Origin of the sequence: Mesorhizobium sp. M1142 (genome assembly GCF_040318565.1) — a bacterium.
In the GTDB taxonomy this organism is placed as follows: domain Bacteria; phylum Pseudomonadota; class Alphaproteobacteria; order Rhizobiales; family Rhizobiaceae; genus Mesorhizobium.
Map to the genome: position 1 here is coordinate 170,565 of NZ_JAMYMK010000004.1, position 56,425 is coordinate 226,989.

At 62.3% G+C, this 56,425-nt stretch carries 51 protein-coding genes, 1 tRNA gene and 1 pseudogene; 26 read left to right on the plus strand and 27 right to left on the minus strand.

All coding sequences use genetic code 11. The features are described from left to right. Nucleotides 1-373: 373 nt before the first annotated feature. A complete protein-coding gene (locus NKH42_RS09265) occupies nt 374-991 on the minus strand; it encodes a cupin domain-containing protein (protein ID WP_352740012.1) in 618 nt (205 codons plus the stop codon). Between the two features lie 288 nt (nt 992-1,279). After that, on the minus strand, nt 1,280-1,687 hold the full coding sequence (locus NKH42_RS09270; protein ID WP_352740010.1) for a hypothetical protein: 408 nt from the start codon (nt 1,685-1,687) through the stop codon (nt 1,280-1,282). Nucleotides 1,688-1,945: 258 nt separating this feature from the next. Here NKH42_RS09270 and NKH42_RS09275 point away from each other — a divergent pair, with 258 nt between their 5' ends. Then, nucleotides 1,946-2,254: a hypothetical protein gene (locus NKH42_RS09275; protein ID WP_352740008.1), complete on the plus strand. Its 309-nt coding sequence runs from the start codon at nt 1,946-1,948 to the stop codon at nt 2,252-2,254. 189 nt (nt 2,255-2,443) lie between these two features. Further along, nucleotides 2,444-2,989 (plus strand): group I truncated hemoglobin, encoded by a 546-nt coding sequence (locus NKH42_RS09280; protein WP_352508632.1) that lies wholly within the window; start codon nt 2,444-2,446, stop codon nt 2,987-2,989. 92 nt (nt 2,990-3,081) lie between these two features. On the opposite strand, the gene NKH42_RS09285 is transcribed toward NKH42_RS09280, so the two are convergent. The 5 genes from NKH42_RS09285 to NKH42_RS09305 all read right to left on the minus strand — a co-directional run bounded on the left by NKH42_RS09285 (nt 3,082) and on the right by NKH42_RS09305 (nt 6,999). Beyond that, a complete protein-coding gene (locus NKH42_RS09285; RefSeq protein WP_352740006.1) occupies nt 3,082-3,675 on the minus strand; it encodes an SOS response-associated peptidase in 594 nt (197 codons plus the stop codon). Nucleotides 3,676-3,758: 83 nt separating this feature from the next. Beyond that, nucleotides 3,759-4,016, minus strand: a complete 258-nt coding sequence (locus NKH42_RS09290) for a hypothetical protein (protein WP_352508634.1) — start codon at nt 4,014-4,016, stop codon at nt 3,759-3,761. A gap of 269 nt (nt 4,017-4,285) precedes the next feature. Further along, nucleotides 4,286-4,813 carry a hypothetical protein gene (locus NKH42_RS09295; protein WP_352508635.1) on the minus strand — a complete coding sequence of 176 codons (528 nt, stop codon included), beginning with the start codon at nt 4,811-4,813 and terminating at the stop codon, nt 4,286-4,288. Between the two features lie 510 nt (nt 4,814-5,323). Beyond that, nucleotides 5,324-5,524, minus strand: coding sequence for a CsbD family protein (locus tag NKH42_RS09300; protein ID WP_023677416.1), 201 nt, complete (start codon nt 5,522-5,524; stop codon nt 5,324-5,326). Between the two features lie 191 nt (nt 5,525-5,715). Continuing rightward, the gene (locus NKH42_RS09305; protein ID WP_352751531.1) at nt 5,716-6,999 is read right to left on the minus strand and encodes an ROK family transcriptional regulator; all 1,284 of its coding nucleotides are present in this window, start codon (nt 6,997-6,999) and stop codon (nt 5,716-5,718) included. Nucleotides 7,000-7,195: 196 nt separating this feature from the next. Here NKH42_RS09305 and NKH42_RS09310 point away from each other — a divergent pair, with 196 nt between their 5' ends. From NKH42_RS09310 to NKH42_RS09325, 4 genes are all read left to right on the plus strand, one after another. After that, on the plus strand, nt 7,196-9,754 hold the full coding sequence (locus tag NKH42_RS09310) for an ATP-binding cassette domain-containing protein (RefSeq protein ID WP_352974045.1): 2,559 nt from the start codon (nt 7,196-7,198) through the stop codon (nt 9,752-9,754). Further along, entirely contained in the window at nt 9,751-10,740 is a 990-nt protein-coding gene (locus NKH42_RS09315; RefSeq protein WP_352508639.1) for an ABC transporter permease, read from the plus strand. Before NKH42_RS09310 ends, NKH42_RS09315 begins: the two co-directional genes overlap by 4 nt. 46 nt (nt 10,741-10,786) lie before the next feature. Further along, nucleotides 10,787-11,788: a rhamnose ABC transporter substrate-binding protein gene (locus NKH42_RS09320; RefSeq protein ID WP_352508640.1), complete on the plus strand. Its 1,002-nt coding sequence runs from the start codon at nt 10,787-10,789 to the stop codon at nt 11,786-11,788. A gap of 86 nt (nt 11,789-11,874) precedes the next feature. Then, nucleotides 11,875-12,636: a glutamine amidotransferase gene (locus tag NKH42_RS09325; RefSeq protein ID WP_352508641.1), complete on the plus strand. Its 762-nt coding sequence runs from the start codon at nt 11,875-11,877 to the stop codon at nt 12,634-12,636. A gap of 69 nt (nt 12,637-12,705) precedes the next feature. Here the strand turns inward: NKH42_RS09325 and NKH42_RS09330 are convergent, their stop codons facing one another. The 7 genes and pseudogenes from NKH42_RS09330 to NKH42_RS09360 all read right to left on the minus strand — a co-directional run bounded on the left by NKH42_RS09330 (nt 12,706) and on the right by NKH42_RS09360 (nt 16,712). Further along, nucleotides 12,706-13,209, minus strand: coding sequence for a DUF2314 domain-containing protein (locus NKH42_RS09330; RefSeq protein WP_352644236.1), 504 nt, complete (start codon nt 13,207-13,209; stop codon nt 12,706-12,708). A gap of 118 nt (nt 13,210-13,327) precedes the next feature. Then, nucleotides 13,328-13,468: pseudogene (locus tag NKH42_RS09335) on the minus strand (SDR family oxidoreductase); the annotation flags it as partial. Beyond that, nucleotides 13,435-13,566: a hypothetical protein gene (locus NKH42_RS09340; protein ID WP_352508643.1), complete on the minus strand. Its 132-nt coding sequence runs from the start codon at nt 13,564-13,566 to the stop codon at nt 13,435-13,437. The gene NKH42_RS09340 and the pseudogene NKH42_RS09335, both read right to left, overlap by 34 nt. Next, complete coding sequence (locus NKH42_RS09345; RefSeq protein WP_352508644.1) at nt 13,556-14,437, minus strand: YihY/virulence factor BrkB family protein; 882 nt, start codon at nt 14,435-14,437, stop codon at nt 13,556-13,558. Before NKH42_RS09345 ends, NKH42_RS09340 begins: the two co-directional genes overlap by 11 nt. A gap of 202 nt (nt 14,438-14,639) precedes the next feature. Continuing rightward, nucleotides 14,640-14,993, minus strand: coding sequence for a TadE/TadG family type IV pilus assembly protein (locus NKH42_RS09350; protein ID WP_254820550.1), 354 nt, complete (start codon nt 14,991-14,993; stop codon nt 14,640-14,642). 40 nt (nt 14,994-15,033) lie between these two features. Beyond that, nucleotides 15,034-15,453 (minus strand): TadE/TadG family type IV pilus assembly protein, encoded by a 420-nt coding sequence (locus NKH42_RS09355; protein ID WP_352508645.1) that lies wholly within the window; start codon nt 15,451-15,453, stop codon nt 15,034-15,036. Between the two features lie 26 nt (nt 15,454-15,479). Next, nucleotides 15,480-16,712 carry a pilus assembly protein TadG-related protein gene (locus NKH42_RS09360; protein WP_352508646.1) on the minus strand — a complete coding sequence of 411 codons (1,233 nt, stop codon included), beginning with the start codon at nt 16,710-16,712 and terminating at the stop codon, nt 15,480-15,482. Between the two features lie 380 nt (nt 16,713-17,092). Between NKH42_RS09360 and NKH42_RS09365 the strand changes: the two genes are divergently transcribed. The 3 genes from NKH42_RS09365 (at nt 17,093) to NKH42_RS09375 (ending at nt 19,143) form a co-directional block, all read left to right on the plus strand. Further along, entirely contained in the window at nt 17,093-18,406 is a 1,314-nt protein-coding gene (locus NKH42_RS09365) for an NAD(P)H-dependent oxidoreductase (RefSeq protein ID WP_352508647.1), read from the plus strand. Between the two features lie 102 nt (nt 18,407-18,508). Then, the gene (locus tag NKH42_RS09370; RefSeq protein ID WP_352508648.1) at nt 18,509-18,751 is read left to right on the plus strand and encodes a type II toxin-antitoxin system VapB family antitoxin; all 243 of its coding nucleotides are present in this window, start codon (nt 18,509-18,511) and stop codon (nt 18,749-18,751) included. After that, on the plus strand, nt 18,751-19,143 hold the full coding sequence (locus NKH42_RS09375) for a type II toxin-antitoxin system VapC family toxin (RefSeq protein ID WP_352508649.1): 393 nt from the start codon (nt 18,751-18,753) through the stop codon (nt 19,141-19,143). The genes NKH42_RS09370 and NKH42_RS09375 overlap by 1 nt, the downstream gene beginning before the upstream one ends. Before the next feature lie 14 nt (nt 19,144-19,157). Here the strand turns inward: NKH42_RS09375 and proC are convergent, their stop codons facing one another. Next, on the minus strand, nt 19,158-19,973 hold the full coding sequence (gene proC / locus NKH42_RS09380; protein WP_352508650.1) for a pyrroline-5-carboxylate reductase: 816 nt from the start codon (nt 19,971-19,973) through the stop codon (nt 19,158-19,160). 225 nt (nt 19,974-20,198) lie between these two features. On the opposite strand from proC, the gene NKH42_RS09385 reads away from it, so the two are divergent. From NKH42_RS09385 to NKH42_RS09400, 4 genes are all read left to right on the plus strand, one after another. Further along, nucleotides 20,199-20,933 (plus strand): hypothetical protein, encoded by a 735-nt coding sequence (locus NKH42_RS09385; RefSeq protein WP_352688444.1) that lies wholly within the window; start codon nt 20,199-20,201, stop codon nt 20,931-20,933. A 201-nt stretch (nt 20,934-21,134) separates the two neighbouring features. Further along, on the plus strand, nt 21,135-22,034 hold the full coding sequence (gene folD / locus NKH42_RS09390) for a bifunctional methylenetetrahydrofolate dehydrogenase/methenyltetrahydrofolate cyclohydrolase FolD (protein WP_352475861.1): 900 nt from the start codon (nt 21,135-21,137) through the stop codon (nt 22,032-22,034). Between the two features lie 16 nt (nt 22,035-22,050). After that, on the plus strand, nt 22,051-23,049 hold the full coding sequence (locus tag NKH42_RS09395) for a GlxA family transcriptional regulator (protein WP_352508652.1): 999 nt from the start codon (nt 22,051-22,053) through the stop codon (nt 23,047-23,049). Nucleotides 23,050-23,161: 112 nt separating this feature from the next. Beyond that, a complete protein-coding gene (locus NKH42_RS09400; RefSeq protein WP_352508653.1) occupies nt 23,162-24,829 on the plus strand; it encodes a vWA domain-containing protein in 1,668 nt (555 codons plus the stop codon). Nucleotides 24,830-24,874: 45 nt separating this feature from the next. Here NKH42_RS09400 and edd read toward each other — a convergent pair whose 3' ends face one another. The 3 genes from edd to zwf form a co-directional block, all read right to left on the minus strand. Next, on the minus strand, nt 24,875-26,698 hold the full coding sequence (gene edd / locus NKH42_RS09405) for a phosphogluconate dehydratase (protein WP_352974048.1): 1,824 nt from the start codon (nt 26,696-26,698) through the stop codon (nt 24,875-24,877). 73 nt (nt 26,699-26,771) lie between these two features. Further along, entirely contained in the window at nt 26,772-27,485 is a 714-nt protein-coding gene (pgl, locus tag NKH42_RS09410) for a 6-phosphogluconolactonase (RefSeq protein ID WP_254819278.1), read from the minus strand. Continuing rightward, nucleotides 27,467-28,936: a glucose-6-phosphate dehydrogenase gene (zwf, locus tag NKH42_RS09415; RefSeq protein WP_254819279.1), complete on the minus strand. Its 1,470-nt coding sequence runs from the start codon at nt 28,934-28,936 to the stop codon at nt 27,467-27,469. Before zwf ends, pgl begins: the two co-directional genes overlap by 19 nt. A gap of 273 nt (nt 28,937-29,209) precedes the next feature. On the opposite strand from zwf, the gene NKH42_RS09420 reads away from it, so the two are divergent. Further along, entirely contained in the window at nt 29,210-29,956 is a 747-nt protein-coding gene (locus tag NKH42_RS09420; protein ID WP_352751537.1) for an SDR family oxidoreductase, read from the plus strand. A gap of 63 nt (nt 29,957-30,019) precedes the next feature. Here the strand turns inward: NKH42_RS09420 and NKH42_RS09425 are convergent, their stop codons facing one another. From NKH42_RS09425 to NKH42_RS09435, 3 genes are all read right to left on the minus strand, one after another. Further along, entirely contained in the window at nt 30,020-30,871 is an 852-nt protein-coding gene (locus NKH42_RS09425; protein ID WP_352688452.1) for an SH3 domain-containing protein, read from the minus strand. A gap of 211 nt (nt 30,872-31,082) precedes the next feature. After that, nucleotides 31,083-32,369 carry an NAD(P)/FAD-dependent oxidoreductase gene (locus tag NKH42_RS09430; protein WP_352688454.1) on the minus strand — a complete coding sequence of 429 codons (1,287 nt, stop codon included), beginning with the start codon at nt 32,367-32,369 and terminating at the stop codon, nt 31,083-31,085. A 140-nt stretch (nt 32,370-32,509) separates the two neighbouring features. Then, nucleotides 32,510-33,943: a glutamine synthetase family protein gene (locus tag NKH42_RS09435; protein ID WP_352475854.1), complete on the minus strand. Its 1,434-nt coding sequence runs from the start codon at nt 33,941-33,943 to the stop codon at nt 32,510-32,512. 167 nt (nt 33,944-34,110) lie between these two features. Here NKH42_RS09435 and NKH42_RS09440 point away from each other — a divergent pair, with 167 nt between their 5' ends. Further along, the gene (locus tag NKH42_RS09440) at nt 34,111-34,827 is read left to right on the plus strand and encodes an HAD family hydrolase (RefSeq protein ID WP_352974057.1); all 717 of its coding nucleotides are present in this window, start codon (nt 34,111-34,113) and stop codon (nt 34,825-34,827) included. A gap of 32 nt (nt 34,828-34,859) precedes the next feature. Here the strand turns inward: NKH42_RS09440 and NKH42_RS09445 are convergent, their stop codons facing one another. Continuing rightward, nucleotides 34,860-35,249: an ANTAR domain-containing protein gene (locus NKH42_RS09445; protein ID WP_254819285.1), complete on the minus strand. Its 390-nt coding sequence runs from the start codon at nt 35,247-35,249 to the stop codon at nt 34,860-34,862. Nucleotides 35,250-35,676: 427 nt separating this feature from the next. On the opposite strand from NKH42_RS09445, the gene NKH42_RS09450 reads away from it, so the two are divergent. Then, nucleotides 35,677-36,138, plus strand: coding sequence for a RidA family protein (locus NKH42_RS09450; protein WP_254819286.1), 462 nt, complete (start codon nt 35,677-35,679; stop codon nt 36,136-36,138). Nucleotides 36,139-36,203: 65 nt separating this feature from the next. On the opposite strand, the gene NKH42_RS09455 is transcribed toward NKH42_RS09450, so the two are convergent. Then, nucleotides 36,204-36,446, minus strand: coding sequence for an SMc00767 family acetate metabolism repressor (locus NKH42_RS09455; RefSeq protein WP_023719402.1), 243 nt, complete (start codon nt 36,444-36,446; stop codon nt 36,204-36,206). A 70-nt stretch (nt 36,447-36,516) separates the two neighbouring features. After that, nucleotides 36,517-37,806 carry an isocitrate lyase gene (aceA, locus tag NKH42_RS09460; RefSeq protein ID WP_352751539.1) on the minus strand — a complete coding sequence of 430 codons (1,290 nt, stop codon included), beginning with the start codon at nt 37,804-37,806 and terminating at the stop codon, nt 36,517-36,519. A 238-nt stretch (nt 37,807-38,044) separates the two neighbouring features. Here aceA and NKH42_RS09465 point away from each other — a divergent pair, with 238 nt between their 5' ends. The 7 genes from NKH42_RS09465 (at nt 38,045) to NKH42_RS09495 (ending at nt 46,184) form a co-directional block, all read left to right on the plus strand. After that, nucleotides 38,045-39,496 carry a helix-turn-helix domain-containing protein gene (locus NKH42_RS09465; RefSeq protein WP_352508664.1) on the plus strand — a complete coding sequence of 484 codons (1,452 nt, stop codon included), beginning with the start codon at nt 38,045-38,047 and terminating at the stop codon, nt 39,494-39,496. 192 nt (nt 39,497-39,688) lie between these two features. Beyond that, a complete protein-coding gene (locus tag NKH42_RS09470) occupies nt 39,689-40,591 on the plus strand; it encodes a DUF2167 domain-containing protein (protein ID WP_352508665.1) in 903 nt (300 codons plus the stop codon). Nucleotides 40,592-40,773: 182 nt separating this feature from the next. Then, nucleotides 40,774-41,727, plus strand: a complete 954-nt coding sequence (locus tag NKH42_RS09475) for a DMT family transporter (protein ID WP_352508666.1) — start codon at nt 40,774-40,776, stop codon at nt 41,725-41,727. 352 nt (nt 41,728-42,079) lie between these two features. Further along, complete coding sequence (locus NKH42_RS09480) at nt 42,080-43,177, plus strand: polyamine ABC transporter substrate-binding protein (protein ID WP_254819291.1); 1,098 nt, start codon at nt 42,080-42,082, stop codon at nt 43,175-43,177. 74 nt (nt 43,178-43,251) lie between these two features. Next, a complete protein-coding gene (locus NKH42_RS09485; RefSeq protein WP_352644202.1) occupies nt 43,252-44,391 on the plus strand; it encodes an ABC transporter ATP-binding protein in 1,140 nt (379 codons plus the stop codon). A 9-nt stretch (nt 44,392-44,400) separates the two neighbouring features. Continuing rightward, the gene (locus tag NKH42_RS09490) at nt 44,401-45,369 is read left to right on the plus strand and encodes an ABC transporter permease subunit (RefSeq protein ID WP_352688461.1); all 969 of its coding nucleotides are present in this window, start codon (nt 44,401-44,403) and stop codon (nt 45,367-45,369) included. Further along, nucleotides 45,366-46,184 carry an ABC transporter permease gene (locus tag NKH42_RS09495; protein WP_254819294.1) on the plus strand — a complete coding sequence of 273 codons (819 nt, stop codon included), beginning with the start codon at nt 45,366-45,368 and terminating at the stop codon, nt 46,182-46,184. Before NKH42_RS09490 ends, NKH42_RS09495 begins: the two co-directional genes overlap by 4 nt. An 18-nt stretch (nt 46,185-46,202) precedes the next feature. Here NKH42_RS09495 and NKH42_RS09500 read toward each other — a convergent pair whose 3' ends face one another. Next, the gene (locus NKH42_RS09500; protein ID WP_352508669.1) at nt 46,203-48,053 is read right to left on the minus strand and encodes an AsmA family protein; all 1,851 of its coding nucleotides are present in this window, start codon (nt 48,051-48,053) and stop codon (nt 46,203-46,205) included. Between the two features lie 183 nt (nt 48,054-48,236). Here NKH42_RS09500 and NKH42_RS09505 point away from each other — a divergent pair, with 183 nt between their 5' ends. Continuing rightward, on the plus strand, nt 48,237-50,195 hold the full coding sequence (locus NKH42_RS09505; protein WP_352688463.1) for an acetoacetate--CoA ligase: 1,959 nt from the start codon (nt 48,237-48,239) through the stop codon (nt 50,193-50,195). A gap of 281 nt (nt 50,196-50,476) precedes the next feature. Here NKH42_RS09505 and NKH42_RS09510 read toward each other — a convergent pair whose 3' ends face one another. Further along, complete coding sequence (locus tag NKH42_RS09510; protein ID WP_352688465.1) at nt 50,477-54,223, minus strand: PAS domain S-box protein; 3,747 nt, start codon at nt 54,221-54,223, stop codon at nt 50,477-50,479. Nucleotides 54,224-54,475: 252 nt separating this feature from the next. On the opposite strand from NKH42_RS09510, the gene NKH42_RS09515 reads away from it, so the two are divergent. Together NKH42_RS09515 and NKH42_RS09520 are read left to right on the plus strand one after the other, a co-directional pair. Continuing rightward, a complete protein-coding gene (locus tag NKH42_RS09515) occupies nt 54,476-54,934 on the plus strand; it encodes a phasin (protein ID WP_352506908.1) in 459 nt (152 codons plus the stop codon). A 339-nt stretch (nt 54,935-55,273) separates the two neighbouring features. Then, a tRNA-His gene (locus NKH42_RS09520) sits at nt 55,274-55,350 on the plus strand. Nucleotides 55,351-55,413: 63 nt separating this feature from the next. Here the strand turns inward: NKH42_RS09520 and NKH42_RS09525 are convergent. Beyond that, nucleotides 55,414-56,322: a LysR family transcriptional regulator gene (locus tag NKH42_RS09525; protein WP_352506907.1), complete on the minus strand. Its 909-nt coding sequence runs from the start codon at nt 56,320-56,322 to the stop codon at nt 55,414-55,416. Nucleotides 56,323-56,425 lie beyond the last annotated feature (103 nt).

Consider the following 56,425-nt stretch of genomic DNA (forward strand, 5'->3'; position numbering starts at 1 on the left):
GTCTTTGCCATTGGCTTAGGTGACCGCGACCCAGCGCAATCTCGATGCGGGGTCTGAGGCCAGGGACCCTGGCGAGGCTGAGGCGACCAAGGCCAAGGCCGTTGTGGAGGCCAAGCAGCTCACGGCCTCCATTGGGCCGCTGAAGGGGCCGGTTGGAACCCCAGTCAGATCGCGGCAACGCTCGCTGGCCTGGGAGTGGCGACGCCCCCGAGCGGGAAGTGGACGGCTATGGGTCAGGCGAACCCAATCCGATGGTGTTGGGGCCAAAACCCAACACCCTGAAGGACCCGAGTTCGACCCCAGGGCAGACATTCTCAGCTTGTTGACCGATTGTCTGCAACAGAGCGGAAGTACCACCCTGGGAAATGTCGCCTCAGTCGAGGCTGGCCGGCGACGAAAACGGCTGATTGGCGTCGACCACGAAGATCGCCAGCTCATCGAGATTGGTTGTGCCGGCGCTGAACACCTCCATCGGCGTGTTGGCCCCGTGTCCGATCATGGCCGTACCAGCTTCAGCATAGGTCACTCCGTGGGGCGTTCTCTGGCCGAGCTTGCCGGTCAGCACATAGAAGGCCTCCGGTCCCGGATGCGTATGGATCTTCGTCTTGACGCCGGGCGCTCCACCGGCGCGGTTGACGCGCAGCAAGTACTCGCTTGCCCTGATCGGAGGGACCGGTCCGATCTCGACGACCTTGGTTCCGCCGGTCGTAGGGCCATCCTTCGGTCCAAGCGTGAACAGCCAGACCTTGCCTGCGACCTCCGCCGCAAGCGAGGTCGGGCCCGCAGCGCTTTGGGCCTGCGCCAGCGTTGGGAAATTTTCCAGCCGCCAGTACAACGGTCCGGAGGGCAGTTCCTTCACCTTTTTCTCAACCACCGGCTCGACGGCGAATTTGCTGTCTGCGGGCATTGCGGCTGACGTTATCAGCCCGAAAGCACACACCGAGAATATAAGCAGGCCAATACGGCGGGCGCTGAGGGAATGCGGCTTCATGGTTGGTCCTCCCTTTCATGGTCGCCCCCTCGACCCAATATTAGCTATAGCATATGTACCGCCTTACAGCACTGACCAAGTTTCGGGTCACCCTAGAGCGCCTGCCGCCAAAGAAGACTGTTCATGATGCCAAACCGTCTAGGGAGAGTTTTCAAATAGTTTTCAAATATTGGAACTCGGTCGTCGCGGTGGCACTGGCTGCGATGGCGATTGTCAGGGGCGGAAGGCGTGGCTCCTCCGCGTCGTCAAATGGGTAGCCGACGGCCCCTTTAGGGTTCGAAGCAGTCTTTACCCCAGCCTACTGTGTCTGACGTGAGCCCAACGGTCCAGCCGTCCGAAATCGGCCCGCGCATGGCGGCCAGCGCCGTTCGGGCGGGCGTCCGAAAATGCCTGAATGCCAAGCATCTCGCCATGATAGAAAATGCCAAGGTCGAGCCACAGCTCGCGCTCGCACGCGCCATGATGCGCGTGGGGAAGCGTTCTGGTCTGCCCCCGCTGCAGGCGGCTTGACAAAGCCTGCAGCCGGGAACAATCGCTCAATGACTCGCGTTTCTTGCGAAGACCCGCTTCTTTTGCACGGGCAGCGGCCTCGAAGGCTCGCAAATGTCGCGCCGGCGTTTCAATCGCACCCGCCTCAGCCCTCACGATTTGGCTATTTGTGAACGCGTGTTCGATCAGGTTTGCGCAGATGAGCACATTGACCCTCTAAGCATGGCTGCCGAAGCCTTAGCGGTGATGATTGTCGCAATCTTCCGAAACGTGACTACCAATGAGCGCGAACTGCTGGAGGAAGTTAGGTCTCTTCGTGGCTCAAAAGGCACAGAGAAGGCGCACTAGCTTCGCAACGTTCTGGGGCGAATTGGCCTAGTCCCGCTTTGGCACAGCCATTTGGTATCTGAATTGCTCATTGAGAATCGCCAGAGTGTAGCCACCGAGCTTGCGAAGGGGATGGAAATGGGCTTAGCCGAAGACTTATCAGATGTCGCGCTCACATTCGAATGTCCGGATTGCTTGCATCCGGCGGTAAGAAAGGGCTCTGCACTAAGAACAATCGCGCACTTCAAATGCGACGGGTGCAACGCAAAGGTGCGGATCACCTATCCGCAGAAGCTAGCGATCTTCGAAAAGCACAGGCTATTGGCCGCAGGCGACCGCCGCCAGCAAGGCCAGGAACACTACGGTGCCCGCAACAACATCGATCGGGCCGCCGATGCGGCCGAAATGGCTTCGCGACCGCTGCCGCGCGCGGCGACGCGTGCTTAAGCCTTCCTCATCCGCGCGACCTTTACGCATGTTGACCACAGCAATGCCGTCCATCGGAATAATTCGGACGAAGGGTGCGTTAGTTCATTAGATGATGCTAAAAATACGGCAACGTGTCCGAATGTCACTTCATGAAGCCCGCCAGACAGGCTGCGGCTTGCTCTGGCCTAACCTCGAAGGGAACCAGGGATGAAAATTTCGACCTCTTTGACAAGACGAAGTGTTGTCGCCGGGCTGGCGCTGGCCGCCGCATCGACGTCGGTATTGCCTGCCGACAACGCACTCGCCCAGGCTAAGAAAACCACATCGGGGAAGACTCTATATGAGCGCCTGGGTGGTGTGTTCGCCATCGCGGCGGTGATCGATCATTTCAGCGACGCCGTCGTGATGAACCCGATTGTCGGCAAGAAGTCCAAGAACCCACAATTGCGCAAATGGCACACCAAGAACCTTGAAAGGTTGCCCGGCCTCAAGTTCATGCGGACGCTGTGGGTCTGCGACGTTTCTGGCGGGCCCTTCAAGTTCGTCGCCACCAAGCCCGGCACGACGCCGCTCGGCCTCGAGGAGGCACATCGCGACCTGCGGATTTCCCCCGCGGAATTCGATGAGGTCGCAGCGGAACTCGGGCGGACCTTGGATCATTTCAAAATTCCGAAGCCTGAGAAAACCGAAGTCCTGGAAGCTTTCGCCGCTCACAAGGACGAGGTCACCGCCGGCTACGTCAAGCCGGGCTGAAGCGCTTATATCGCGCGGGCATTCGTTCTGAGCATGGGGCGCGGCGCCGTGGCTATGCGGCGCAGCCGCACCGCGCAATTTTCCGATGGTTCCTACTCCGAACCCGCCCGAGCTGTCTCCACTCTGAGCGACCCTTCCGGCAACGGGCGCAGGAGTTCAGCCTCGGACCTCGTCAAGTGGATCCAGGCCGCCCAGTCCGATGGCCGCAGCACAACCACTTGCCGGTTGTGATATGGCGCCACGTCCGGCCCCGGCTCGCTCGTCAGCATCGTGAACGTCGGCGGCTTGTTGCCGATACCCTCGCGCCACAACCCGGCAATCGCCATGAACGAATGGCCATTCAGCGTGAACCTGTGCTTGGTTTTTGGATATTTCGTTCCCGTGAATTCGAAGAATGCCGACGCCGGAACGAGACAGCGCTTGCTGTTGCCGAACTGCCGGCCCTCCGAGCGAAAGTTGAATACAGGTCCGCCTTTTGGCCCGGCCGGGGGAAAGCCGAACGTCATCGACGCCAGTTCGATTGCGTCGCCGGCGGCGCGCATTACAGGCGCGGGGTCGTTGATGTGGATGTCATCCGCCTGCGGCAGATCCAGTTCGGTTTGATGGCTGGGGATTTTGAGCGCCAGCGATTCCATCATCCTGCAGTATTCGGCCCAGGCGATGTGCTGCTCGTAGTCGTTGCACATGGAAAGGCTCCGGACGCTCGACCGAGATCAGTTCAATCCATAGCGTCTGGTTGGCGCTGATTGCCGGCGGATTTGATATAAGCCTATTTGGGCCGGCGTGCGGCAGCGATGGTCTGCAACAGATTGATGCTGTTCACGTCGGGTTGACTGGATGCGGCGACCGCAAGTGCGGCGGCCTCGGCTATTTTCGCGACGTCGTCGCTGCTGATCGTTCCGCGCTTTTCCAGCAGGTTTACAAGCTCGACAACGAGAAGAAAGGCGTTCACACCATATCGTTCGGCTTTGAGCTCGAACTCGCCTCGGGCCAATTTCTCCCTGTCTCCTTCAGCCCGTTTGTCCACGTCGGCGTCCTCTCCTATGGCTACAAGCTATTAACGCTTAGCACGAATGGTTTAATCCTTCGAACTGGCCACAACCTTCGCCAATTGCCGGGCATAGTGTCGCCGGTGGCAAGGGCATGGGTTCGGTTCAGCCAAGGATGAGACCAGCCAACAGAACGGTAAGAATAAAGGACAACTCGACGGTAAGTAGCCCGCATGCTTCCAAAGTGTTGGTTTGCCAAGCTTTCGTCGGGCGCCTCCGGTTTGAATTCCTGTTTCGCGAACCAACTTCATCGGGCACTAGATCGGACGCGGAGCCGGCTTGAATTTGGCAAAGCGCTCCTCTTCATCGGCCCGGAAGGCATCTCCGCGAAACTCCGGAGCACCGTATGCGCGGCGCCGGCCTGCCTTTCATCGACCCGGGCCATCACCAGTATGACACCCTCAGCGATCCTCGGCTTGCGCGGCTTCTGGGCGAAATTGGCGAAAGTTCCGAGAAGCACGCCGGCAAAGCCGCCCCACGCCGCACCGACCAGAGCCATGCCGGTCATCCCCGCAGGATCGACGTCTTGAGCTCCAAAAGCGCTGAAACCGGCCAACAGACCAGCCGTGGCGCCAAGTGCGGCACCGGCGACGGCGCTCCGCCAGACAGCGCTCATCTCATCGTCGTAATATCCAGCAACGCTGATCGGTTCATCGTTGTCGTTGTAAGATCCGACGACGCTGATCTGGCGGCGGCGAATCCCGGCAGCCTGAAGCGCGGCAACGGCACGTGCTGCCTGGGCATGGGAATTGAACAGTCTGCTGATTGTTTGCATTTACGCCCAGGCCCGACGCTCGTTAGCAGCGTCGGGCCTCTCCTCCCTGGCTTTGAACTCTTCCGCCCGGACGCATCTTCGTCGCGCCAAAGCTCACCACAACGTGAGCCAGCCGGCTACGTTCCTCAGCCGAGGCTTCGGTCCAACCCCAGAGTGTCTTGCTTGGGACCTAAGTCTGACCAGCTTGGGCGTGCTGAGGCCATGCCGCGCGGGGAAGGTCGCCGGCTCGAAGAGAGGGTTCAGATGCTATCGCAGACCCAAAAAACTCAAAATGGCTATTATGATCACGATCGCGCCGACCAGCCAGATAATGTTGTTCATGATTGCACTCCTTCGCCTCCGGGCGGGGCGCACGCCGGGGCGAAGCCCGCCACGCAAGTAGAACATTAGATACGGCTAAAGGTTCCTCGCGGGGCCTCGCTGTCGAAAGAGCCCACCGCACCAGTCGGCACGGCGGGCGAGGCAGAGTTTCACCCCGGTGGGGGCAGAAGACGGCGTTGCGTCCAAGGCTCAGCTGATGCTTCTGGACCAGTCATCAACCTGGCGCTCCGCCTCTTCCTTGGCGATGCCATATCGCTCCTGGATACGCCCCAAGAGCTGGTCCCTATTGCCCTCGATCCGATCAAGATCATCGTCGGTTAAGTCACCCCACTGCTCTTTCGCCTTGCCTTTGAACTGCGTCCATTTTCCCTTGATTTGATCCCAGTTCATATGTTCCTCCTTGCTTCCTGGGCCCGCACTGAAGCGGAGCGCGGACCGATCGGCATTTCAATGTCGGTGACGAATGAAGATTAGCGGCCGCTAAAAGTTCCGGTGCCGGCGCAAAAAGCCCGCCGTGCCCGTGCCGGACTGCGAGGTGATGTTGATGATGCCTGGAGCTTGATGCTCCTTGCAGCGCCACCCTATCCCGTTGAAGTCGCTGAGCTTCTTCCTGGTTGGCTTTGGCTGGCAAGTCTCGACAGGCTGCCCAGCAGCATCGTTCTGTCCTTGCCGATCATCAGCACGCCGCTGTCGGGCGCCAACAGTGCCGAGAACGGCAGCATCGCCGCGCCGATCGGCGAAGCCTCGGGGCCGAATTGTCCCGATACGATTTCCGGCGCCACGATGCCGATGGCGCTGATCCTGTTGAACTGGGTCTGCACCTTTGCCAGCAGCTCGAGATGGATCGGCCGCGGCAGGATGCTGTCGAGAACGATCGCCTCGATGTCGATGACCGAGGTGATGGCGATGATCGCCTCGACCAGCGCATTGGCGCAATCGTCGATCCATTCGGACAGCGGCTCGCGCGCCCCCGGCGGCAAGGGGTCGAGTTCGCGCACGCGATTGATTTCGATGCCGCGCGATTTGAGATGATTGACCAGCACATAGATCGAAGCGCGATGCAGCAGGCTCTGGTAGCGCGCCGGCTTGGCCGCCACCGAATCGAGGCTTGAAGGCGAGACCGGCAAAGGACCGAGCGCGGCGCTGTTGCCGTGCGGCCCGGTGTGGACCTTGCCGCCTTGCACCAGTCCGCCGCCGACAAAGGTGTCGATCGAGATATGCATGAAGTCGCGGAACCGTGCGCCGGTCCCTTGGATGAGCTCTGCGAGTGCAGCCGATGACGCGTCGTTTTCCACGAAGACCGGGGTCTTCGGCTTTGTGGCGAAGAACGTCGTCAGATCGATTGCTTCCCAGCGGCTGCCAAGGTCGTCGGGAAAGCCGAGTTCCTCGCTCCAGCCGCCGAGGAAATACGGCGAGGCGATGCCGACGCCGACGATGCTGGCATCGTCAAGCCCCTCGATCAACTTGTCGAAATTGGCCAGCGACATGTTGCCGGCCTTTAGCACCATGTCGGGGTCCGGAAAGCGATATTCGTGCGACTCGCGCGAGCGGACCTCGCCGGCGAAGTCGACGAGCACGGCTTCCAGCGCGCGCCGGCCGATCTTGATGCCGACGCTGTAGATGCGCTCCGGTGCAAGTCGGTAGAGAGTGGACGGCGATCCGCGTTGTCCGAACCTTTTTCCCACTTGCTTTACAAATCCTGACGATTCCAGCCCGTCGACAATAGCGGCGACCGCGGCCGGCGTCAGATTTGCGGCGCGCGCCAGATCTGACTTGGATGCCTCCTTCAGGCGGCGGATGGCATCAAGCACGAAACGCTCGTTATAATGCCGCACCTTGACCGAATTGCTGCCTTTTCCGGACAAAACCGGCGCCTCCCCATTCATTCCCGCAGAGTCACTCCAGTCGTCGGCAGCTTTGGGACTGCCGTGGGAGAGAGCACTCAAATCGCACCCGTGCGCGACGCGACAGTGCCCTTCGCGGCCATGGAAGTCAATTTTCCAGTTGCGGCATTCAGCCATTTAATATAGCAAATTGAAAAAACAGGACCAGGGAGGAAAGGTGCTGCACTTGGGCGCATTAGGCGAAGCCGACGCCATGGTGACGAACGACGCGGCTGTCCCCGTTGCCCTGGTTCAGGCGACAAAAGCCTTCGGCGGCACGATTGCCCTCAAGGACGCGTCCTTCGAATTGCGCTCAGGCGAGGTGCTGGCTCTGCTTGGCGAAAACGGCGCCGGCAAGAGCACCTGCGTAAAGCTGCTGGCCGGCGTGTATCTCCCGACCGGCGGCCATGTCGAAGTCGATGGCAAGCCTGTGGTCTTCCATTCGCCGCACGACGCCCAGGCTGCCGGCATCTCGGTCATGCACCAGCACCCCGGTCTTTTCCCTGATCTTTCGGTGGCGGAGAACATCTATCTCGGCCATATGCCGTGCGACCGCTTCGGCGGCATCGACAACGCCGCCATGCTTACCGGCGCGCGCAGGGTGCTGTCGACAGTCGGCCTCGACGTGCCGGCCGAAACCCGGCTCGGAACGTTGCGCACCTCCGAACAGCAACTGGTCGAGATCGCCCGCGCCCTGTCGCTCGACGCGCGGGTGCTGATCATGGACGAGCCGACGGCCGCCCTGTCGCAGCGCGAGGTCGAGCGGCTGTTCACTGTCGTCGCCGACCTGCGGCTGCACGGCGTGGCGATGATGTTCGTCGGCCACCGCATGGACGAAATCTTCCGCATCGCCGACCGCATCGCGGTGCTGCGCGACGGACGTCTCATTGGCGTCAAGCCGAAGGCCGAGCTTGGCCGCGCCGCCGCCATCGGCATGATGGTCGGCCGCGAGGTGACCGACCTCTATCCGCAACGAAGCCACGCCACCGGCGCACTGGTGCTGGAGGCGAGGGGGCTTTCGCACGCCGGTGGCTTTTCCAATATCGACCTCGAGCTCCATGCCGGCGAGGTGCTCGGGCTCGGCGGCCTGGTCGGCAGCGGGCGGACCGAGATCGCGCGCGTGCTGTTCGGCATCGACCAGCCCGATGCCGGCGAAATCCTGATCGACGGCGAAGCTGTGCGCTTCGCCTCGGCACGCGACGCCATGGATGCGCGCATTGCCTATGTCTCGGAAGACCGCATGGGCCAGAGCCTGGTGATGGATTTTTCCATCCTCGACAATGCGGTGCTGCCAATCCTCGACGAGGCAGCCCGCTCCGGCTTCTACGGCACGAACCGCGCGACCAACCTGGTCTCGGACTGGCTGAAGCGCATGAAGCTTCGCTTTTCCGGCTACGCGCAGCCGGTGAAGGAACTGTCCGGCGGCAACCAGCAGAAGGTGGTGTTGGCCAAATGGCTGCGCACCGAACCGCGCGTCCTCATCCTCGACGAGCCGACGCAAGGCATCGATGTCGGCACCAAGGCGGAAGTGCATGCGATGATCGCCGACCTTGCCGCCCAGGGCATGGCCATCATCCTGATCTCCTCCGAAATGCCCGAACTCATCGGCATGTGCGACCGCATTATCGTCCTGCGCGAAGGCCATCGGACGGCCGAATTTGCCAGGGGCGAAGCCACTCAGGAAAAGGTGCTGGAAGCAGCGACGAAAGCCGGCGAAAGCGCCGGCCCGGTAGCACAGGCCGCCGGCGAGGAGAAAAGAAAAGGGCCGCTCGACATACTGAAGCGGCGGGAGTTCGGCCTGCTCGCCGCGATGCTGGCGGTCGCGATCCCGGTCACCATCATCAACCCGCGCATGGTGAGCGCTGCAAACTTGACCGCCGTGTCGATGGATGCCGCGCTGCTCGTGGTTGCAGCACTCGCGCAGATGCTGGTGCTGATCACCCGCAACATCGACCTTTCGATCGCCGCGGTGATTGGCCTGTCGGCCTACATGGCGGCCAGCATGGTCCAGGCCTATCCAGGGCTCGACATCGGCATCGGGCTGATGACCGCATGCGCCGTCGGTGGCGTCGCCGGCCTGATCAACGGCCTCGTCGTCACCAGGGGAAAGATCCCGGCGATCGTCGTCACGCTGGCCTCGATGTCTATCTTCCGCGGCTTCAACTCGATCTGGGCAGCCGGCGACCAGATCAGCGCCGACGAAGTCACGCAAACCTGGCTCGACATGACCGGCCTGAAGATCGCCGGCGTGCCGCTGATCGTCGTCATCGCAATCGTCATCCTGTGCCTGGGCTACGTGCTGCTCTATCGCACCGCCTTCGGGCGCGAATTGTTCGCCGCCGGCTCCAATCCCGACGGCGCGCGTCTGATCGGCATCCCTGTCGACCGGCGCATTCTGCTGGCCTTTGGCATGGCCGGCCTGCTCGGCGGCCTGTGCGGCGCGCTGTGGGCATCGCGCTATGCGACCATCGACGCCCGCGTTGCGCTCGGCTTCGAACTCACGGTGATCGCGTCAGCGGTGGTCGGCGGCGTCGCCATCCGCGGTGGTTCGGGCACGCTGCTCGGCATCATTCTCGGAGCCCTCACGCTGCTGGTCATCAAAAACGGGCTGACGCTGGTGCGCGTCGATCCGCTGTGGCTGCAGGGCGTCTACGGCCTGGTGATCCTGGTCGCCATCGGCATCGACACCTTCATCGTACGGCGCGCCGAGCAGGCAAGACAGGCGAGGGCGCGGTGAAAAAGTTCCTCCGGTCGATCGACTTCTGGGATCTGCTGCTGGCGACCTCCTGTGTAGCCATCTTCCTCTATGCCGCGATCTTCGTGCCGAATTTCGTTTCCGGCTTCAATCTCTCGCAACTGGCCGCCAGCGCCTCGGAAAAGGCATTGCTGATCCTGCCGATGACGCTGCTCATCATCACCCGCGAGATCGACCTGTCGATCGCCTCGGTGCTGGCGCTGACATCCGTCGTCTTTGGCTTGCTGGTCCAGGCCGGTATGCCGACGCTTGCCGCAATTCCGCTGACACTCGTCGGCGGCGGCCTGCTCGGCGCCTTCAACGGCTATCTGGTCTCGGGCCTTGGACTGCAGTCGTTGGTTGTGACGCTCGGCACCATGGCGCTCTATCGAGGCCTTGGCTACATCCTGCTCGGCACCGGCTCGGTCAACATCCTGCCGCCCGCGGTCGTCGATTTCGGCATCAACAACCTGCCTGGCACCGAGATACCGTGGACCATCGTGCCCTTCCTGGTGCTGGCGCCGGTGTTTGCGGTCGTGCTGCAGAAGACGCCGACCGGCAAGCGCATCTACGCGCTCGGCGGCAGCCCCGAAGTGGCGCGCTATTCGGGCATAAACACGCGGCGGATGGTGCTGAACCTGTTCGTCGTCTCGGGCGTTGTCGCCGCCATAGCCGGCATCGTCTATACCGCGCGCCTCTCCAACGCCCGCGCCAACAATGCGCTCGGCATGGAGCTCGACGTCATCACCATTGTTCTGCTCGGCGGCGTCAGCGTCTTTGGCGGCAAGGGCCGCCTGACCGGCGTCATGCTGGCGCTGGTCCTGATCGCCATCATCCGCAACGTGCTGGCGCTCAACCAGATCGGTGGCGACGCGCAGGGCATGATCATCGGCCTGCTTCTGATCGGCTCGCTGCTGGTCGGCAATTACTGGCGCTCCACACAGGAGCTGCTCAGCAGATCCCGCGCAATGCGCGAGACAAAGGGGTGATCTCGGGCCCCTTCCTTCAAGCCCGAATTTTGACGGAGGAGTCACAATGAAAGCGTTTAGATTAGCCCTGCTCGCGTCCGCGGTTCTGCTTGCGCCAACGTCGCTGGCCTTCAGCCAGGAATGCGCCAAGGAACCCGTAACGGTCGGTTTCCTGCCCAAGCTCGACACAGATCCCTATTTCAAAGTGGCCTTCGGAGGCGCACAAGAGGCGGCCAAGGAAATTGGCGGCACCGCCACCCAGGTCGCCCCATCGCAGGCGACTGCCGAGGCGCAGATCGAATTCATCAACAGCCTCGTGTCGCAGAAGGTCGGGGTCATCGCAATTGCCGGCAACGACGCCAATGCCGTCGCGCCGGCGCTGAAGCGCGCCGTTCAGCAGGGCGTCAGGGTGATTTCGTATGATTCCGACGTGGCCGCCGATGCCCGCGCGGTGTTTGTCAATCAGGTGAAGGGCGACAGCCTCGCCGAGATGATGCTGGAAAGTGCATTCGCCCTCAGCGGCGGTGAAGGCGAATTCGCGATCCTGTCGTCGACGCCGACGGCGACCAACCAGAATGCCTGGATCGACTTCATGAAGGCGAAGATGGCGGCCGAGCCGAAGTTCTCCAAGATGAAGCTGGTGCAGGTGGCCTATGGTGAAGAAAGCGAACAGATCAACCAGCAGCAGGCATTGGCGCTGGTCCAGGCGTTTCCCGATCTCAAGGTGATCATCGTCCCGGCAGGCATTGGCCTTCCGGCGGCCGCGCGTGCACTCGAGGAAGCGGGCATGATCGGCAAGGTCAAGCTGACCGGCCTCGCGCCGGCCACTCTGATCTCGAAATACATCAAGGACGGGGCGGCTCAGGATATCTGGTGGAACGTCACCGATCTTGGCTATCTTACCTATCAGACAGCCCAGGCGCTTGCGCAGTGCAAGATCACCGGCAAGGAGGGTGAGAAGTTCACGGCAGGCAGGCTCGGCGAATACACGATTGGCGCCGGCGGCGAACTGATCCTTGGTCCGGCCAAGATCGTGACCCCCGAAAATCTGGCCGAGTTCAAGTTCTGATTCTATGGAGCTCAAGCTCCAGAGGGGCGCCGGTCGATCCGGCGCCCTTCCTAAAACATCTCGAATGAAAACAGTGCGGGGCGGCAATGAAGATCTTGCTTGCAGGCGAAACCTTTGCAGCGACGACGTCGGTTGCCATCGGCAGCGACGTGCTTACAAGTGCGGCCTCGACCAATGGCGCTATGGCCTTCAATGCCGCGCTGGCCACTGAAGGCATCGCCGTCACGCAGATCGGCGGCGAGCGTTGCAGCGCGGAGTTCCCTTATGACCTCGATGGGCTCGCCCAATATCAGGCGGTGGTGATCTCCGATGTCGGCGCCCTGACATTGCTGGTCACGCCGGATGCCCGCGCCGGGCGTGTCGGCGTCAACCGCCTCGATGTGCTCAAGGCCTATGTCGAAGCTGGCGGCGGGCTGATGCTGGCCGGCGGTTACATGGGCTTTCAGGGCATGTTCGGGACGGCGCGTTTCCACGACACCCCGGTCGAGGACGTTCTGCCCGTCCGCTGCCTACCCTACTGCGACGGCATGGAGGTGCCGCAAGGCCTGCAGGCCTCCATCCTGCAGTCGTCACATCCGATTTTTTCCGGGGTGGAGGGGCCTTTGCCGCCGATTCTCGGCATGAACAAGCTGGAATTCAGGCGCGACGGTTCGTCCCGGCTTCTGGCGACCTGCCACCATCGCGGCACCGACTGGCCGCTCCTTGCCGTCGGCAGCCATGGCCGCGGCCGCGCGATTGCCTGGGCAACCGATATCGGCCCGCATTGGCTCTCGCAGGATTTCCTCGCATGGCCGTTCTACGGAAAACTGATGGCGAACATGGTCCGTTGGCTCGCCGGCAATGAATGAGAAAGCTGGTTTGACCAGTGCGGTGCCCAATCCTCCAACGAAAGACCAGGCCATTAAGCATGCGTTGAATCAGGACGGCAGTGGCTCATAAACCGAAACCCCGATGTATCGATCGTATGAGCCGCGATCTTTCTCAGGAAGCTTGTCTCGGGTTACGCGCAATGTGAATCCCCCATGCAAGTGCCCCGCGTCGAGAACCATCCAATCGAAAATATCGTCGCCTTCAAATGCAAGTCGCTGTCCGACTTGATGCCATTTCTGAAGCTCGGGTGGCACCCCGAAAAACGTACCCGAAAATAGCCGCTCCTCAGCATGATAATGCACTGCGGCAAGCCAAAGGAAAACAAAGTTGTCCTCCCCAAGACGTTCGGACTCGTCGGGATCGCGAAACCGAAGCTTCGCGGAACAGAAGGCATCTGCATTTCTCTCGATGTGTTCGACAAATGTCGGCACACTCGCAAGTGCGCGATCGTAAGCTGCAAGGAAGGCGGGGTCTGTCTGCGAGATAGTCGTGAAGAGTGGCTCATTCCGCGGTTCGTCGAATTCACTGTTCGATTGAGATTTTTCGCCCATAAAAGACCTCTTGGACTAACCTTGAACCGCTCAACGACCTGCGAAGTCCGCGCGCTTCTTCCGGTGTGGGGAGGCGGCACTCGCGAGGCGGTGTCGCACTACCAGCCAAAGAGCCCTATCACGCTAGCGACCAACCGCCATCCACCAATATATTCGCGCCGGTGATCAGTGACGCCGCCGGCAAGGCGAAGAACACCACGGTGCCGGCGACGTCGATCGGGTCGCCTATGCGGCCGAGCGGGATGTGGCCGAGCACATGCAGGCGAGTGCGCAGGCGCGGCCGATGCCGCGCGAGGCGCCGGTAACCAGCACCACCTTGCCGGCCAGGTCGAATTTCGGCGTGAATTCATTTGTCATGCGATTCCACCTTGTTCTTCAAATCGGTCCGGCTGCCGTGTCGGACCGAATAGGCTCGCGTGAATTCGGCGCCCAGCAGAAATATCTCCGCCGAATAGTAGACCCATAACAGCACGACGAGCAGAGCGCCGGCCGCGCCGTATGACGATGAGATGGCGCTGGTTCCGATATACCAGCCAATCAGCGACTTGCCGATGGTGAACAGAAACCCGGTGACCACGGCGCCGAGGCCGACATCGCGCCATTGCAGGCTGCGGTCGGGCAGCACCTTGTAGATCGCGGCAAACAGCAGCGTGATCAGGGCAAACGAGACGATCCCGTTGATGGCGCTCAGGATGATGGTGCCGAACGGCAGATAGGCGTTGATGACCTCTCCGAGCGCCGAAATTGCAGCGCTTACGACCAGCGACACCAGGAGCAGGAAACCAAGCGCGGCGACCAGGCCCAGGCTTGCAATGCGTGCCCGAACCAGCCGCGAGATCGTTGCCCCGCTCGGTTTGACTTTCCAGATCTCGTTCAGCGCCAGCTGCATTTCGCCGAACACGCCGGATGCGGCGACGAACAACGTGACCAGCCCCAGAATGCTGGCAAGGGTTCCCGCTTCCTTCTGCGAGGCGTTCTCGATCGTCGCCTGCAGCAGCTCGGCACTTTGCGGCCCCATCAGGCCGGCGATCTGTGCCGAAAGGGCGAGTTGCGCCGCCTCGTGCCCGAAGGCCATGCCGGCGATAGCGACAACGATGAGCAGGATCGGCGCAAGCGAAGTCGTGGCATAAAACGCTATCGCCGCCCCATGGCTCAGCGCATTGTCGTTGACGAAGCCGAGGATGCTTTGCCTGAGGAGTACCCAGCCCTCCGTCGCCAAGTTCCACATGTGGGCCTCGCATAGTTGTCATTAAACAAGTAGCGGCGAGATAGAAGTGGGCGAGGGGTAGTGGACGACCTGGCCGCCGGCTCTGAAAAAACCTCGCGGAGGCGCAGGTGTTGCTGGCCGAATTGCGGTAGCCCGCGAGAAACCGACGCAGCCACTTTCGTTGGGCCGCTCACCCCTTATTGCCTAAGGAAATTGGACGCGCTCATGATCCAACCAATGGAACTGCGACAGTCGTCCCATAATTTATCGGATACCGATCGAAGTACGGGAACTCGATAACGAAAGCATACCTGGCCGTGAGATGTGCCATTCGAAAGCCGCCGTTGGGGGCGTCGATTGCTATTGTTACGTCTACGTCTTTCAATCCCAAAGTCAGCAATTTTGCCGTGGCTATGGCTTCTATCTCGGCCTGCGTCAGCGAGTTCTTCATCTGCAGCGCACGCGCGGACGTTTCCAGCGTATACCGAACACTGGACATGGCATTCAAGGCCCAGCCGAATGCGAAGACGCCGATCAAGACCATTATCAGAACAGGGGCGATCAGCGCGAACTCCAACGCAGCTCCGCCTGATGCTCCCCGTATGAAGGCCCTCGCTTTAGCGAACACGGATCACCTGTTGGTGGCTGAGCTCGCGCGAGAGCGAAAACGCGCCGAAACTGAAGGGCGGTGACCAGGTGGCTGTCGCTTGGATTTCGACGAAAACCGCGGGAGCTTTCAAACTGTCGCACAGGACAGATGGATCGACCACGGTGGTCCCGCACATATATTTCCGGCTCAGCGTCACCTGCGCGTCGCCGGGATGGTTTTCCCAGCCTGAAAGAGCGACAGCTTGGATAGTCGCATCCTCGGCTGCTCCTTGCATCACGAGATTCGCCGCCGTTTTGACGCCTGCACGCATCGACAACGCGTTCGACACAAAAGACCAGCCGTCAATGATGCCAAGGAGTACCAGGCAAAGGATCGGCACAATCAGCGCAAACTCTACCGCGGCAGCACCCGAATCGCTGCGGAACATCCGGACTGCTGACCCTGTCACGAAGATTACTCGACAAGCTTTATGGATTGCGTCGCCGGAATGTCTCGCATTCCAAGGCTCGTGCAGTCCTGATTGACGTTCGCGTTGCCGGACCACTGCACGGTACTGGCGACGACCTGAGTGCAACCGCCTTTGCCCGAGAAATTGCCGAGATAATTAACGTCTTGCGTTGGAAAATACAAAGCGCCGGTCAAAAGCGAATCTGCCGTGCCATTAACCGTGTTCGATCCAGTCAGGTTGGCTTTGTCGCCGTAAAACAGCACCCCCGAATAGGTGCCCGACGTTGGTGCGCTGAGCTTGATGGTGGCCGTGCCGTTCATGCTGACGCCGGAGCTGCCGGCCAGATAAATGATGACTCCGTCGCCGGAAATATTCGCGTTCGAGTTCGCTTTGAAATCACCGCCTTGAATGACGTATATCCCGGGCGAAAGCGTTACATTGCCGCTCAAGCTGAGCCCCCTGCAGTATGTTCCAGGTTGCAACACCGACTGATTGCTGTTTCGACAGGGGTTCGTGGCCGGTGGCGCCGGCAAGTCGGCAAAAGGATCGGCAGCGGGCAACGCCTGGGTTATCGGCCTGGCGCACACGGTCGTCACGGGGTTGCTCAACGAAACACCGCCTGCCGATACCAGGCAATCGACCTGAAGGCTTGCCGATCCCTGAAGCTTGATGGCGTCCGCGGCTATCGAATTCGACATCACGACGCAGCCGTTCAGTTTGAGATTCGAACTGCCGGAAAAGAGCGCCGCTTTCGGAGCGGAATGATTGAGAGCTAGAGCGCAGGCCTTTGAGGCGTCGGTGATAAGAGCCACCGCTCTTGCCTGTGCGCCGACCGCATTTTGCGTGAATATCGATGTAAAAAACCGATCGAGGGTCTGATGAACGATGACCTCGACAGCCTTTTGGGCCACATTCGGGCCGGAGGACGGGGGCGTGAAGATTTCGATTGTGCCTGTCGACGGGTCCCAGCCATTCGTTGTCGCAGACAATGTCGCGGCGGAGACTATCGTTGGTTTGTCGGATCCTGAAACCTTTTCCAAAGCGCCAGCATAGGCTGCCGCATCCGCCACCGCTTGTAGCTTCAGGCCGCTGTAATACCAGTAGGAAGTCTCAACGCCGAGACCCGCGCCGCCGACGACGATCGGCAACGACAGGGCAAAAATAGTGGCAACGTTGCCACTCTTGCCGGTTCGTCGCATGCAGAAAAAACGCCTGAAGATACGGGCACGCCAGTCCATTCCTCATTTAAGCCGGGATGCATAAAGGAATGACTAAGAATTTCCGTCCATTTCTTGGCTGTGATCCATTCAAACGGCGCTTAGCGGTTCTGCTGCACCCGTTCGCCGGTTGTGCCCTGAGAGGCATTTTCTAAGATCTGAGAACGCGGACGTTAGGCCCACAGGACCGTCGGTAACACTTTGGCCGGGTGCATTGTCTTCACAGAAAGCAATCCGATTTTGGGGCCAAGCGCAAGAAAACACCGCCGGCGGCCGGTTTCGTTGGCAAACCGTTACCGTTCCCTGCTATTCCCGCATCCTGATGCATGTTGCCCAAGTGTGCCGCGGTTTTGGGACAGCGACATGCGCAAACAAAGACTTAAAGCAGTGGACGCTCTCGCATGACCAATGTCGCCTTGACCGGGCTTGCCCGCGATCTTGCCAAGCGCGCCGCACAAGGCCGCCCGGTGCGCATCGGCGTCATAGGTTCCGGCGAGATGGGAACCGACCTGGTGACGCAAGGCATGCTGATGCCGGGCATTTCGGTTTGCGCGATCTCGACGCGCCGCCCGCATACGGCGCGTGATGCCATCCGCATCGCCTATGGCGACGAGGCGATGGCACGGGAGGCCGATACGCCGTCGAAGCTCAGCCAGGTGATCGAAAGCGGCAAGATCGCCATAACCTCGAACGAAATGCTGGTCACCAATCCGCTTATCGATGTCGTCATCGATGCTACCGGCAAGCCCGGCGTCGCCGCCGATTTCGACCTGATGGCGATGCAGCACGGCAAGCATCTGGTGATGATGAATGTCGAGGCCGACGTCACTATCGGCTGCTATCTGAAGCAGCAGGCCGACCGGCTCGGCGTCGTCTATTCGGTCGGCGCCGGCGACGAGCCGTCGAGCTGCATGGAGCTGATCGAGTTCGCCTCGGCGCTCGGCTACACCATCGTCTCCGCCGGCAAGGGCAAGAACAACCCGCTCAACCACGACGCCGTTCCCGACGACTATCGCGAGGAAGCGCTACGCCGCAACATGAATCCGCGCATGCTGGTCGAGTTCGTCGACGGCTCGAAAACCATGGTTGAGATGTGCGCCATTGCCAACGCCACCGGGCTGGTGCCCGACGTTCCCGGCATGCACGGCCCCAAGGCCGATCGCGACGAGCTGGTCAAGGTGCTGATCCCGCGCGAGCAGGGCGGCATCCTGTCGAAGAACGGCGTCGTCGACTACACCGTCGGCAAGGGCGTGGCGCCCGGCGTCTTCGTAATCGTCGAGGCGACGCATCCGCGCATCATCGAGCGCATGGACGATCTGCATATCGGCCACGGCCCCTATTACAGCTTCTTCAGGCCCTACCATCTGACCTCGCTGGAAGTGCCGCTGACGGCCGCTCGCATCGCGCTTTATGGCAAGCCCGACATGGTGCCGCTGCCACGGCCGGTGGCCGAGGTCTGCGCCGTGGCCAAGCGCGATCTGGCGACGGGCGAGACGTTCGATGCGATCGGCGAGACCTGCTACCGCTCCTGGACCATGACCGTCGAAGAAGCCCGCGCCCATCGCGCCGTGCCCGTCGGCCTGCTCGAAGGCGGCAAGGTGCTGAAACAGGTGCGGAAAGGCGAATTGCTCACCGCCGACAATGCCGCGCCCGACCCGACGACCAGGCTGTTCGCCTTGCGCCGGCTGCAGGACGGGATGCTGTATGGAGCGTAAGGCTCTCGACCGGTGAGCCGTCGCAATGGCCTCCGGCCGAGCACTGGCTTTGTCATGACGAATTCGCTATATTGTAGTGACGATGAAGGCGGAGGCGATTACATGAATCTTCAGATCAGGGATCCGCGCGCACGCGAACTGGCGCGAGAGCTTGCTGCCAAACGCAAGATTTCTATGACGGAAGCGGTCATCGAAGCGCTTGAATCCGAGTTGAAGCGGGAGAGCGGACGCATTCCCTTGGCCGAGCGGCTTGCTGCCATTGCCAACGACTTCAAGGCCAAGGCAGGCCAAGATGGTCGGGCTATGACGAAGGATGAGATCGATGAGATGTGGAGCCATTCCTGATGTTCGTCGACACCTCCGTGGTTGTCGCGATTCTTTCAGGCGAAGAGGATGCCCGCGAGTGGAGCAACCGAATCGAGGCAGCGCCCGCAAGAATAACTTCGGCGTTGGTGGTGCTTGAAGCGGCGATGCGGCTTTCGACCATGCTTGCCGTGCCGCCGGTTGTCGCCGGAGATGCGATAGAGGCGTTTCTTCGCGAGGCTGAAATCGAAATTGTGCCTATCGACGCCAGCGATGCCAAGCTCGCAATCCATACATTTTCAGATTACGGAAAGGGGCGCGGACATCCCGCCCAGCTCAACTTAGCCGACTGCCTTTCTTATGCTTGCGCAAAAAGTCATGGCTCCGCACTGCTCTACAAGGGCAACGACTTTTCGCATACCGATCTCGCGTAATCCGAAATCAGCTGTTACTTCCCCAGTTCGATCGACCGCAGCCGCGCCGCTTCCACCGCCTCAGTGAGCAGGCGCGTCAGACGGTCCTCGCCCATCAGCACGGCAAGGGCGGCAGCCGTGGTGCCGTTGGGGCTGGTCACCTGCTGTCTAAGCACGCCGGGCTCCTCGCCGCTTTCGGCGGCAAGCGAGGCGGCGCCGTAGACCGTTTGCATGGCCAGGAGCTTTGCGACCTTGCCAGGCAGGCCAGCCTTCTCGGCGGCCACGGTCAGCGCTTCGATGAAGTGGAAGATATAGGCCGGCCCCGACCCGGAGACCGCCGTCACCGCGTCCATCAGGCCCTCGTCGTCGATATCGGCCACTTGCCCGCTCGCCGAGAGCAGGTCGGCGACGAAACGTTTAGTCTCGTCGGAAACCAGCCTGTTGGAAAACACCACCATCATGCCCTTGCCGATCGCCGCCGGCGTATTGGGCATGCAGCGCAGGATCGGCGCGCGATCGCCGAGAATGCCTTCGAACGTAGCGACCGGCGTCCCGGCGGCGATGCTGAGGAAAGTGGTTCGGCCATCGTTGAAGCGGATGTAGCCAGCCGTCACGTTACGGATCACCTGCGGCTTGACCGCAATGACGACGAGGGCCGGCACGGCGTCCGCCGGGATGGCGCCGGCGTCCGCGGCAGCAGAGCAGCCCAGTGCTTCGGCACGCTTGCGCAACTCGGCATTGGGCTCGACCACGAACACCGCAGCCGGAGCGAGCTTGCCGGCTTTCAGCCAGCCCGAGAGCATGGCGGAGCCCATATTGCCGCAACCGGCGAGAACAAGCCTGATCGTCATCGAAAGCCTCCATAGAGATGGCTTCCCCATAGACGTTCGCGGCAGGGCGGGGAAGCCCTTTTGGGACCGTGATCAGGCGGAAACCCGGACCTTGCGGTTGGGATGCGCATGTAGTCGCGCAGGGGCGCGGCGACCACATTAACCTTTTATTTCCTATGCCTGTTTAGCATCGCTTAACCAGTGGCGGTCGCTACGTCCCAGCCCGAGGGGGAAGCTCCAGAAACCATGGCTTATAGGAATAATCGTGAACACTGGAGGAACGAGCAGTCCCTGCTGTCGTTCGTCGAGGCAGCGCGCGACGAAGACGAAGCAGCGCTGGTTTCCCTGGAGGACCGTACAGCCCGGTCATGGCGCGAGGATGCCGCCACACGCCATCGTCTGGCCCGCTCGCGCCGCGAAGCGCGTGCCAGCCCGATCCTGTTGGCAGCCGCAGGCATAGGCCAGCCCCATCCTGATGCGTCAAAGGCCGGCCCCATACTGATGGAAGAGGCTACAGCTGCCGATGCATTTTTCGACCCCGTAGGCTCCCTTGACGGCCCCGATTCCGGTTCCGCCGATCGCGCCGCATACCCGGCAGCGCCGCCTCTCGCTCTGCTCGAGGTCGCGCGCACCAAACGGCCGGGTCCAATCGGTGCCGTGTTGTCGGCGCTGGGCCGGCTCATGCCCGGCAGAGCGCAGGAGGAGATGACGTCGGGTGAAACTTCCACCGCGACAAACTCAAGCGCAGCCATGTCGCCTGCCTTCTACCCGCAGCCGCTCTATGCCGGTCGGGCACCGTATCCGCAGCAACCCACGCCGCCGCATTCGGCACATACTCAGGCCTGGTCGAGGGACGCAATTCAGGCCTCGGAAGCCGCCGATCAGCAAAGCCAGATCGAGGAAATCCGCGCCAGCCTGCGCGAATTCCGCGAGGCGGTTCGCGAGCTCACCGAAAACCGCACGCATCGCCGCTATTTCTGAGCGTCGAATAAAACATGCCGGTTTCGAGTTAACGGCATGGGACGGCGCATTGACGGGATTGCCCGGCTCGATTTTCGTGAAAATGCCGCGCTGCATGTCCGCCCGCCCGCGCATGGTTCTGGGCAACGACCTGCATAAAAACATATCTGGAGCACGCCGCATGGATGCGGCAGGCTTAGCAATAGGCGTCGAGGGTGGTTCATGGCCGAGTTGATTGACGGAAAAAGCGTCGCCGAAGACGTGGTGCGGCGGGTCAAGACACTGACCGCCGAACTAGCGGAAAAAGGTGGGCAGCAGCCCGGTCTCGCGGTGGTCATCGTCGGCGAGGATCCGGCGAGCCAGGTCTATGTCGCATCCAAATCCCGTACCGCCAAGGAATGCGGCTTCCATTCGGTTCAGCACACACTGCCGGCCGAAACCTCCGAGCCGGACCTTTTGAAGATCATCGGCCAGCTCAATGCCGATCCGGCCATCAACGGCATCCTGGTGCAGCTTCCGCTTCCCGGCCATATCGACGCCGGCAAGATCATCCAGACCATCGCGCCGGAGAAGGATGTCGACGGCTTCCACTTCATCAATGTCGGCAAGCTCGGCACCGGCGAGCTTGAGACCGCCTTCGTGCCTTGCACGCCGGCCGGCTCGATGCTGCTGATCGAACGGGTGCGTGGCAAGGACCTGTCCGGCCTCAATGCGGTCGTCGTCGGGCGTTCGAACATCGTCGGCAAACCGATGGCCAATCTTCTGCTTGCCGCCAACTGCACCGTCACTATCGCACACAGCCGCACCAGGGACCTGCCGGCGCTTGCCCGCACCGCCGATATTCTAGTTGCAGCCGTCGGCCGGCCCGAAATGGTCCGCGGCGACTGGGTCAAGCCTGGCGCAACCGTCATCGACGTCGGCATCAACCGCATCGCCGCACCTGAGAAGGGTGAAGGCAAGACCCGCCTCGTCGGCGATGTCGCCTTTGCCGAAGCAGCGACGGCGGCCGGCGCCATCACGCCGGTGCCTGGCGGCGTCGGACCGATGACCATTGCCATGCTGATGGCCAACACGCTAGCTTCCGCCTATCTCGCGGCCGGGTTGAAACGGCCTTCCTTCTGACCAGAAAGCAGCGTCCTTGCCGAACCTCACTGTTCCCTTAGAACGGCCGGTCACCAATGATCCCGTTCAGGGCGGCCGGCAGTTCGGGTTTCTGCTGGTCGACAAGTTCTCTATGTTCTCGCTGGCCGCGGCAATCGACACGTTCCGGTCGGCGAACCGGCTGCTCGGCCGCGATTTCTATGGCTGGACGACGGTGTCGGCCGACGGCGATGCCGTCATGGCGTCCAACGGCCTGCCGCTCAAGATCGACTACGCCGTCGCCGATCTGCCGCCGGTCGATATCCTGTTCGTCTCGGTCGGGCTGACGACGGAATTTCCGGGCAAGAGCAAGGTGCTGGCAGCGCTGCGCAGTTGGGGCCGGCGCGGCAATGCGCTCGGCGCGCTTTCGGTCGGCTCCTATTTGCTTGCCGAAGCAGGCCAGCTCGATGGCTATCGCTGCACCATCCATTGGGAAAACCGCGCCGGCTTCCTCGAACGCTTTCCGGACATCAACTGCACCGGCAACGTCTTCGAGATCGACCGCAAGCGCTACACCTGCGCCGGCGGCACCACATCGATCGACCTGATGCTGGAGATCGTGCGCGGTGATTTCGGCTCGAGCCTCGCCAATGGCGTCGCCAACCAGTTCCAGCATGAGCGCATCCGCTCGGCCGGGGACCGCCAGCGCGTCGGCCCGGAACGCGACCTCACCGGCAAGTCGGAGAAGCTGCGCCGCATCGTCGAGCTGATGGCCGACCATCTCGACGAGCCGCTGTCGGCGGTGCAGCTCGCCAAGTCGGCGGGCCTGTCGGTGCGCCAGGTCGAGCGCCTGTTCCTGCGCCATCTCAGTGTGACGCCCGGGCGCTATTATATGCGGCTCAGGCTCGAGCGGGCGCGCGAATTGCTGCGCCAGACCAACATGCCGATCCTCGACGTGGCAATCGCCACCGGCTTCACCTCGCATTCCTATTTTGCCCAGAGCTACCGGCTGCAATTCGGCCGGCCGCCTTCCGATGAACGCCGCACGGCCTATTGAGGGTTTGGCAGAGAGGCGACGCAGCTTCGTACTCCGTCCGGGCTTGTGTCGCGACCCGGCGTCAAATAGCTTTCCGGCGCCGAGCGGCGGCGACTGACGGGGGAGATTTTTGATGGCGGGATTTGTGCAGAGCGTCGCTGCGGCGGCCTTGTTGCTGTGGACGACGGGGTTCGGCTTCGCCGCCGATCGCGTCATCGTCGTTCTCGATGCCTCCGGCTCGATGTGGGCGCAGATCGACGGCAAGCCCAAGCTCGAAATCGCCCGTCAATCGCTGCGGAACGTGCTGCAATCGGTCCCGGCCGAGGAGGAAATAGGCTTCATGGCCTATGGCCATCGCGAGAAGGCCAGTTGCGACGACATCGAACTCATCGTGCCACCGCAGGCAGGCTCGGCAAGTGCGATCTCAGCCGCGGCCGACAGCTTGAAATTTCAGGGCAAGACGCCGCTGACCGCTGCGGTCAAGCAAGCGGCGGAAGCATTGAAATACACCGAGGACAAGGCGACGGTCGTTCTCATCACCGATGGCATCGAGACATGTAGCGGCGATCCCTGTGCGCTCGGCAAGGAACTGGAGGCTGCTGGCGTCGACTTCACCGTCAATGTCGTCGGCTTCGGCCTGACGGCGGCCGAGGGCAAGCAGGTCGGTTGCCTCGCCGACAATACCGGCGGCAAATATATCGAAGCGTCGGATGAAAAGGCATTGCAGGACGCCCTCGTCGAGACCGTTGCGCCTCCGCCACCCGCCCCTGAACCGACTCCCGCCCCGCAGCCTGCTCCCCAGCCGGCGCCCGCCCAGCCGGCGGAGTCCAATTTCGTGCCCACCGTCGTGCTTGCCGAGGGTGGCGATCCCGTCACCGACGGCAATGCCTGGGAGATCTACAAGGCGAATTCCGACGGCACGCGCGGCGATCCCGTCACCACCGAATATGGCACCTACAAGGGCAATCTGGAGCCGGGCGACTATATCGTCGTCGCGCGTGCCGGCGAGGCCAGGGCCGAACAGAAGATCAAGATAGAGCCTGGCCAGGTCGCCAAACCGCACTTCAACCTGAATGCCGGCACGCTGGTCATCCACCCGCGGCCAAGCGAAGGAGCGGACGTTGATGACGGCGCGGCTGTCGTAATCGGCTATCCCGGCGTCGACACCCCGCCGACCTACTACGGTGACACGAAAGTCGTGCTGCCGGCCGGTGACCAGAAGGTGACGGTCACGATCGGCCAGGGCATGGTTATCGAGACGATCCCGCTTGCCGCCGGCAGGGTCATCGACAAGGACATCATCGTCGGCGTCGGGCGTATCGTCGCCAACGCCTATTATGCTGCCGGCGGCGACAAGGCCGAGGGTTCTGGCGTCGGCTTCAAGGTGCTCCAGGCGAAAAAGAACATCGACGGAACCAGGCAGGAGGTGACCTATGCCTACGGTCCGGACAGCAAGTTCGATCTGCCGCCCGACGATTATGTAATGGTCGCGACGGTCGACCTTGCGGTGGCCGAGCAGCCGTTCAGCGTCAAGGTTGGCGACCATCAGGATCTGAAGATCGCGATGAACGCCGGCATGCTGACGATAACCGCGCCAGGGGCCTCGAAGATCGAGATATTCGAGGCCAGGAAGGCCATCGACGGAACCCGCAAGTCGGTCGGCTACGCCTACGACCAAAAGTATCAAGCCACCCTGTCGGCCGGCGACTACGCGGTGGTTTCGGAGAAATCGGACAACAGCTCGAGGGAAGGCACGGTAACGGTCAGGGCCGGCGCGCGAGCCGAGCTGACCGTTCAGTAGATATAAGGGAGAGCGGCCACCAGCCGCTCTTCCATGGTCGAAAAGTCACGCCGTACCGAAGGCGCTGGCGCCATGGTCGGCGCGTCCCACCAACTGCCGGAACCCGGCGAAAAGCTCGCGGCCGAAGCCGAATTCATTGCCTATGAGGTCGCTGTCCGCGGGGCGGCGCAGTGCGAAATCGCCGGCTGGCACCAGTACCTCCAGCGTCCCGGCCTCGGCGTCGAGCCTGATGATATCGCCGTCATGGATCCTGGCGATAGGCCCGTCCTCCGCCGCTTCCGGCGTCACGTGGATCGCCGCTGGCACCTTGCCTGAAGCGCCCGACATGCGGCCGTCGGTGACCAACGCCACATGCTGGCCGCGGTCCTGCAGGATGCCGAGCACGGTGGTCAGCCTGTGCAATTCCGGCATGCCGTTGGCCTTCGGTCCCTGGAACCGAATGACGGCGATGAAGTCGCCGGTCAGCGACCCCGCCTTGAACGCCTCGTTCAGGCCTTGCTGGCTGTCGAACACCTTGGCCGGCGCCTCGATGACGCGCCGCTCCGGCTTGACCGCCGATGTCTTGATGACGGCGTGGCCGAGATTGCCCGAAAGCACTTTCAGACCGCCGCTCGGCTGGAACGCCTTCTTGAACGGCGCCAGCACCTTCTCGTCCCCGCTCTCGCGCGGCGAAGCCTCGCGCACGACGCCGCCGTCCGCACCGAGCTTGGCCTCGACCGCGTAGGGGCGCAGCCCTTCGCCCCACACCGTCTGGACATTCTCGTGCAGGATGCCTGCGTCGAGCAGTTCGCGGATCAGGAAGCCGAGCCCGCCGGCGGCGTGGAAGTGGTTCACATCGGCAAGGCCGTTCGGATAGACCCGCGCCAGCAGCGGCACGGCTTCCGAGATGTCGGAAATATCCTGCCAGGTAATGGCGATGCCGGCCGCCGCCGCCATGGCGATCAGGTGGATGGTGTGGTTGGTCGAACCGCCGGTGGCGTGGAGGCCGACGATGCCGTTGACGATCGAGCGCTCATCGATCATCCGCCCGACCGGCGTGTAGGCGTTGCCGAGCGCGGTGATCGCCAGCGCCCGCTTGGTCGCTTCCCTGGTCAGCGCGTCGCGCAGCGGCGTGCCGGGATTGACGAAGGAAGCGCCAGGCGTGTGCAGGCCCATGATCTCCATCAGCATCTGGTTGGAATTGGCGGTACCGTAGAAAGTGCAGGTTCCCGGCCCGTGATAGGATTTTGATTCCGCTTCGAGCAGTTCGGCCCGCCCCGCCTTGCCCTCGGCATAGAGCTGGCGGATCTTGGCTTTTTCGTCGTTCGGAATGCCGGTCGTCATCGGCCCGGCCGGGATGAAGACCGCCGGCAGATGGCCGAAGGTCAGCGCCGCGATCACCAGCCCCGGCACGATCTTGTCGCAGACGCCGAGATAGACGGCGGCATCGAACATGTTGTGCGACAGGCCGATTGCCGCGGCCATGGCGATCACGTCGCGCGAGAACAGCGACAGCTCCATTCCGGGTTGGCCCTGGGTGACGCCGTCACACATCGCCGGCACGCCGCCGGCCACCTGGGCGATGCCGCCGGCCTCGCGCGCCGCGTCCTTGATCAGCGCCGGGAATGTCTCGAAAGGCTGATGCGCCGACAGCATGTCGTTATAGGAGGTGATGATACCGAGGTTCGGCACCCGGTCGCCGCCAAGCGCCACCTTTTCGGAAGGGCTGCCCACGGCAAAGCCGTGGGCCAGGTTGCCGCAGGACAGCACGGCCCGGTTGGCGGTGCGGTTCGAGGCTTCGGCGATGCGGCCGAGATAGGCCTCGCGACCGGGCTTGGAGCGCTCACGGATGCGCTGGGTGATGGCTTCGATGTCGCGTCTTGCGGTCATGGCGGTCGGTCCTTTCAGGCGAGGTCCCGCAAATACCTTCCGGCTGTTGCCGGGACCTGCAGCCAAGTTGAGATCAGGGTGCCCAGAAAACCTCTACGGGCTTTTGAGTGGCATCGAGCACGGCGCGAATGGGCTTTCGTGTTCCAGTTCCAAGCGCGGCCTCGAATGCGGTGCGTTTTTCCGCGCCCTCGATATGCAGCGCGATGAAGGCGGCATTGATGATCCGCGCCAATGACAGCGTCAGCCGTGGCTCGCCGGCGCTTGCCGCGTGAACCGGAAGCACGATCCTTTGCGACGACGGATCGAGCAATCTTGCCAGGTTGTCGGCATCCGGAAAGAACGAGGCGGTGTGGCCATCAGTTCCCATGCCGAGCACAACGACGTCGAGTGGCCAGGGCAGCACTTGCAGCGCCTCACCGTCGGAGACCGCTGCACCCTCGATACTTGCCGCGGCGCGGTAGAGCGGCACGAAATTCGCGGCCGCGGCCGCGTTCTGCAGCAGGTTGGCGGCAACCAGGCCGGCATTGGAGCGCGGCGATGAGGGCGGCACGAAGCGCTCGTCGACCAATGTTATCGTCACCTTTTCCCAGGCGATCGGAACGGTCGAAAGCGCCGCGAAGAATTTCGCCGGCGTCGTGCCGCCCGAGACCGCGAGCAGTGCCGTGCCGCGCTCGGCGATCGCCTTTGACAGACGGCCGGCGACGTGGCCGGCAAGCGCTGTCGCCAGCTCCTGGCGTCCGGCAAATTCGTGCCAGTTGTAGGCGCCGCCTAATTGCTCTCGTGCCATGTCCGCCCGTCGCGTTCGATCAGCGCAATCGAGGCCGAGGGGCCCCACGTGCCGGCGGTGTAGCCTTGCGCCTCTTGCCTGCCGCTTTCCCAGGCGTCCTGGATCGGGTCGATCCATTTCCACGCCGCCTCGACCTCGTCGCGGCGCATGAACAGCGTCTGGTTGCCACGGATGACGTCCATGATCAGCCGCTCATAGGCATCGGGGGCGCGGCCGTCGAAGGATTGCGCAAAACTCATGTCGAGCGGGATCTGGCGCAGCCGCATGCCGCCCGGCCCCGGATCCTTGATCATGATGAACTGCTTGACGCCTTCGTCGGGCTGCAGCCTGATGACCAGCTGGTTGGCGGAGATCGGCCCGGCGCTCTCGCCGAAGATCGAGTGCGGGATCGGCTTGAATTCGATGACGATCTCCGAAACGCGGGTCGCAAGCCGCTTGCCGGTTCGGAGGTAGAACGGCACGCCCGCCCAGCGCCAGTTGCCGATCTCGGCCTTGAGCGCAACGAAAGTCTCGGTGTTGCTGTTCTTGCCGAGTTCCTCGACATAGCCTTTCACCGGCCCGCCGGCCGAGGCGCCGGCACGGTATTGCCCGCGCACCGTGTGCTTCGGCGCTTCGTTGCCGTTGATGCGCTTCAGCGCCCGCAGCACCTTCAGCTTTTCGTCACGGACAGCATCGGCGTCCATCGACGACGGCGCCTCCATCGCGACCAGGCAGAGCAGCTGCAGCATGTGGTTCTGCACCATGTCGCGCAATGCGCCGGCCTTGTCGTAATAGGTGACGCGGTCTTCCAGGCCGACCGTTTCGGCCACGGTGATCTGCACATGATCGACATTGGCGGAATTCCAAAGCGGCTCGTAGAGCGCGTTGGCAAAGCGCAGCGCCATCAAATTCTGAACCGTCTCCTTGCCGAGATAGTGGTCGATGCGGAAAATCTGGCTTTCATGGAAGTCGTCGCCGACCAGGTCGTTGAGCGCGCGCGCCGAAGCGAGATCGCGGCCGATCGGCTTTTCCAGCACGATGCGCGAATTCGGCGTGATCAGCCCGTGCTCCTTCAGCTTGTGCGAGATGTCGCCGAACAGCGCCGGCGCCACCGCCAGATAGAAAGCGCGGATGTGTTCGCTGTCGCCGATCGCCTTCTTCAGCCTGTCGAAGCCGGCACCTGTGGTTGCATCTGCCGGGACATAGGAGAGCCGCGCGAGGAACGTCTTCAGTTCCGTGGCGTCGATATCCTCCGGTTTCACATGATCGGCAATCGCCTGCCTGGCGAACGACTGGAATTCCTCGTCGGTCATCTTCGAACGTGATGTGCCGATGATGCGCGTCGGCTCGGAAAACTGGTGGTCGCGCTGCCGGTGGTACAGCGACGGCAGAAGCTTACGTTCCGACAGGTCGCCGGTGCCGCCGAAAATGATGAAGTCGAAGGGGTCGACGGGAATGATCTGGCTGGTCATGGTCTGTCCGCTGTGACGCCGGTCGCGATAACGCGGCTGATATAATCTAATCGATTTAAACTTGCCAGTGCCATTGCGTCACATCCGCGTGTGCTCTTGACACGGGGCGCTAGCCGGAGGCTTGTCGGCAAGCGATGCTTCCGGAACCTTCGCAGGTGCAGCATAGTGCCGGATGGCAGCGAAAGCCAAAGGAGAAATCGGCGATGGACACACATCTTTCGATGGCTTGGCCAAAGGCGTCGTCGATCGCCTTCAACGATGAGTGAGAAAAGCATGCGCCTGCAAAACAAAGTCGCCATCATCACCGGCGCTGCCTCGGGCTTTGGCGAGGGCATGGCCAGGCGCTTTGCCGAGGAGGGCGCGCGGGTAGTCGTCGCCGATCTGAACGCCAAGGGCGCGGAGCGCGTTGCCGGCGAGATCGGCGAAAAGGCGATCTGGACCCAGACCGACGTCTCGCTGCGGTCCGAATTCGACGACATGGTCCATGCCGCAATGAGCGCCTTCGGCCGCATCGACATCATAGTCAACAATGCCGGTTACACCCATCGCAACGGTGAAATGCTGGAAGTCGACGAAGCGACCTTCGACCTGATCACAGCTGTCAACATGAAGGCGATCTACCACGCAGCGCTTGCCGTGGTGCCGGTCATGGAACGGCAAGGCGGTGGCGTCATCCTGACGACGGCCTCCACGGCCGGTATCAGGCCGCGGCCTGGCCTCACCTGGTACAACGCATCGAAGGGCTGGGCGATCACCGCGACCAAATCGATGGCGGTGGAACTCGCGCCGAAGAACATCCGCGTCAACTGCCTCTGCCCAGTTGCCGGCGAGACCGGCATGCTCGCGAAATTCATGGGCGCCGACACACCCGAGATCCGCGAGAAGTTCCGCGCATCCATCCCGCTCGGCCGGCTTTCGACGCCGCTCGATATTGCCAATGCCGCGCTTTGGCTTGCTTCGGACGAAGCGGCTTTCATCACTGGCGTGGCGCTGGAAGTCGACGGCGGACGTTGTATTTGAACGGCCGGGTCCTCAGGCGCAGGACTGGCTGATGGCGAGCCACCCGCGATCGCTGTGCCGGCCTTACGCCCCGGTTTTGACGTAGCTCTTGTACACCCAGCCGCGCTTACCGTTGTAGACGATCTGGCACCATTGCTTGCAGCTCATCACCTGCACCGAGGTCTTGGCAGGCACGGTGAGAATGGCGGCAGCATTCTTCTTCGGGCCGATCCGCATGGTGACGGATCTCAGGATGCGTCCGGTACCCGCAGTATTGGCTTTTCCGGATTTTGCCTTGGTACCGTCGCCGTCCTCACTCGCGGACTGCGCCGCCGGCAGTTGCGGCTTGGGTGTGGGGATGGCGGCGGTCTGAGCACCGTCAGGCCCTGTGTTTTTCGTCGAGCTGCCGGGAGCCGCCACTTTGGCAAACAGTGCCGCAGCGTCGGGCTTCGCTGCCGGGTCAGCAAACGCCACCGCGGCGGACGATTTATCGGCCGCCTGCTCGGTCTGGCTTGCCAGTTGGTCGGATGCTGCCGTGGCGGCGGCCGATGCCGTCTTTGGCCCCGTCCAGCGCGGATCATTGGGAGCCAGCGCCGGTATCTCGGCTTCCGCCGCGGCAACCGCCGGGGAAACCGCATCTGCCTTGCCCGTCGTCCGCGGCGCCGCAGCGACCTTGGCAGGCATGATCTTCGTCGTCTTGACCGGGATGGTCGGAACGATCTGCCCAGGGCTTGCGGCCGCTTGTCGCTCATTTGCCGGCAATGCCAGCCACAGTGCCACCGCGGCAACGCCGAGCAGTGCGGCCGTGCCAAGCGCGGCGATTACCAGATGCGCGTTCGACCGGACCCCATGCCAGAACGTCGGCCGCATATCGTAACCGAATTGCATCGCAAGGCGCCGTCGTTCCGGCGCGCCGAAACTGAAGGGCTCTTTCACTCTTGCCACCTCCATTTGCGGGCCGATGTTCTTACGACCCCTTGCCGGAGAGCCGGCATTTCGATCGGCATCGGTCCCAAACCAAAAGCGGGCAAGCCCGCAAAATTCCCCGTTCAGCTGCCCACGAGCATCATCTTTCGCCCGCGATTGTGGCATCACTGCGCCCTTGGCGGGAATTCTGCGCCCAGGTTAAGGATTCTGCAACGTCTGGTTAAATCCTGTCCCGCAACGCGTACCAGTTGAGCGCAAGAAAGAGCAATGGCGCGCGCAAACGCCGGCCGCCGGGGAAGGGAGGAATTTTCAGGTCCTCGATCAGCTTCAGCCGGTCGCGGTTGCCGGCGACCGTCTCCGCATAAAGCTTGCCGAAAAAGTTCGACAGCATGACGCCATGGCCGGAATAACCGCCGATCGAGATCACATTGGGCATCACTTCGCGCACGAACGGCTTTCTCGGCACGGTGATGCCGACATAGCCGCCCCAGCCATGGGTGATCTCGACGTCCTTCAATGACGGATAGATCTCGGCGATCTGCCGGCGGATGTGGATGTGGATGTCCTTGGGATCGTTGACCGCGTAGATCTCGCGTCCGCCAAACAGCAGCCGCCCATCCTTCGATTTGCGGAAATAGCGCACGACGAAGCGCGAATCGTCGACCGCCTCGCCACCCGGCAACACTTTGGAATCGGCTCCCAGCGGCACCGTTGCACCGATGAAGGAGCCGATCGGCATGATATGCGCGGCACTCACCGGTTCGAGCGTGCCGCCATAGGCGTTGACCCCGATCAGGCATTTAGCGGCGGTGATCGTGCCCTTCGGCGTCGCAACCCTGACCTTGCCGCCGCCGGAGGTGATGCCGGTCGACGGCGTCTGCTCGAAAAGCTTTGCGCCGGCCTGCGTCGCGACTTTCGCGGTGCCGATCACCAGCTTCAGCGGATGGATGTGGCCGGTGCCGGTATCGCGGGTGCCGCCGAAATAATGCGTCGAGCCGAGCCGCTCGGCAGTCTCCGCGGCATCCATGAATGAGATGTGCGGATAACCGAACCGGTTTGCCATGATCTCGGCATGAGCCTTGTAGTCGTCGACATAGCGCTTCTTGTGCGCCACCGACATTTGGCCGGGCATATAGTCGATCTCGATCTGGTTCACCGCGGCGAAGTCGAGCAGATGCGCCTTGGCCTCTTCGGCCAGGTCGAACAGCGCCTTGGCGCGGGGAAAGCCGTATTCCGCTTCCAGCTCCTCTGCCCAGGCCCGCTGTCCGGTGCCGAGCTGGCCACCATTGCGGCCCGATGCGCCATCACCGAAACGATGCGTTTCGATAAGCACGACATCTGAGCCTGTCTTGGCTAGGTGAGCCGCCGCCGACAGGCCGGTAAAGCCGCCGCCGACGATCACCATATCGCATGTCCGGTCGCCGTCGAGCGCCGGATATTCGGGCCTTGGCCCGGCGGTGTCTTCGTACCAGGAGCGGCCGGGGGAGATTGGGGATTGGTAGGGCATGATGCAGCCAAGACTCGGAGATTTTTGCAGAGGCGGAGAGAAATAGTGAGTAATGAGTAGTAGTTGGTGAATAGGAACGGACAGTAACGGTCTTGGTGCGATCCAGCCCCGTTCACTACTCACTAATGACTACTCACTACTCACACATTCAGCAGCAAATACTCCCTCTCCCACGGGCTGATCACTTCCATGAAGGTCTCGAATTCCGCTCGCTTGATCGCCGCATAGGTCGCTGCGAAGGATTTGCCGAGCAGGGCGCAGAGTTCCTCGTCGGCCTCGAACAGGTCGACGGCTTCGAGCAGGCTGCGCGGCAGGTCGATCTGGTCCTCGTTGGCGGTCGTCAGAACCGGCGGCTCGGCCTGGATCTTGTTGGTCATGCCGATCAGCCCGCAGGCGAGCGATGCCGCCAGCGCCAGATAGGGGTTGGCGTCAGAGGAGGGAATGCGGTTTTCGACGCGCCGCGCCGCCGGGTCGGAGCGGGGCACGCGGAAGGCCGTGGTCCGGTTATCGTAGCCCCATTTGTTGTTGACCGGCGCCGAGGCCGACTGCGTCAGCCGCCGGTAGGAATTGACGTAGGGCGCAAACATCACCAGCGCGTTCGGCACATGTTTCTGCATGCCGCCGATGAAGTGGAAGAAGGCGTCGGTCTCCGAGCCGTCCTCCGCCGAAAAGACGTTCTTGCCGGTCTTCTTGTCGATGATCGACTGATGGATATGCATGGCGGAACCGGGCTGGCCCTGGATCGGCTTGGCCATGAAGGTGGCGTAGATTTCGTGCTTCAGCGCCGCCTCGCGGATGGTGCGCTTGAACATGAACACCTGGTCGGCGAGCTCGATCGGGTCGCCGTGACGCAGATTGATTTCGAGCTGGCCGGCGCCCTCCTCGTGGATCAGCGTGTCGATCTCCAGGCCCTGGCTTTCGGAGAAATGATAGATGTCGTCGATCAGTTCGTCGAATTCGTTGACCCCGGCGATCGAATAGCCGGCGCCGCCGCCGATCGGCCGCCCGGAGCGCCCGACAGGCGGGGTGAGCGGGTAGTCCGGATCGGGGTTCTTGCGCACCAGGTAGAACTCGATCTCAGGCGCCACGACCGGTCTCAGCCCGCGTCTGTCATAAGCAGCGAGCACGCGCTTCAGCACGTTGCGCGGCGTGAACTCGACCGAGCGGCCGTCCTGGTGGACGAGGTCGCAGATAACCGCCGCCGTCGGGTCCTCCTCCCACGGCACCACGGTCAGCGTCGAGAGGTCAGGCATCAGCTTGAGGTCGCCATCGTCCTCCGGATAGTGGAAGCCGTTGCCGTCCTCCGGATAGCCGCCGGAAATCGTCGTCATGAACACCGCCGAAGGCAGTGCCAGCGAGGTATTGGAGGTGAATTTCTTCGATGGCATCATCTTGCCGCGCGCAACCCCGGCCTGGTCGGGCGTGATGCATTCGATGTCTTCGATGCCGCGCCATTCTAGCCAGGCGCTGACTTCTTTCCAGTTCTTGACGCCACGTTGGTTTTTCACGAAGGCAGGCGTGCGGGCGCGTCCTCCGCGGCTCGACGGACGGACTTCCTTTTTTGCAGGCGGCATCAATCACCAGATTTGTTGCAGATTGTGGAGTATAGCTGTTGCCGACGACGGAAGGGAAGGGGAGCTGGCTGGCATGCGCCTCGATAATCGGGGAAACACAACGACTTCCGGATAAAAGCCTCCTGGTCTAGGGTCGGCCTCCCGCAACGCTGCAATTAATGGGCCGCATGCAACACAGCCGCAAACTGACGACGATCGGCTTCGACGCCGATGACACGCTGTGGCAGAATGAACAGTTCTTCCGCATGACCGAGAAGCGCTTTGCCGCACTGCTCGCCGATCACGCCGAGGAGGACCGGATTTCAGCAAGGTTGTTGGAGACCGAGAAGCGCAACCTCGCGGTCTACGGCTTCGGCATCAAGGGATTTACGCTGTCGATGATCGAGACGGCTATCGAGGTCACCGAGGGCCAGGTGCCGGCCTCAACGATCGCCGAAATTCTCGCCGCGGGCCGCGAGATGCTCAGCCATCCGATCGAGCCGCTTCCGTATGCGCGCGAGACCGTGGAAAAGCTGGCCGGCGCCTACCGCCTGGTGCTGATCACCAAGGGCGACCTGTTCGACCAGGAACGCAAGCTGGCGCAATCCGGACTGGGAGCGCTGTTCCATGCGGTCGAAATCGTCAGCGACAAGAGCGCTGCCACCTATAGCCGCATCTTCAGCCGCCACGGCGATGGCCCGGAAAAGGGCATGATGGTCGGCAACTCGCTCAAATCGGACGTCGTGCCGGCCATCGAAGCCGGCACTTGGGGCATCCACGTGCCGCATGAACTGACCTGGGTGCTGGAGCATGTCGAGCCGCCGGTCTCAGCACCGCGCTTTCGCCAGATAGCCAATCTCGGTGAACTGCCAGGCCTGATCGAGCGTATCGGCGAGATTGATTGATCAGGTCTGCGGTCGGCGCGTCGCCGTAGAGGTCAGTTGCGGCCGACCCCGACCAGCCGGTCAATCACCGGCTGCAGCCGTTCGGTGGTGATCGGCTTGACGACCACCACATCGACGACGCTCGACAGGCCCAGGCTCTCCGGAGTGCCGGTCTTGACCGAAAGCAGGATCACCGACGGAAGCGATCTGCCTGACGCCCTTCGCAGTGCATCGATACCCGACAGCAAGGCGTCGCAGTCCCCGTTCTCCGCTCCGCCGTCGAGAACGACAGTCCCCGGTATCAGCGCCTGCAAGGCCTTTGCCGCGGTTTCGGGAGTTTCCGAGATCGGTTTGAGGCCGGACCGCTCCACGATTTTTGAAACCACGACGCGGTTGATCGGTGATTTTCCGACCACCAGCACCCGCGAGAAATCCGGCAGCATCCGCGTCTCCATGTCCCGGCTAACGAAAGGCGGCTGTTTTGCAGGCTCGATATCGCGATTCGCTGGGCACATGCGGGGCAGGCCGTTGTTCAACATTTCAATGCAGGGTTGAAACTCGAGCGGTAATTGGCGTGAGATCACTGCTCATGTCAAGCTCAAATGGCATATCAGGAGAATATCGCAAGAAACATTAAAATTAAAATTAAGTGCTTTCTTTGTCGCCGCCCGAAGGAGAAGTTGCACCACAACCGGGCAGGCTCCAGTGAACTTTAGCTTTGCAGCGCGAACGACCAACTCGCAGCCGTAGCCGGGTTGACGAAAGATTGGATGAAGGCGAGGCAGGTCTGTCGCGAGCTTGTCGTATCGTCTCGGCGGACTACCCTTCCTCGTTGGCTAAGCACGTCTCTTTGATCGACGGGAGATGACAATGGAACTCGTGACTCACAAGAAATTCAAAAATGGCCGGTTGATGCCGTGGGGAAAGGGTACGGTCGTTACCGGCGCAAAGGGGTTTGTCTATCTTTCCGGAAACACCGCGACCGTCGAGGACTACGATCCGATCGGCAAAAGCGGCGGCGGCGCCGTCGGCGGTGCGGCCGCGCAGTGGCGCGAAATTCTCACCAACATCAAATCAGACCTGGAAGAGCTTGGCACTGCGCTCGACCATCTCATCAGGCTGACCTTCTTTGTTAAGGGGCCATTTCCCGATGGCGGCGTTCTGAGCTCTCCCAATTTTCGCCTGGACGTCCTGGACGAATTCTTTGCCGAGCACTGCCCGAAGCACTGCAGCTACAACAACCCGCCGCCCTCGGAAGTTATCGGCGTTGCAGCACTTGCGCAGCCTGATCTTGTCATTGAAATCGTTGCACTAGCGGCTCTGCCGGACTAGGCAGAGCCGCGGCGTGCGGCGTGCGATAACATGCGCTCAAAAAAGGCGCGGTGCGGTAGAATTCATCAGTCGTGGCTCCGTTGCGTGACGATGACCGGGATCAGCAGGTCGCCCCAGTTGCCGTCGCCGCCATGGTGCCGTGCCGAGCGCACCAGTTCGACCGAGACGCCGGCCTCGACCGCCTTCATTACCGACTGATTGAGCCTGTGCAGATCGTTCGCCAACATTCGGATGGTCGCCTGCTGGTCGACATTCATGCTGGTGGCCTGCTCTTCGGCCCGTTCCTTGACGCGGCTTATCGATGCCATTGGTCTTCTCCCTGTTTTGCCGTGCCTGTTGTGTTGCCATGCCAGTTTGGGCGTTCCCTCTGTTTGTCCGCTATTCCGCCGCCGGCCTGAATTGGGCGTGCTCGGTCGATCCATGCATGGCCGTGGTCGAAGACTGGCCACCGGTGATCGCCATCGAGACGGCGTCGAAATAGCCGGTGCCGACCTCGCGCTGGTGCTTGGTGGCGGTGTAGCCATTGGCTTCCGCGGCGAATTCCGCCTCCTGCAGTTCCGAATAGGCTGCCATCTGCCGCTCCTTGTAGCCGCGGGCGAGCTCGAACATGCCGAAATTGAGCTGGTGGAAACCGGCCAGCGTAATGAACTGGAACTTGTAACCCATGGCGCCGAGTTCCTTCTGGAACTTCGCAATCGTCGCGTCATCGAGATTCTTCTTCCAGTTGAAAGACGGCGAGCAATTATAGGCAAGCAGCTTGCCTGGATGATGCTTGCGCACGCCCTCGGCAAACGTCCTGGCCTGCCCCAGATCGGGCCTGGAGGTCTCGCACCAGATCAGGTCCGCATAGGGCGCATAGGCGACGGCACGGGCGATGCAGGGCTCGATGCCGTTGCTGACATGGTAGAAGCCCTCCGCCGTACGGCCGGCGCCATAATCGACGAAGGGCCGGTCGCGTTCGTCGATGTCGGAGGTCAGGAGCTTTGCCGCTTCCGCGTCGGTGCGCGCCACGACCAGTGTCGGCGTGCCCATGACGTCGGCGGCAAGGCGCGCCGCGTTGAGATTGCGGATGTGTGCGGCGGTTGGGATCAGCACCTTGCCGCCGAGATGGCCGCATTTCTTCTCCGAAGCCAGCTGGTCCTCGTAATGGACGCCGGCCGCACCCGCCTCGATGAATGCCTTCATGATCTCGAAGGCGTTGAGCGGCCCGCCGAAGCCGGCTTCCGCATCGGCGACGATCGGCGCGAACCAGGTGTCGACCGACAGCCCCTTACCTTCGCAAGTCTCGATCTGGTCGGCGCGCTGCAGGGTGCGGTTGATGCGCTTGACCAGTTCGGGCGCCGCATTGGCGGGATAGAGCGACTGGTCCGGGTACATGGCGGAAGCGGTGTTGGCATCTGCGGCGACCTGCCATCCCGACAGATAGATCGCCTTCAGCCCGGCCCGCACCTGCTGCATCGCCTGGTTGCCCGACATGGCACCCAGCGCGTTGACGAAATCCTCTTCATGGATGAGCCGCCACAGCCGGTTTGCCCCCATTTCGGCGAGGCTCTGCCGGATCTGCACCGAGCCGCGCAGCCGCTTCACCTCCTCCGGCGAATAGGGCCGCTCGATGCCATCAAAGCGGCCTTGCGGCGCCGACGGGACAAGGTTGTAAAAGTCGGTCATTGGTCACTCCAGGCGGGTTTGATGCCGGTTTTCGGATGGCGTCGCAGAGGGAAAAATGTGTGCGCCATGTGTGACATCATTTACACGCCGGCACGACGCAAGCGAGGTAAACCTCCAGATTAGCCAGAAAATAAGGGAAAACCTGTGTTGTGTTTGACTAATGGGAGCTGTAAATCTGTCATGATTGTAAAAGCCGCCATGCCATCGGCGGATGTAAATTTCTGTCAAGGGCAGTCGATTGGCCGACCATAAAATCTTCGCCGGGCCGCGCATTCGTCGCATCCGCAACGCCAAGGGGCTAACCCAGACGGCGATGGCCGAAGGGCTCGGCATCTCGCCGTCCTATCTCAATCTCATCGAGCGCAACCAGCGGCCGCTGACGGTGCAACTGATCCTGAGGCTGGCATCCGTCTACAAGGTCGACCCGCACGAACTGCAAGGCGAGGCGCGGGGATCGGTCGCCGATTTGAAGGAAGTGTTTTCAGATCCGTTGCTGGCCGGCGAACTGCCGGGCGACCAGGAACTCATCGAGCTTGCCGAGGCGGCGCCCAACGCGTCCGCCGCTGTGATAAAACTGTTTCGCGCCTATCGCGAGCAGGCCAAGCGATTATCGGATCTCAACGAGCTGCTCGCGCGCGAGGGCAAGGCCACCGCACTCTCCGGTGCCCGGCTGCCGATCGACGAGGTGCATGAGATTTTCGAACGCCGGCCGAATCATTTTGCCGCGCTCGAAGAGGAAGCCGAGGCATTCACGTCGGTGCTCGATCCCGGCGACGATCTGTTCAGTGCGTTGAAGGCTTGGCTGCGGCGTGAATTCGGCATCGTCGTCAAGGTACTGCCGGTCGCCACCATGCCCAACTGGCGCCGTCGCTATGACCGTCACTCGCAACGCCTGTTCCTGTCCGAGCGCCTGTCGCCATTCGATCAGTTGCGCGAGCTGGCTATGGAGGCCTGCCTGATCCGCATGAGCGTCGCTGTCGCCGCCGAGATCCAGGCGCTGAAGCTGACCACGGACGAAGCCCGCCGGCTGGCGCGTTTCGAGCTCGGCCGCTATGCCGCGCACGCTCTGATGATGCCCTATCAGCCTTTTCACGCCGCTGCGGTCCGCACCCGCTACGACATCGACATGTTGCGGTCGCGCTTCGGCGTTTCGTTCGAGCAGGCGGCGAACCGGCTGGCCACGCTGCAGCGGCCGGGGGCGTCAGGTGTGCCGTTCTTCATGCTCGAGGTCGACAGTGCCGGCAATCGCTTCCGCAAGGCGGGCAGCCACGGCTTTCCGCAAAGCCGCTTCGGCGGCGGTTGTCCGAGGCTGCCGGTCCATGCCGCCTTCGCCCAGCCCGGCCAGATCCTGGTCGAGGCGGTGGAAATGCCCGACGGCGCAGCGTTTATCTGCATTGCCCGCACGCTCGAGGGGCCGCCGGGCTCGTTTGCCGAGCGGCCGCGCCGCACCGCGCTGCTGCTCGGCTGCGACATCGGTTTTAGCGACGAGGTCGTCTATGGAGCGGCGTTGCCGAGGCCCGCCGCCATCGGCAAGACCGGACAGAGCGCCACGGCGACGGCGACGCCGGTTGGCCCTGCCTGCCGGCTGTGCGAGCGCATCGGCTGCCTCGCCCGCGCCGAGCCACCCGTTACACGCCCGCTCGGCCTCGATGAGATGGTGACGGGGCTGTCGGCATTCGATTTTCAGTGATCCGGCTCCAGCAATATTGCGGCTGAATCTTCGACCGAAGAACCTCATCTGTTCCTGCGGCGGCAACCAGTAAGCTGGTTGTTGTCGGCCAAAATATTGGTTCAGCCAAAATATTGATTCAGCCGAATATTGATTCAACATTGACAGTACGGTATCAAAAAAAAGAACTGCGCAACGGTCGGGGGATCAATGATGGGCAGGACAGTTTTTTGGCTTGGCTTGGCGCTCGCGTTTTCGGTGGCCGATCCCGCATTGGCTGAAAAGTCCTCGGATTTCTTCAAGTCCTATCAACAGTATAATGATGCCGGCAAGGCGTTCCTGGACAAGATCGATCCGAAGACCGGCGCGATAAATCTTGCCGAAGGCATCCATCTCGATCTCAAGGACAAGTTCTATTTTCTGGACAAGAAGGACACGCTCACCGTCCTCACCGAAGCCTGGGGTAATCCGCCCGACTCTGGTTCTGATGCCCTCGGCATGATCTTTCCAGTCTCCCATGATCCCATTGCCGATAACAATTGGGGGATAGAGCTGCGCTGGGAAAAGATTGGTTACGTCGACGACAGTGACGCCGCGTCCATCGATTACAATGAACTGCTGCGCAATATGCAGTCAGACACTCTGTCCGGCAACGATCAGAGGGTAAAGGATGGCTACGCGCCCATTACGCTGATCGGCTGGGCGTCGCCGCCGGTTTATGACGCGGCCCACAAGCGCCTTCACTGGGCCAAGGAGCTGCAATTTGGGAACGATGCCGCCCATACGCTCAACTACGACGTCCGTTTCCTTGGCAGGGAGGGCGTCTTCGTGATGAGCTATATCGCGACGGTGGAACAATTGCCGGAGATAAGGCAAAGCCTGGATGAAGTGCTTGGCCTCGCGGACTTCAATACCGGCAAGACATACGCCGATTTCGTGCCGGGCGTCGATACGGTTGCGGCGATTGGCGTCGGTGGCCTGATTGCCGGAAAGCTGGCGGCGAAAGCAGGTTTTCTGGTCGTGGCGCTGATCGCGCTGAAAAAGTTTGGCCTGCTCCTGCTGGTTCCCCTGGCCGGTCTCTGGCGCTTTATCCGCGGCAACAGGGGCACGTCGTAAAGCGATCGTCGACAGGTCGCCTCGGATCATCGCCGGGCGAGGGCGAGGCGCCCTCATCAGTGCGCCAAACGGAACATTGAACTGGATCACGCCCGGCCTTCTGCTTTGCGTTACGCGAATGAGGCACGTCTCTGTCGTCCATTGCACGTCGTGCTGCTCCGAATTCGCCGACAGTCGCACCCATGACCGATACCGCATCATCTCCGGTTGCCGCTTCGCCGATCGTGTCGCCGCAAGGGGAACGCGTCGGTTTCCTGCTGGTATTCCTGTCGGCGCTGATGTGGAGTTTTGGCGGCACAATTGCGCGCTTCATCGACAACACTGACAGCTGGACGGTGGTGTTCTGGCGCTCGGTCTGGGCCGCTGCCTTCCTGCTCTGCTTCATGGTCTGGCGCGACGGCTGGCGTGGCACGCTGAAGCTGTTTCGTGGCATGGGCCTGGCCGGCCTTGCGGTGGCGTTCTGCTTCGCCACGGCGTCGACCTCTTTCGTCGTCGCGCTTGCCTATACCACCGTCGCCAACATTCTGTTGATGCAGGCCGGCGTGCCGCTTCTGGCTGCGCTGTTTGCCTGGGCGCTGTTTCGCGAACGGGTGGCGGTGGCGACCTGGTTGGCGATTGCCGCCGTCATTGCCGGCGTCGCCATCATGGTGTCGGAATCGCTCGATGGCGCGGTATCGCCGATCGGCGACGGGCTGGCGCTGCTCATCGCCGTCATGTTCTCGGTCGCCACCGTCATCACGCGCCGCTTTGCCCATGTGCGCATGACCCCGGCGACTTGCCTCGGCACGATGCTGGCGGCCGCCTTTGCGGCATCGCAAGGGTCGGCCCTCGGCGTCTCGAGCCACGATATGGGCTTTCTCTTTGTCTTTGGCGTGATCAATCTGGGACTCGGCCTCGCCTTCTTCGCCACCGGCGCCCGGCTTGTTCCGGCCGCCGTCGCGGCGCTGCTCGGCACGTTCGAACCGATCCTTGGCCCGATCTGGGTCTGGCTCATCCATTCCGAGGTGCCGTCGGCGCGCACCATCGTCGGCGGTGCGGTCGTCGTCACCGCACTGCTCGTCCATATCGGGCTCGAATTCAAGCGTCAGACGCGGCCCGCGCGAGCGGGCGTCACCGGTGTGCCGTCGCCTAATTGATGCAGCGCACGCGACAAAGCGAGATGAACCATTGACAATGTCGCGGCCGCGCGGGCAGGCTGCGATCACGGCAACAACAAGACAGGCGTATCTTGCCAAGTCTCCATGCCGGCCGCATCGAGGCCGGACAACATCGTCGTCTCCCTGCCCGCGCCGTAGCGAAAGCTTCCGACGGCGCCGGAACACCAGCAACGCCACGCCAAGTCTTCGCTGTCGCCTCGTCGCCGAACCATAATGGCGCCGGCAATTCCCGCTTGTCGCCTGCCTGCAAGCCCAATACCCTGAAGCAAATGCCCAGCCGCGCGAGCGCCGCGACGAGCTGGCGACGGAACACTCATCAAAGGAGAATAGCATGACCCGCAAAGCGCTCTGGCTTTCGGCGACTTCGGCGTTTCTGGCAGTTTTCACCTTAGGCGCGCATGCCGAGGATCGCGTCGTCAACGTGTTCAACTGGTCGGACTATATCGACAGTTCGATCATCGACGACTTCACCAAGGAAACCGGCATCAAGGTCGTCTACGACACTTTCGATTCCAACGAGATCCTGGAAACGAAGCTGCTCGCCGGCGGCAGCGGCTACGATGTCGTCGTGCCGAGCGGCAATTTCCTTGCACGCCAGATCCAGGCGGGTGTGTTCCAGAAGCTCGACAAGTCGAAACTGCCGAACATTTCCAATATGTGGGACACGGTCATGGAACGGACCGCCAAATATGATCCCGGCAACGAATATTCGATCAACTACATGTGGGGTACCGTCGGCATCGGCTACAACATCAAGAAGGTGCAGGCAGCGCTCGGCACCGACAAGATCGACAGCTGGGACGTGTTCTTCAATCCCGAAAGCCTGGCCAAATTGAAGGACTGCGGCGTCTATGTGCTGGATTCGCCGGCCGACATCATACCGGCGGCATTGAAATATCTGGGCCTCGACCCGAACAGCACATCGCCCGATGAGATCGCCAAGGCCGAAGAAACATTGCTGAAGGTCCGGCCCTATATCCGCAAGTTCCACTCGTCCGAATACATCAACGCTCTTGCCAATGGCGACATCTGCCTGGCGGTTGGCTGGTCGGGTGACGTCTTCCAGGCCCGCAACCGCGCCGACGAAGCCAAGCAGGGCGTCGAGATCGGCTACTCCGTGCCGAAGGAAGGTGCGCAGATGTGGTTCGACCAGATGGCGATCCCGGCCGACGCGCAGCATGTCGCCGAAGCGCATGAGTTCCTGAACTACATGATGAAGCCCGAAGTGATCGCCAAATCGTCGAACTATGTGCTCTACGCCAACGGCAACAAGGCTTCGCAGCAGTTCATCGACAAGGCGATCCTGGAAGATCCGGCGATCTATCCAGACGCCGCCACCTTGCAGAAGCTCTACACCGTCTCGCCTTACGATCCCAAGACCCAGCGCATCATCACCCGCACCTGGACCAAGATCGTCACTGGCCAATAACAATCTGACCAGGCCCCGGCAGCCGGCTGCCGGGCCCGCTTTCTCATGGGGCAAGCAGCAGGACGGAGTGGGACATGAAATCGCTTGGCAGCATCCGCAGGGATTTCGCGCCATGGAACGATCCGAACGCCAAGCCATACATCCAGTTCGACAACGTCACCAAGAAATTCGGTGAGTTCACGGCGGTCAACAACCTGTCGCTGACCATCTTCGAACGCGAATTCTTTGCCTTGCTTGGAGCCTCAGGCTGCGGGAAATCGACGCTGCTCAGGATGCTTGCCGGCTTCGAGGAGCCGACCGCCGGCCGCATCCTGCTCGATGGCCAGGATCTGCGCGGCATTCCGCCCTACCGGCGGCCGGTCAACATGATGTTCCAGTCCTACGCCTTGTTTCCGCATATGACGGTCGAGAACAACATCGCGTTCGGCCTCAAGCAGGAAGGCATGGTCAAGGCCGATATCGAAAAGCGCGTCGCCGAGATGCTGAAGCTGGTCAAGCTCGAGCAGTTCGCCAAGCGCAAACCGCACCAATTGTCGGGCGGCCAGCGCCAGCGCGTCGCGCTCGCGCGCTCGGTGGCAAAGCGCCCGAAAGTCTTGCTGCTCGACGAGCCGCTTGGCGCGCTGGACAAGAAGCTGCGCGAGGAAACCCAGTTTGAGCTGATGGACCTGCAGCAGAATCTCGGCCTCACCTTCGTCGTCGTCACCCATGACCAGGAAGAGGCGATGACGATGGCCGACCGCATCGCCATCATCGACAAGGGCGAGGTGATGCAGGTGGCGACACCGGCCGAGGTCTACGAAGCGCCGGGCTCGCGCTTCGTCGCCGGCTTCGTCGGCAACGTGAATATGTTCGACGGCAGGATCGCGGCTGGCGAGGCCGGCAGCGCAAGCATCGATGCCGGCAACGGCATCACCATCCGAACTGAAAACGCCGGTAGTGCCGCCGCCGGGACATCCGTTACCTTCGCCATCAGGCCGGAGAAGATCAAGGTGTCCTCGACGAAACCCGCCGGTGCCGTCAATGCCATCCAGGGCGAGGTCTACGATATCGCCTATCTCGGTGACATGACCGTCTATCACGTCAGGCTGGACGATGGTCAGGTGGTGCGGGCAAGCACCATGAACGCGGCACGCCTCACCGAGGATCCGCTGAGCTGGAACGACCGCGCCTGGATTTCCTTCCGCCCTGACGCCGGCGTCGTGCTGACACGGTAGGAATTGATCATGTCCGCTGTCACTGCCGCAACAAGCTCTCCGGCAAATGCTGCCGGCAAATCCGCCTCGGCCAGGCTGAGCGCGGCTTTCGTTAGCCGTCTCGTCATTATCGTCCCCTATCTCTGGCTGCTGTTCTTCTTTCTTGTCCCGTTCATCATCGTCTTCAAGATTTCGCTGTCGCAGACGGCGATCGCCATGCCGCCCTATACTCCGGTGCTCGATTTCCGCGGCGGCATTTCCGGGTTCATCTCGGGGGTTGGCGCGCTCAATTTCGACAACTACACGTGGCTGACGAAGGATGCGCTCTACTTCAACGCCTATGTGACGAGCGTCGTCGTCGCCGCCATCTCGACGGTCCTGACATTGCTTGTCGGCTATCCCATTGCCTATGGCATGGCGCGCGCTCCGGCGACGATCCGCCCGACCTTGCTGATGCTGGTGATCCTGCCGTTCTGGACCTCGTTCCTGATCCGTGTCTATGCCTGGATCGGCATCCTCAAGCCCGAGGGCCTGCTCAACCAGCTGCTGCTCGCCAGCGGCATCATCAGCCAGCCGCTGATCATCCTCAACACCTATACGGCTATCTTCATCGGTATCGTCTACTCCTATCTGCCGTTCATGGTGCTGCCGCTCTATTCGTCGTTGGAGAAGATGGACCATACGCTGATCGAGGCGGCGAAGGATCTCGGGTGCCCGCCGACCAGCGCCTTCTGGAAGATCACCTTTCCGCTGTCGCTGCCCGGCGTCATCGCCGGCTGCCTCCTGGTGTTCATTCCCGCCGTCGGTGAGTTCGTCATTCCCGACCTGCTCGGCGGCTCGCAGACGCTGATGATCGGCAGGACGCTGTGGAACGAGTTCTTCGCCAACCGTGACTGGCCCGTGTCGTCCGCCGTTGCCGTCATCCTGCTGCTGCTGCTGATCGTGCCGATCATGATTTTCCAGCGGGCCCAGGCGCGTGCTCAGGAGCAGGACCAATGAACGCCACCTGGAGCCGCTTCAACGTCATTTCGATCGTGCTCGGCTTTGCCTTTCTCTACCTGCCGATCGTCCTGCTCGTCGTGTTCTCTTTCAACGAGTCGAAGCTGGTCACCGTCTGGGGCGGCTTCTCGACGAAATGGTACGTCTCGCTGTTCCACAACCGGGGTCTGATGGACGCCACCTGGGTGACGGCCCGGGTCGGCGTCATCTCGGCAACCGTGGCGACCGTGCTCGGCACGCTGGCGGCGCTCACCTTGACACGCTACACGCGCTTTCGCGGCCGGCTTCTGTTTTCGGGCATGGTGTTTGCGCCGCTGGTCATGCCCGAAGTCATCACCGGCCTGTCGCTGCTGCTGCTCTTCGTCGCCGTCGGCCTCGACCGCGGCTTTCTGACGGTGACGCTTGCCCACACCACGCTGACCATGTGCTTCGTCGCGGTGGTGGTGCAGTCGCGCCTGATCACCTTCGATCGGTCACTGGAAGAAGCCGCGATGGACCTCGGTGCACCGCCGGTAAGGACCTTCTTCCAGATCACGCTGCCGGTCATCATGCCGGCGATCGTCTCCGGCTGGATGCTGGCCTTCACGCTCTCGCTCGACGACCTGGTTATTGCCAGCTTCACCTCGGGTCCCGGCGCCACGACACTGCCGATGAAGATCTACAGCCAAGTTCGCCTCGGCGTGACGCCGGAAATCAACGCCGCCTGCACCATCCTGATCGCCGTTGTCGCCGTCGGTGTGATCATCGCTTCGCTTGTCAACAAGAGCCGCGAAGTGCAGCGCCAGCGCGACGAGCAGGCCGCGCAGCGCGGTTGAAGCTGCTGCTGCTGCTGCTTACTCTCCCGAAACGCCGCGGCTTATCGGCGAGATGAACGGCGTGCTCCACGTGCCGCCGACGAAGAACGACGACTGATTGGGTCCCTGGGCGTTCGTCTGCGTGGCAGCCTGGCTCGGCCGGACGATGCCGCCGGACAGTGCCAGCCCGCGTCCGGCATAGGATGCAATGCCGGAAAGCCAGATCTTGTATTGCGCGGAATTCACCTCGGCCTTGTCGATGCGTGCCACGCCGTTCGAAATGCTCGCCTTGAGCTCTGCCCCGTCGATCGGCAGCGTTCCGTCCGAGACGTCGTCCAGCGCGAAGAATCCGCCCTGTTCGGTGTGCTTGAGGAACGCCGGCAGGTTAAGCCGGCTCAGCGCACCCGCGCCGAACGTCGCGGACAGCGAGCCATTGGCGTTTTCGAAAATCGAGTCCCAGGTTCTGCCAGGCCCCTTGAGGATGACCGAAACGGTTCCAGTGCCGATCGGCACCAGCCGTGTCATCCCGGCCGCGGTGCCGAAAGCGCCGCCGTCGATATCGGAAGCAAGCAGCCGGATCTCGACTTCGGTGCCGGCGGGCTTGCGGTCGAAACGGACGCTGCTCTGGACGTTGCCGCCAAAGGCGGATGCATCCGAGATGTCGAAGACGGCAAGGCCGTTCTTGACCTGGGCGGTGGCGGCGACCTCGGCAAGCTGGATGGCGCCGGCCGTGGCATGCGCCGCCGACAGCCTGAGATCGAGATTGATCCGGTCGGCGAAGCTCGTATCGATTTCGCCCGGATCGGTGCCGCCGGCCGATGGCACCGGGGCAAAGGCGGAAAGAAATGATCTGAGGTCGAGCGTATCGAAGGCAAGTGTGCCGGAGATCACCGGCAATGCCTCGCCGTAGGTGAAGTCCAGCGCGCCCATTCCGGGGTTGTTGTCGAGGGTCAGGGCGGTGTTTTCGAATTTGACGCGCCCGGCCGTCGCCGTGATCTTGCTTGAAACCGAGATCGAGCCGATTGCCGCACCGGGCGCGATGCCGGCCTGCGACCATTCGAGCACGCGTCGGAGCGAAGGTGCGGCGAATTTTGCCTGGCCGTCGAAATAGCCGTTTTCCGACATGCTGGCGCGGCCGTCGAATGAAAAACTGGCCGGCGCCGCCTTGAAGGAAAACGTGACCGGTGCTGTGCCGCCACCAAACAACACAAGCGGGTTCGGCGATGCGGCGTCGATGGCAACACTTTCGCCGCGCCATATCCCGGTCGCCGACAGCGTCGCATTGCTGTTCATCGCGGCCCAGTTCGCCTGGCCGCTCAGGCTGCTCAATATCTCCTGGTCCTTGTCGCCGATGGCAGCCACCACGCGGCCGTCCCTGAACTCGACTGTGCCGAACGGATCTGTTGGCAGCTTGCCGAGATCCGGCTTGGCGGGATTTGTGTTGATCACCGCGCGGGCAGCATCGATCGAACGCGTAATGCGCCCGCCGCTGGGAATCGCAGGCAGGAAAAACCCGCTCGCGGTACGCTGAACCCGGATCGTCGGTCGTACCAGCCGCGCCGTCGAAAACACCACGTCGCCACGCAGCGCCGCCATCGCCGAGAGGTCGACCTCGACCCGTTCGGCTTCGACCACGGGCGGCGCATCCGTCTCTGTCCATTGCGACAGCGTCACGTCGCTCAGGATCGCCCGGAAATTCGGCCAGACCTCGATGCGCGGCGCGCCGTCGATGGTGACCCGGAAACCGCTCCAGGCGCTCATTTCCCATGCGATGCGGTCGCGTACGATGCGGGTCGAGGCGATCAACGGCAAGGCTGCGACGACCAGCGCGATGACGATGACGGCTGCGCCGATCGCCCATATTCCGCGTCGGATCAAAGGTGATGGCATATCGCCCTGTATGCTTCCATTCCGACAAAATCGCCCGACGGGTGTAACCGACGGCTGACGCATTTCAAGTCTTTATGGCCCGGCGATGGCATTTGCGCACACCCTGACCGGCGCGGTCCAACAAAATCTTGCTCTGCTGCATCGCGATATTGCATAAGCGATGCAGCCTGCGGAGGAACAATGATGGCTGACGACGCACCGCTCTGGATCCCGACGCAAGAGCAGATCGACGCGGCGCCGATGACCGCCTTCATGAACGCCGCGGCGAGCATGGCCGGCGAGTCTTTCTCCTCCTATGCCGACCTGCATCGCTGGTCGATCGATGACCGCGAGACCTTCTGGAGCTTGGTCTGGGACTTTTGTGGCATCGTCGGCGACAAGGGCGAACGCGTGCTGATCGATGGCGACAAGATGCCCGGCGCGACCTTCTTCCCTGATGCGAAGCTGAACTTCGCCGAGAATCTCCTCAAGAAAACCGGGCTTGGCGACGCAATCGTCTTTCGCGGCGAGGACAAGGTCGAGCGGCGGCTGTCCTGGAACGAGCTGCATGCGCTGACCTCGCGCCTGCAGCAGCTTTTCCTGTCGCTCAAGGTGAAGAAGGGCGACCGCATCGCCGCGATGATGCCCAACATGCCGGAGACCGTTGCTGCGATGCTGGCGGCCGCCTCGATCGGCGCGGTCTGGTCGTCCTGCTCCCCGGATTTCGGCGAGCAGGGGGTTCTCGACCGGTTCGGCCAGATCGAGCCTGTCGTGTTCATCGCGCCGGACGGCTACTGGTACAATGGCAAGGCGATCGAAGTCGCCGACAAGATCGCGGCCGTGGCGGGCAAGCTCGCCACCGTCCGCAAGGTCCTCATTGTCGACTATCTCGGCACCTCGCTCGACGTCGCGGCGACCATCGGCAAGGCGGCCGCGCTGGAAGAGGCGCTGTCACCCTTTGCCGCCAGGCCTGTCAGCTACGAGAGGCTGCCGTTTTCGCATCCGCTGTACATCCTGTTTTCGTCCGGCACGACCGGCATCCCCAAATGCATTGTCCATTCGGCCGGCGGAACGCTGATCCAGCACGTCAAGGAAGAACGGCTGCATGCCGGCCTGCTCGACGGCGACCGCTTCTTCTACTTCACCACCTGCGGCTGGATGATGTGGAACTGGCTGGTGTCGGGCCTGGCGTCGGGCGCCACCTTGCTGCTCTACGACGGCTCACCCTTGTACCCGGACGGCAATACGCTGTTCGACTTCGCCGATGCCGAGAAGATGACGTATTTCGGCACCTCGGCCAAATTCATAGATTCCGTGCGCAAGGCCGGCCTCAAGCCGATCCGCACGCATGATCTTTCCAGCGTGCGCGCCATCTCCTCGACCGGCTCGCCGCTATCGCCGGAAGATTTCCGCTTCGTCTACGAAGGCATCAAGAAGGACGTGCATCTGGCTTCGATTTCCGGCGGCACCGATATCGTCTCCTGCTTCGTGCTCGGCGTGCCGATCGAACCGGTATGGACCGGCGAGATCCAGGGGCCTGGGCTCGGTCTTGCCGTCGATGTCTGGGACGATGACGGCCGGCCGCTCCGCCAGGAGAAGGGCGAGCTCGTCTGCACCAAGGCGTTTCCCGCGATGCCGCTCGGCTTCTGGAACGACCCTGACGGCAGGAAATACCGAGCCGCCTATTTCGAACGGTTCGACAATGTCTGGTGCCACGGCGATTTCGCCGAATGGACCGCCCATGGCGGCCTGATCATCCATGGCCGTTCCGACGCCACGCTCAATCCGGGCGGTGTCAGGATCGGCACGGCGGAGATCTACAATCAGGTCGAGCAAATGCCGGAAATCCTCGAAGCACTATGCATCGGCCAGGATTTCGACAATGACGTTCGCGTGGTGCTGTTCGTGCGGCTGGCGGCAGGCGTCGAGCTCGATGCCGAGCTGGAAAAACGCATCCGCGCGAAAATCCGCATCGGGGCGAGCCCGCGCCACGTGCCGGCCAAGATCGTCGCCGTCAGCGATATTCCGCGCACCAAATCGGGCAAGATCACCGAGCTCGCGGTACGCGACATGGTGCATGGCCGCGCCATCAAGAACAAGGAAGCGCTCGCCAATCCCGAAGCGCTCGAGCTGTTCCGCAACCTGCCGCAGCTTGCCGACTGACCCGGGATCCAAGGCGGGAGCCGTTTTGAGGTCTCAGGTATCGTTAACAAATTATCTCTTCGGAATTTACCTAGATTTCATGAGTGGTACACATTGGTAAATTTTCCGGCGTGCCGGTAAGGATTTGTTAAGGCCCGGCATCGATAGTCGTGCGTAACTTGAGGGAGAAATCCCGTTCCTCTTAGCCCCGAGAGGATCTGATTCGCTCAAGCCCCGTTGTGACAGCAATCCTATCATTCAAGGCGTCCTGTTGGACGCCTTTTTTCTTTGCGCAACCATAGCTAACCGGCGAGCACACGGGTCGAGGGAAAGGCGACTTCGACCAGGGTTCCCTCGCCGGGCGTCGAGTTGATGGTGAACCGGGCCCGGTTCGCTTCGACCATCGCCTTGGTCAGCGGCAGCCCAAGACCGGTGCCGTCGCCGCGGCCGCGCTTCAGCGCATTGATCTGCTTGAACGGCTTCAGCGCCTGCTCGATCTCGGACGGGCTCATGCCGATGCCGGTATCGCGCACGCGCATGACGACATCGCCGGAGAGTTCGTAGGCCGTCGACACGATAACCTGGCCGCCGGCCTGCGTGTAGCGGACGGCGTTCGACAGGATGTTGAGCGCGATCTGCCGAACGCTGCGCAGATCGGCCACCACTTCCGGCAGCCGCGAGGCGAAGCTGGAGCGGATGATGACGCGTTCCCGGTTGGCTTGCGGCTGCATCATCGCCACGGTTTCGGCCAGCGTGTCGTTAAGCGACACCGCCTCGTAGGCCATCTCCTGCTGGCCTGCCTCGATTTTCGAAATGTCGAGCAGGTCGTTGACCAGATCGAGCACGTGGTTGCCCGAACGGTTGATGTCGCGCAGATAGTCGCGATAGCGGTCATTGGCCACCGGCCCGAATTTCTCGTCGACCATCAGCTCGGAAAAGCCGATGATGGCGTTGAGCGGCGTGCGGATCTCGTGGCTGATGCGGGCCAGAAAATCGGTCTTCTGCGACGAGGCGCGTTCGGCGACCGCGCGCGCCTGGGTCAAGTCCTCTTCGGCCCGCTTCCACTGGGTGATATCGCGCACCACCGCACAGAAGCCGCTGTCGTTGGGCAGCCTGCCGATGGTCATGAACAGCGGAATGAAACGCCCCTGCGCCTCGCGCCCGATCACCTCGCGGCCATCGTTCATCACGCTTGCAACGCCGGGCTCCGACAACCCCTCGAGATAGTCACGCGCCGCGCGCTGGCTTTCGATCGCAAACAGCGAGACGAACGGCTTGCCGGTCACCTCGTCGCTGTCGAAGCCAAACAGCGCTTCCGCCGGACGGCTAATTGAACGGATCGTTCCGTTACGGCCGATCAGCACGACGCCGTCGGTGGCGGTGTCGATGATGGTGCGCATTTCGGCAATGCGCGCCTTGAGCTCGGAAACATCCGGCTGCGTTTGGTCGTCGGCAGCGCCATGCGGAATGGCTGATGCTTCGTCGTCGCCGGAACGGCGTACGACCAGCATCAGTGCCTTGCCGTTCCCCCACGGGACGGAGCGCAAAATCGCGTCGATCGGAAACTCCTGACCGTCGCGCGTCCTCAGCCGTAATGCGCGGTCGCCGCCCTCCGAACTGCCGTCGTCGGCATAAGGGTCGGCAAACAGCGCGCCGAGCCCGCCCGCCTCGTCCAGGGCGTTGAGCGTCGCATAGCCGGTCAAGCCGAGGAATTCGTCGTTCGCGTAGTACAGTTGATCGCCGGAATGGATAAGCACCGGCACCGGTAGCTTGCCGAGGATCGAGGTATCCGGCCCCTTGTTGTCCGCTCCGGCAAACGCCGACGGCACGAAGCCGTCGAGTTTGAGCGGTGGTGCCTGCGGCCGCTCGACGGGCGGCACCTGGCCGGCAGCGTCGGCTGCGCTGTCCTCGGACCAATCCTCACTGTCCTCGGCGTCACGGAAATCTTCGGCCGTCATGCTATCGTCGTCGCCATCCCGCGGCGCTTCGGCGACGATCGTTCGACGGTCCGTGCTGGGCTCATCGCCTTCCTGCGCTTCATCGCTGGGTTCGCGGTCGGCATAGTCGAGCAGCGATCCGGAAACAGGGCGTGTGACGGGTTCGCCGGCTTGCGCCTCTGCTACCGCCTCATCCGGCTGCTCGCCGTCGAGCCGGGCGAGGTCCTTCTGGTCCTCGGCATCGGCCTCGGGCGGTTCGGCGGCAGCCGCCCCGCTTTCCGGACCTGGTTCCGGCATCTCACCCTTGTCCGTCGGGCCGGCTCCTTTCAGCTTTGGCTCGTCGGCATTGCCGGCTGCCTCGACTTTCTCAACCGGCTTCTGCTTTCCGGCGCTGGGCTGTTCTTCGGCCGGGGTGCTGTCCTTCTTGAGACGCTCGCCAATCTCGCGAAACGCGCTGCGTTCCAGCGTCGACAGGCCCTTGTCGTTGGCCGGCTGCCGGTGCTCGGCCAGCCGGATCACCTTGTCGGCAAAGCGCCGCTCGGGCTTTGGCACGATGGTCAACGCCGGCACTTCGCCCCTGAACGGATCGGCGGGTTTCGGTGTCGCCGGGGCAGGTTCGACGGCTTCCGGCCCAACGCTCGCGGCGGGCTTCTCCTCGGCGACAAGGGCCATGCCGACGGCATCCGGATCGACCACCGCATCGCCGCTCCTGGCGACGCCGAAGCCGCGAAAACCTTCGAAAACCCGGCTGCGGCTGTAAACCGGGAGCGCCGCCAGATCGACGGGTATCTTCAGATCGGTGCCGGCGACCGGCCACAGCACGGAGCGGCCGGACCAGGTGTCGCGCCGTTCGAGCAGGCCGGCAATCTCGCCAGAAGCATCGAGGCCATAGGCGGCCGAAACATCCTCGAAGCGGCGGCCGATCACGTCGGCGGCAGGCCTGCCGACAAGCTCGGCAAATTCCGGCGACAGGGCGCTGAACCGGCCCTCCGCGTCGGTACGCCAGACGAAACGCATGGGCGCGGCGGTGCGATCGATCGCCGAAGCGCGGCGTTCGGCCGGGGAGGCGGCTTTGGTGGCTTTTGCGGCGCTTTCCGGCGAAGTATCCGCGCCGGCCTGCGAAGCGTCCGGGCTGTTCTCGGCTTTGCCGGACGCAGCTGCCCCGGGCGGGACCTGCGCGTCGTCGCCGGCATTGAAGTACCAATGATCATGCTGCGTTGGCGTTTCGCCAACCGTGTGTTGATTGTCAGCCGCGTCGACAGCTTCGTGCTCCGCCGATGCTGAGGTGCCTTCCATCGCTGCAAGGTTGATCTCCGCCGCGCCCATTCTGGCGATTGGCGGCTCGTTGTCTTGGCCCGTCGGCTGGGGAAGATCGCCACCGCTCGGTGCCGTTGCTGCTTCGCTGCCGGTTTCCCCCCCGGCGCGCTCGCCATCAGGGGCCTCGCCGTCGAACCGGTCCTCGTCGATCACCACCAGCAGGTGCCGCTCGTCCGTCAGCCGGGCAAGGCCCGCCGGATAGGAGCTGGATCCGCCTGGGACCAGGCGCTTGACGATGCGGTCGCTCTCGTTCGCCACGTCGGCGACAAGCGCGGCCAGCGTCTCAGGCCGGATGCCGAGTGCCGAAAAGCCGTCCGATGCGGCGTCGATATTGCCCTTGGCGTCGACAAAGGCGATGTAGTGGCCGTCTTCCGTAAAACCACCGATGGCGCGATCGGCGATCTCGGCCGCGCTGCGCGAGCCGGTCTGCGCCGCCGGCAGCGCCAGCATGATTGCTTCCTCGCCATCGGGCATGGTCACTGCGCTGGCCAGGAAGCCGACCGCGCGGCTGGTCAGGCCGGTCGCCAGCCGGACCGTGATGGCACGGTCGCGGCCGATCTGCGGAAAACCGCTGGTTGCCATGATCTGGCGCCTGGCGATCAGCGGCAAACCTGCCGAGGCGCCGATGATCGCGCCGATGTCGGGATAGCCGAATACCGCTGCGCCGGGGCCGTTGGCCCAGATCACCTGCTCGAGATCGGCCGACAGAATAGCGATCGCGTCGCCTGCGGCGAAGCGCAGGCGGACCGGGTCGAGCACGGCGACATCGAGGAAGGAGTAGTTTTCAGCCGGCATGCGTTTGGCGACCCTCACAGAGCGGGCAATTTGCGGTTAACGCTTTGTTAATAAAAGCCGACGGCGCGAAGGTCCACAAGTCATAGCGTGCAACCAATGGAATCTCTAGGCGCGTGGTTAACGCCACGAATAAATAATATATGGTGCGATGCAACAAACATGTTGCAATGCACAAAAATTGCCTTTATATTGCCATGATACATGAACGAGACGGCTTTTCGTCAAAGCCGCTGCCGCTGAAAAGGATGGAAAATGTCCAGGACCAAGACCGCTGAAACGATCGAAAACGCCGAATTCCCGAGCTTCGACGCTTCCAAGGCCACCGACCAGATCCGCGCTTTCGCCGAAAAGGGCGTCGAGCAGTCGAAAGAGGCCTATGCCAAGCTGAAGACCGGCGCCGAGGAGACCCAGAAGGCTCTGGAGTCGACCTACGAGACCGCCAAGTCCGTTTCCAGCGACCTGTCGCTCAAGACCATCGCCGCCCTGCGCGCCAATGCCGAAGCCGGCTTCTCGCATTTCGAAGCGCTGATCGGCGCCAAGTCGCTGTCGGAAGTCGTCGAGTTGCAGACCGCTTTCCTGCGCAAGCGCGTCGAAATGACCGTCGAGCAGGCCAAGGACTTCCAGGCGGTTGCTGCCAAGGCGGCCGAGGACGTATCCAAGCCGATCAAGACCGCCTTCGAGAAGGCCGTGAAAGAAATCAAGATCGCCTAATATTTGCACACAGTTTGACGATGCATCAAAAGGTCGCATTTCGTCAGACAAATAGATGTGCGATATAGTCGTTCAAACGAATACCCGGCGAGTGGAACCTCCTCCCTCTGCTCACCGGGGTAACCAGCCAGCACCTCCTCCCGCTGGCTCGTAACAGGAAAAGGCCGGCACCTCCTCCCGCCGGCCTTTTCTTTGTCCGGCGGAAAATGACGCGATGCCGGAGCGAGCTTTTGCCTTGCCAAAAGCCTTGAATTAAACTCCGATAGCCCGTATGGACGCATCGCCGAACGACAGAGCGGGTCCCGAACGTTTCATCTCGATCCCGCTCTGGCAAAACGTGCCGTTGTAGCTCAGATGGTTAGAGCGCCGGATTGTGGATCCGGAGGTCGCTGGTTCGATCCCAGCCAACGGTACCATCACCTTTCAACTACACTTCTGACCGGCAAAATACTGCTAAAGCGGTCTTATGACCGGTTGCCTCACCCAGGGTCCCGCGCCTGACGCGCGCCGCGCAGGTGGTCCACGAGGGCTCTCAGCTTCGGCGCGACATTCCGTCGGCTGGGGAAATAGAGATAGAAACCAGCAAACGGCGGGAAATAGCCGTCGAGGATTGGTACAAGCTCGCCGCGGTCGATCCAGGGGCGGAATGTATCCGCCATGCCGAACGTGATCCCGGCGCCTGCAACGGCCAGCCGGATCATCAGCCACATGTCGTTGGTCGTGATCTCGGGCGCAACCGCCACGTCGAATTCGCGCCCGTCCTCGCCAAACTCCCACCGATAGGGCGAAACTCCCGGCGCCGGCCGCCAGCCGATACAGCGATGAGCCACAAGCTCGCGCGGATGGGCGGGTGCTCCGAACTTTTCGAGATAGCGCGGGGCGCAGACGGCCATCTGCCGCTGATCGCCCGATACCGGCACGGCAATCATGTCCTGCTCGATCACTTCGCCGAGCCTGACTCCGGCATCATAGCCTTCGGCAACGATGTCGAATTCCTCGTCTGTCACCACGATGTCCAGATGCACCTCGGGAAACGTTTCGGTAAAGGACGCCAGCAACGGTCCTGACAGAAAGGTCTCTGCGATAGACGAAACCGCGATCCGCAGGCGGCCGCGCGGGCGGTCCAGAAACTCCGTGGTGGCTTCGACTGCCGCGTTCACGTCGGCGATTGCCGGTGCGACGCTCGCCAACAGGCGCTCGCCCGCTTCGGTCAGGTTGACGCTGCGTGTCGTGCGCTGCAGCAATGCGATCCCCAGACGCTGTTCAAGCCTGAGGATGCTCTGGCTGACCGCTGAGCGCGTCACGCCCAACCGGTCCGCAGCAGCGCGAAAATTGCGTTCCTCAGCGACCGTGACGAAGACAGCAATTGCATTGAGATCGACGTCCATTGGTTAGCCGCACTTACCTTAGAGGTTAACAATAGGCGGCTTATCGCGACAATGCCCTGGCTCTATCTCTGTCGCAACGGCAAGAAGGCTTGATCCTCCCGAT

What these genes read in the sequence shown, in the direction of transcription:
- NKH42_RS09265 (WP_352740012.1), bottom strand. Translation starts at nt 991, where the DNA reads ATGAAGCCGCATTCCCTCAGCGCCCGCCGTATTGGCCTGCTTATATTC.
- NKH42_RS09275 (WP_352740008.1), top strand. Translation starts at nt 1,946, where the DNA reads ATGGGCTTAGCCGAAGACTTATCAGATGTCGCGCTCACATTCGAATGT.
- NKH42_RS09280 (WP_352508632.1), top strand. Translation starts at nt 2,444, where the DNA reads ATGAAAATTTCGACCTCTTTGACAAGACGAAGTGTTGTCGCCGGGCTG.
- NKH42_RS09285 (WP_352740006.1), bottom strand. Translation starts at nt 3,675, where the DNA reads ATGTGCAACGACTACGAGCAGCACATCGCCTGGGCCGAATACTGCAGG.
- NKH42_RS09295 (WP_352508635.1), bottom strand. Translation starts at nt 4,813, where the DNA reads ATGCAAACAATCAGCAGACTGTTCAATTCCCATGCCCAGGCAGCACGT.
- NKH42_RS09300 (WP_023677416.1), bottom strand. Translation starts at nt 5,524, where the DNA reads ATGAACTGGGATCAAATCAAGGGAAAATGGACGCAGTTCAAAGGCAAG.
- NKH42_RS09320 (WP_352508640.1), top strand. Translation starts at nt 10,787, where the DNA reads ATGAAAGCGTTTAGATTAGCCCTGCTCGCGTCCGCGGTTCTGCTTGCG.
- NKH42_RS09325 (WP_352508641.1), top strand. Translation starts at nt 11,875, where the DNA reads ATGAAGATCTTGCTTGCAGGCGAAACCTTTGCAGCGACGACGTCGGTT.
- NKH42_RS09330 (WP_352644236.1), bottom strand. Translation starts at nt 13,209, where the DNA reads ATGGGCGAAAAATCTCAATCGAACAGTGAATTCGACGAACCGCGGAAT.
- NKH42_RS09340 (WP_352508643.1), bottom strand. Translation starts at nt 13,566, where the DNA reads ATGACAAATGAATTCACGCCGAAATTCGACCTGGCCGGCAAGGTGGTG.
- NKH42_RS09345 (WP_352508644.1), bottom strand. Translation starts at nt 14,437, where the DNA reads ATGTGGAACTTGGCGACGGAGGGCTGGGTACTCCTCAGGCAAAGCATC.
- NKH42_RS09355 (WP_352508645.1), bottom strand. Translation starts at nt 15,453, where the DNA reads ATGTTCCGCAGCGATTCGGGTGCTGCCGCGGTAGAGTTTGCGCTGATT.
- NKH42_RS09360 (WP_352508646.1), bottom strand. Translation starts at nt 16,712, where the DNA reads ATGGACTGGCGTGCCCGTATCTTCAGGCGTTTTTTCTGCATGCGACGA.
- NKH42_RS09365 (WP_352508647.1), top strand. Translation starts at nt 17,093, where the DNA reads ATGACCAATGTCGCCTTGACCGGGCTTGCCCGCGATCTTGCCAAGCGC.
- NKH42_RS09370 (WP_352508648.1), top strand. Translation starts at nt 18,509, where the DNA reads ATGAATCTTCAGATCAGGGATCCGCGCGCACGCGAACTGGCGCGAGAG.
- NKH42_RS09375 (WP_352508649.1), top strand. Translation starts at nt 18,751, where the DNA reads ATGTTCGTCGACACCTCCGTGGTTGTCGCGATTCTTTCAGGCGAAGAG.
- proC (WP_352508650.1), bottom strand. Translation starts at nt 19,973, where the DNA reads ATGACGATCAGGCTTGTTCTCGCCGGTTGCGGCAATATGGGCTCCGCC.
- NKH42_RS09385 (WP_352688444.1), top strand. Translation starts at nt 20,199, where the DNA reads ATGGCTTATAGGAATAATCGTGAACACTGGAGGAACGAGCAGTCCCTG.
- folD (WP_352475861.1), top strand. Translation starts at nt 21,135, where the DNA reads ATGGCCGAGTTGATTGACGGAAAAAGCGTCGCCGAAGACGTGGTGCGG.
- NKH42_RS09400 (WP_352508653.1), top strand. Translation starts at nt 23,162, where the DNA reads ATGGCGGGATTTGTGCAGAGCGTCGCTGCGGCGGCCTTGTTGCTGTGG.
- edd (WP_352974048.1), bottom strand. Translation starts at nt 26,698, where the DNA reads ATGACCGCAAGACGCGACATCGAAGCCATCACCCAGCGCATCCGTGAG.
- pgl (WP_254819278.1), bottom strand. Translation starts at nt 27,485, where the DNA reads ATGGCACGAGAGCAATTAGGCGGCGCCTACAACTGGCACGAATTTGCC.
- zwf (WP_254819279.1), bottom strand. Translation starts at nt 28,936, where the DNA reads ATGACCAGCCAGATCATTCCCGTCGACCCCTTCGACTTCATCATTTTC.
- NKH42_RS09420 (WP_352751537.1), top strand. Translation starts at nt 29,210, where the DNA reads ATGCGCCTGCAAAACAAAGTCGCCATCATCACCGGCGCTGCCTCGGGC.
- NKH42_RS09430 (WP_352688454.1), bottom strand. Translation starts at nt 32,369, where the DNA reads ATGCCCTACCAATCCCCAATCTCCCCCGGCCGCTCCTGGTACGAAGAC.
- NKH42_RS09435 (WP_352475854.1), bottom strand. Translation starts at nt 33,943, where the DNA reads ATGCCGCCTGCAAAAAAGGAAGTCCGTCCGTCGAGCCGCGGAGGACGC.
- NKH42_RS09440 (WP_352974057.1), top strand. Translation starts at nt 34,111, where the DNA reads ATGCAACACAGCCGCAAACTGACGACGATCGGCTTCGACGCCGATGAC.
- NKH42_RS09445 (WP_254819285.1), bottom strand. Translation starts at nt 35,249, where the DNA reads ATGCTGCCGGATTTCTCGCGGGTGCTGGTGGTCGGAAAATCACCGATC.
- NKH42_RS09450 (WP_254819286.1), top strand. Translation starts at nt 35,677, where the DNA reads ATGGAACTCGTGACTCACAAGAAATTCAAAAATGGCCGGTTGATGCCG.
- NKH42_RS09455 (WP_023719402.1), bottom strand. Translation starts at nt 36,446, where the DNA reads ATGGCATCGATAAGCCGCGTCAAGGAACGGGCCGAAGAGCAGGCCACC.
- aceA (WP_352751539.1), bottom strand. Translation starts at nt 37,806, where the DNA reads ATGACCGACTTTTACAACCTTGTCCCGTCGGCGCCGCAAGGCCGCTTT.
- NKH42_RS09470 (WP_352508665.1), top strand. Translation starts at nt 39,689, where the DNA reads ATGGGCAGGACAGTTTTTTGGCTTGGCTTGGCGCTCGCGTTTTCGGTG.
- NKH42_RS09475 (WP_352508666.1), top strand. Translation starts at nt 40,774, where the DNA reads ATGACCGATACCGCATCATCTCCGGTTGCCGCTTCGCCGATCGTGTCG.
- NKH42_RS09480 (WP_254819291.1), top strand. Translation starts at nt 42,080, where the DNA reads ATGACCCGCAAAGCGCTCTGGCTTTCGGCGACTTCGGCGTTTCTGGCA.
- NKH42_RS09485 (WP_352644202.1), top strand. Translation starts at nt 43,252, where the DNA reads ATGAAATCGCTTGGCAGCATCCGCAGGGATTTCGCGCCATGGAACGAT.
- NKH42_RS09490 (WP_352688461.1), top strand. Translation starts at nt 44,401, where the DNA reads ATGTCCGCTGTCACTGCCGCAACAAGCTCTCCGGCAAATGCTGCCGGC.
- NKH42_RS09495 (WP_254819294.1), top strand. Translation starts at nt 45,366, where the DNA reads ATGAACGCCACCTGGAGCCGCTTCAACGTCATTTCGATCGTGCTCGGC.
- NKH42_RS09500 (WP_352508669.1), bottom strand. Translation starts at nt 48,053, where the DNA reads ATGCCATCACCTTTGATCCGACGCGGAATATGGGCGATCGGCGCAGCC.
- NKH42_RS09505 (WP_352688463.1), top strand. Translation starts at nt 48,237, where the DNA reads ATGGCTGACGACGCACCGCTCTGGATCCCGACGCAAGAGCAGATCGAC.
- NKH42_RS09510 (WP_352688465.1), bottom strand. Translation starts at nt 54,223, where the DNA reads ATGCCGGCTGAAAACTACTCCTTCCTCGATGTCGCCGTGCTCGACCCG.
- NKH42_RS09515 (WP_352506908.1), top strand. Translation starts at nt 54,476, where the DNA reads ATGTCCAGGACCAAGACCGCTGAAACGATCGAAAACGCCGAATTCCCG.
- NKH42_RS09525 (WP_352506907.1), bottom strand. Translation starts at nt 56,322, where the DNA reads ATGGACGTCGATCTCAATGCAATTGCTGTCTTCGTCACGGTCGCTGAG.